At 68.9% G+C, this 56,600-nt stretch carries 56 protein-coding genes (1 of these 56 running past the window's edge); 22 read left to right on the forward strand and 34 right to left on the reverse strand.

Annotated features, from left to right (window positions below; all coding sequences use genetic code 11):
• Window positions 1-647: 647 nt before the first annotated feature.
• The 3 genes from WU80_RS26045 to WU80_RS04670 all read left to right on the forward strand — a co-directional run bounded on the left by WU80_RS26045 (window position 648) and on the right by WU80_RS04670 (window position 3,780).
• Window positions 648-1,454, forward strand: a complete 807-nt coding sequence (locus WU80_RS26045; RefSeq protein ID WP_197281347.1) for a MinD/ParA family protein — start codon at window positions 648-650, stop codon at window positions 1,452-1,454.
• Window positions 1,451-3,001 (forward strand): type VII secretion integral membrane protein EccD, encoded by a 1,551-nt coding sequence (eccD, locus tag WU80_RS04665; RefSeq protein WP_055405553.1) that lies wholly within the window; start codon window positions 1,451-1,453, stop codon window positions 2,999-3,001. The genes WU80_RS26045 and eccD (WU80_RS04665) overlap by 4 nt, the downstream gene beginning before the upstream one ends.
• 92 nt (window positions 3,002-3,093) lie before the next feature.
• Window positions 3,094-3,780, forward strand: a complete 687-nt coding sequence (locus tag WU80_RS04670) for a hypothetical protein (protein WP_055405554.1) — start codon at window positions 3,094-3,096, stop codon at window positions 3,778-3,780.
• 13 nt (window positions 3,781-3,793) lie between these two features.
• Here WU80_RS04670 and WU80_RS04675 read toward each other — a convergent pair whose 3' ends face one another.
• From WU80_RS04675 to WU80_RS04690, 4 genes are all read right to left on the reverse strand, one after another.
• On the reverse strand, window positions 3,794-4,366 hold the full coding sequence (locus tag WU80_RS04675; RefSeq protein WP_055405555.1) for a TetR/AcrR family transcriptional regulator: 573 nt from the start codon (window positions 4,364-4,366) through the stop codon (window positions 3,794-3,796).
• Between the two features lie 273 nt (window positions 4,367-4,639).
• Window positions 4,640-6,697: a hypothetical protein gene (locus WU80_RS04680; protein WP_055405733.1), complete on the reverse strand. Its 2,058-nt coding sequence runs from the start codon at window positions 6,695-6,697 to the stop codon at window positions 4,640-4,642.
• A 166-nt stretch (window positions 6,698-6,863) separates the two neighbouring features.
• Window positions 6,864-7,211, reverse strand: a complete 348-nt coding sequence (locus tag WU80_RS04685) for a YbaB/EbfC family nucleoid-associated protein (protein WP_055405264.1) — start codon at window positions 7,209-7,211, stop codon at window positions 6,864-6,866.
• 8 nt (window positions 7,212-7,219) lie between these two features.
• Window positions 7,220-8,704 carry a hypothetical protein gene (locus WU80_RS04690; RefSeq protein WP_231633745.1) on the reverse strand — a complete coding sequence of 495 codons (1,485 nt, stop codon included), beginning with the start codon at window positions 8,702-8,704 and terminating at the stop codon, window positions 7,220-7,222.
• Window positions 8,705-9,145: 441 nt separating this feature from the next.
• On the opposite strand from WU80_RS04690, the gene WU80_RS04695 reads away from it, so the two are divergent.
• Window positions 9,146-9,922, forward strand: coding sequence for a hypothetical protein (locus WU80_RS04695; protein WP_055405262.1), 777 nt, complete (start codon window positions 9,146-9,148; stop codon window positions 9,920-9,922).
• Window positions 9,923-9,932: 10 nt separating this feature from the next.
• Here WU80_RS04695 and WU80_RS04700 read toward each other — a convergent pair whose 3' ends face one another.
• The 17 genes from WU80_RS04700 to WU80_RS04780 all read right to left on the reverse strand — a co-directional run bounded on the left by WU80_RS04700 (window position 9,933) and on the right by WU80_RS04780 (window position 29,112).
• Complete coding sequence (locus WU80_RS04700) at window positions 9,933-10,919, reverse strand: DUF4254 domain-containing protein (RefSeq protein ID WP_055405261.1); 987 nt, start codon at window positions 10,917-10,919, stop codon at window positions 9,933-9,935.
• A complete protein-coding gene (locus WU80_RS04705; RefSeq protein WP_197281325.1) occupies window positions 10,916-11,971 on the reverse strand; it encodes a glycosyltransferase family 9 protein in 1,056 nt (351 codons plus the stop codon). Before WU80_RS04705 ends, WU80_RS04700 begins: the two co-directional genes overlap by 4 nt.
• A 75-nt stretch (window positions 11,972-12,046) precedes the next feature.
• Window positions 12,047-13,102 (reverse strand): glycosyltransferase family 9 protein, encoded by a 1,056-nt coding sequence (locus tag WU80_RS04710; protein WP_055405259.1) that lies wholly within the window; start codon window positions 13,100-13,102, stop codon window positions 12,047-12,049.
• Between the two features lie 61 nt (window positions 13,103-13,163).
• Complete coding sequence (locus WU80_RS04715; RefSeq protein ID WP_231633744.1) at window positions 13,164-13,526, reverse strand: YbaB/EbfC family nucleoid-associated protein; 363 nt, start codon at window positions 13,524-13,526, stop codon at window positions 13,164-13,166.
• A gap of 123 nt (window positions 13,527-13,649) precedes the next feature.
• Complete coding sequence (eccE, locus tag WU80_RS04720) at window positions 13,650-15,053, reverse strand: type VII secretion protein EccE (protein WP_055405265.1); 1,404 nt, start codon at window positions 15,051-15,053, stop codon at window positions 13,650-13,652.
• A gap of 5 nt (window positions 15,054-15,058) precedes the next feature.
• Window positions 15,059-16,402 carry a type VII secretion-associated serine protease mycosin gene (gene mycP / locus WU80_RS04725; RefSeq protein ID WP_055405257.1) on the reverse strand — a complete coding sequence of 448 codons (1,344 nt, stop codon included), beginning with the start codon at window positions 16,400-16,402 and terminating at the stop codon, window positions 15,059-15,061.
• Window positions 16,403-16,509: 107 nt separating this feature from the next.
• On the reverse strand, window positions 16,510-18,348 hold the full coding sequence (gene eccA, locus WU80_RS04730; protein ID WP_055405735.1) for a type VII secretion AAA-ATPase EccA: 1,839 nt from the start codon (window positions 18,346-18,348) through the stop codon (window positions 16,510-16,512).
• A 35-nt stretch (window positions 18,349-18,383) separates the two neighbouring features.
• Window positions 18,384-19,943 (reverse strand): type VII secretion protein EccE, encoded by a 1,560-nt coding sequence (gene eccE, locus WU80_RS04735; protein WP_055399645.1) that lies wholly within the window; start codon window positions 19,941-19,943, stop codon window positions 18,384-18,386.
• The gene (gene mycP / locus WU80_RS04740; protein WP_055399643.1) at window positions 19,940-21,601 is read right to left on the reverse strand and encodes a type VII secretion-associated serine protease mycosin; all 1,662 of its coding nucleotides are present in this window, start codon (window positions 21,599-21,601) and stop codon (window positions 19,940-19,942) included. The genes eccE (WU80_RS04735) and mycP (WU80_RS04740) overlap by 4 nt, the downstream gene beginning before the upstream one ends.
• A complete protein-coding gene (eccD, locus tag WU80_RS04745; RefSeq protein ID WP_082459709.1) occupies window positions 21,586-23,115 on the reverse strand; it encodes a type VII secretion integral membrane protein EccD in 1,530 nt (509 codons plus the stop codon). Before eccD (WU80_RS04745) ends, mycP (WU80_RS04740) begins: the two co-directional genes overlap by 16 nt.
• Complete coding sequence (locus WU80_RS04750; protein ID WP_156349415.1) at window positions 23,112-24,137, reverse strand: MinD/ParA family protein; 1,026 nt, start codon at window positions 24,135-24,137, stop codon at window positions 23,112-23,114. The genes eccD (WU80_RS04745) and WU80_RS04750 overlap by 4 nt, the downstream gene beginning before the upstream one ends.
• Before the next feature lie 132 nt (window positions 24,138-24,269).
• Window positions 24,270-25,100 (reverse strand): ESX secretion-associated protein EspG, encoded by an 831-nt coding sequence (locus tag WU80_RS04755; RefSeq protein ID WP_055399637.1) that lies wholly within the window; start codon window positions 25,098-25,100, stop codon window positions 24,270-24,272.
• A gap of 78 nt (window positions 25,101-25,178) precedes the next feature.
• Window positions 25,179-25,466: a WXG100 family type VII secretion target gene (locus WU80_RS04760; RefSeq protein ID WP_007166892.1), complete on the reverse strand. Its 288-nt coding sequence runs from the start codon at window positions 25,464-25,466 to the stop codon at window positions 25,179-25,181.
• Window positions 25,467-25,518: 52 nt separating this feature from the next.
• The gene (locus WU80_RS04765; RefSeq protein ID WP_007166893.1) at window positions 25,519-25,833 is read right to left on the reverse strand and encodes a WXG100 family type VII secretion target; all 315 of its coding nucleotides are present in this window, start codon (window positions 25,831-25,833) and stop codon (window positions 25,519-25,521) included.
• A 105-nt stretch (window positions 25,834-25,938) separates the two neighbouring features.
• Entirely contained in the window at window positions 25,939-27,126 is a 1,188-nt protein-coding gene (locus WU80_RS04770) for a PPE family protein (protein ID WP_055399635.1), read from the reverse strand.
• A gap of 15 nt (window positions 27,127-27,141) precedes the next feature.
• Window positions 27,142-27,453, reverse strand: a complete 312-nt coding sequence (locus tag WU80_RS04775) for a PE domain-containing protein (protein ID WP_055399676.1) — start codon at window positions 27,451-27,453, stop codon at window positions 27,142-27,144.
• A gap of 330 nt (window positions 27,454-27,783) precedes the next feature.
• Window positions 27,784-29,112, reverse strand: a complete 1,329-nt coding sequence (locus WU80_RS04780) for a HAMP domain-containing sensor histidine kinase (protein ID WP_055399675.1) — start codon at window positions 29,110-29,112, stop codon at window positions 27,784-27,786.
• Window positions 29,113-29,346: 234 nt separating this feature from the next.
• Here WU80_RS04780 and WU80_RS04785 point away from each other — a divergent pair, with 234 nt between their 5' ends.
• Genes WU80_RS04785 through WU80_RS04800 form a run of 4 tightly spaced genes read left to right on the forward strand, consistent with a single transcriptional unit; the run spans window position 29,347 to window position 33,426 of the window.
• Window positions 29,347-29,949 (forward strand): TetR/AcrR family transcriptional regulator, encoded by a 603-nt coding sequence (locus WU80_RS04785; RefSeq protein ID WP_156349414.1) that lies wholly within the window; start codon window positions 29,347-29,349, stop codon window positions 29,947-29,949.
• A gap of 27 nt (window positions 29,950-29,976) precedes the next feature.
• On the forward strand, window positions 29,977-31,188 hold the full coding sequence (locus tag WU80_RS04790; RefSeq protein WP_055399633.1) for an acyl-CoA dehydrogenase family protein: 1,212 nt from the start codon (window positions 29,977-29,979) through the stop codon (window positions 31,186-31,188).
• Window positions 31,189-31,239: 51 nt separating this feature from the next.
• Complete coding sequence (locus tag WU80_RS04795; RefSeq protein WP_055399631.1) at window positions 31,240-32,457, forward strand: GNAT family N-acetyltransferase; 1,218 nt, start codon at window positions 31,240-31,242, stop codon at window positions 32,455-32,457.
• Between the two features lie 21 nt (window positions 32,458-32,478).
• Window positions 32,479-33,426, forward strand: coding sequence for an FAD-binding oxidoreductase (locus WU80_RS04800; RefSeq protein WP_055399629.1), 948 nt, complete (start codon window positions 32,479-32,481; stop codon window positions 33,424-33,426).
• 91 nt (window positions 33,427-33,517) lie between these two features.
• Here WU80_RS04800 and WU80_RS04805 read toward each other — a convergent pair whose 3' ends face one another.
• Window positions 33,518-33,796: a hypothetical protein gene (locus tag WU80_RS04805; RefSeq protein ID WP_055399627.1), complete on the reverse strand. Its 279-nt coding sequence runs from the start codon at window positions 33,794-33,796 to the stop codon at window positions 33,518-33,520.
• A 227-nt stretch (window positions 33,797-34,023) separates the two neighbouring features.
• Between WU80_RS04805 and WU80_RS04810 the strand changes: the two genes are divergently transcribed.
• The gene (locus WU80_RS04810) at window positions 34,024-35,211 is read left to right on the forward strand and encodes an MFS transporter (protein WP_369808493.1); all 1,188 of its coding nucleotides are present in this window, start codon (window positions 34,024-34,026) and stop codon (window positions 35,209-35,211) included.
• Window positions 35,212-35,319: 108 nt separating this feature from the next.
• Here the strand turns inward: WU80_RS04810 and WU80_RS04815 are convergent, their stop codons facing one another.
• Together WU80_RS04815 and WU80_RS04820 are read right to left on the reverse strand one after the other, a co-directional pair.
• On the reverse strand, window positions 35,320-36,357 hold the full coding sequence (locus WU80_RS04815) for an LLM class F420-dependent oxidoreductase (RefSeq protein WP_055399623.1): 1,038 nt from the start codon (window positions 36,355-36,357) through the stop codon (window positions 35,320-35,322).
• 8 nt (window positions 36,358-36,365) lie between these two features.
• Window positions 36,366-36,788, reverse strand: a complete 423-nt coding sequence (locus tag WU80_RS04820) for a nuclear transport factor 2 family protein (RefSeq protein ID WP_055399621.1) — start codon at window positions 36,786-36,788, stop codon at window positions 36,366-36,368.
• A gap of 115 nt (window positions 36,789-36,903) precedes the next feature.
• On the opposite strand from WU80_RS04820, the gene WU80_RS04825 reads away from it, so the two are divergent.
• Window positions 36,904-37,473: a PadR family transcriptional regulator gene (locus tag WU80_RS04825; protein WP_055399619.1), complete on the forward strand. Its 570-nt coding sequence runs from the start codon at window positions 36,904-36,906 to the stop codon at window positions 37,471-37,473.
• Window positions 37,474-37,500: 27 nt separating this feature from the next.
• On the opposite strand, the gene WU80_RS04830 is transcribed toward WU80_RS04825, so the two are convergent.
• Window positions 37,501-38,220: a CoA pyrophosphatase gene (locus tag WU80_RS04830; protein ID WP_055399617.1), complete on the reverse strand. Its 720-nt coding sequence runs from the start codon at window positions 38,218-38,220 to the stop codon at window positions 37,501-37,503.
• Between the two features lie 62 nt (window positions 38,221-38,282).
• Between WU80_RS04830 and WU80_RS04835 the strand changes: the two genes are divergently transcribed.
• Entirely contained in the window at window positions 38,283-39,173 is an 891-nt protein-coding gene (locus WU80_RS04835) for a hypothetical protein (protein WP_055399615.1), read from the forward strand.
• Window positions 39,174-39,210: 37 nt separating this feature from the next.
• Complete coding sequence (locus WU80_RS04840; protein WP_055399613.1) at window positions 39,211-39,477, forward strand: YdeI/OmpD-associated family protein; 267 nt, start codon at window positions 39,211-39,213, stop codon at window positions 39,475-39,477.
• A 3-nt stretch (window positions 39,478-39,480) separates the two neighbouring features.
• On the opposite strand, the gene WU80_RS04845 is transcribed toward WU80_RS04840, so the two are convergent.
• The 3 genes from WU80_RS04845 to WU80_RS04855 form a co-directional block, all read right to left on the reverse strand.
• Window positions 39,481-39,834 (reverse strand): VOC family protein, encoded by a 354-nt coding sequence (locus WU80_RS04845; RefSeq protein WP_055399611.1) that lies wholly within the window; start codon window positions 39,832-39,834, stop codon window positions 39,481-39,483.
• 72 nt (window positions 39,835-39,906) lie between these two features.
• Window positions 39,907-40,416, reverse strand: a complete 510-nt coding sequence (locus tag WU80_RS04850; protein WP_055399609.1) for a hypothetical protein — start codon at window positions 40,414-40,416, stop codon at window positions 39,907-39,909.
• Between the two features lie 140 nt (window positions 40,417-40,556).
• Window positions 40,557-41,441 (reverse strand): cyclopropane mycolic acid synthase family methyltransferase, encoded by an 885-nt coding sequence (locus WU80_RS04855; RefSeq protein WP_055399674.1) that lies wholly within the window; start codon window positions 41,439-41,441, stop codon window positions 40,557-40,559.
• A gap of 184 nt (window positions 41,442-41,625) precedes the next feature.
• Between WU80_RS04855 and WU80_RS04860 the strand changes: the two genes are divergently transcribed.
• From WU80_RS04860 to WU80_RS04880, 5 genes are all read left to right on the forward strand, one after another.
• On the forward strand, window positions 41,626-42,213 hold the full coding sequence (locus WU80_RS04860) for a hemerythrin domain-containing protein (RefSeq protein WP_055399607.1): 588 nt from the start codon (window positions 41,626-41,628) through the stop codon (window positions 42,211-42,213).
• Between the two features lie 176 nt (window positions 42,214-42,389).
• A complete protein-coding gene (locus tag WU80_RS04865; protein ID WP_055399673.1) occupies window positions 42,390-43,718 on the forward strand; it encodes an MFS transporter in 1,329 nt (442 codons plus the stop codon).
• Between the two features lie 40 nt (window positions 43,719-43,758).
• Entirely contained in the window at window positions 43,759-44,394 is a 636-nt protein-coding gene (phoU, locus tag WU80_RS04870; protein WP_055399605.1) for a phosphate signaling complex protein PhoU, read from the forward strand.
• Between the two features lie 125 nt (window positions 44,395-44,519).
• A complete protein-coding gene (locus tag WU80_RS04875) occupies window positions 44,520-46,514 on the forward strand; it encodes a 4-alpha-glucanotransferase (RefSeq protein ID WP_055399603.1) in 1,995 nt (664 codons plus the stop codon).
• A gap of 74 nt (window positions 46,515-46,588) precedes the next feature.
• A complete protein-coding gene (locus tag WU80_RS04880) occupies window positions 46,589-47,947 on the forward strand; it encodes a wax ester/triacylglycerol synthase family O-acyltransferase (RefSeq protein WP_055399601.1) in 1,359 nt (452 codons plus the stop codon).
• A gap of 7 nt (window positions 47,948-47,954) precedes the next feature.
• On the opposite strand, the gene WU80_RS04885 is transcribed toward WU80_RS04880, so the two are convergent.
• Window positions 47,955-48,392 (reverse strand): ATP-binding protein, encoded by a 438-nt coding sequence (locus WU80_RS04885; protein ID WP_055399599.1) that lies wholly within the window; start codon window positions 48,390-48,392, stop codon window positions 47,955-47,957.
• Window positions 48,393-48,509: 117 nt separating this feature from the next.
• On the opposite strand from WU80_RS04885, the gene WU80_RS04890 reads away from it, so the two are divergent.
• Complete coding sequence (locus tag WU80_RS04890; protein ID WP_055399597.1) at window positions 48,510-49,442, forward strand: LLM class F420-dependent oxidoreductase; 933 nt, start codon at window positions 48,510-48,512, stop codon at window positions 49,440-49,442.
• A gap of 4 nt (window positions 49,443-49,446) precedes the next feature.
• On the opposite strand, the gene WU80_RS04895 is transcribed toward WU80_RS04890, so the two are convergent.
• Both WU80_RS04895 and WU80_RS04900 read right to left on the reverse strand, forming a co-directional pair.
• Window positions 49,447-50,268 (reverse strand): formate/nitrite transporter family protein, encoded by an 822-nt coding sequence (locus WU80_RS04895; RefSeq protein ID WP_055399595.1) that lies wholly within the window; start codon window positions 50,266-50,268, stop codon window positions 49,447-49,449.
• A gap of 77 nt (window positions 50,269-50,345) precedes the next feature.
• Window positions 50,346-51,311, reverse strand: a complete 966-nt coding sequence (locus WU80_RS04900) for a 2-hydroxyacid dehydrogenase (protein ID WP_055399594.1) — start codon at window positions 51,309-51,311, stop codon at window positions 50,346-50,348.
• A gap of 202 nt (window positions 51,312-51,513) precedes the next feature.
• Here WU80_RS04900 and WU80_RS04905 point away from each other — a divergent pair, with 202 nt between their 5' ends.
• Together WU80_RS04905 and WU80_RS04910 are read left to right on the forward strand one after the other, a co-directional pair.
• A complete protein-coding gene (locus tag WU80_RS04905) occupies window positions 51,514-52,371 on the forward strand; it encodes an LLM class F420-dependent oxidoreductase (RefSeq protein ID WP_055399593.1) in 858 nt (285 codons plus the stop codon).
• Window positions 52,372-52,442: 71 nt separating this feature from the next.
• Window positions 52,443-52,916: a hypothetical protein gene (locus WU80_RS04910; RefSeq protein ID WP_055399592.1), complete on the forward strand. Its 474-nt coding sequence runs from the start codon at window positions 52,443-52,445 to the stop codon at window positions 52,914-52,916.
• Between the two features lie 15 nt (window positions 52,917-52,931).
• Here the strand turns inward: WU80_RS04910 and WU80_RS04915 are convergent, their stop codons facing one another.
• Together WU80_RS04915 and WU80_RS04920 are read right to left on the reverse strand one after the other, a co-directional pair.
• On the reverse strand, window positions 52,932-54,488 hold the full coding sequence (locus WU80_RS04915) for a SulP family inorganic anion transporter (RefSeq protein WP_082459708.1): 1,557 nt from the start codon (window positions 54,486-54,488) through the stop codon (window positions 52,932-52,934).
• 263 nt (window positions 54,489-54,751) lie between these two features.
• Complete coding sequence (locus WU80_RS04920; RefSeq protein ID WP_055399591.1) at window positions 54,752-55,174, reverse strand: nitroreductase family deazaflavin-dependent oxidoreductase; 423 nt, start codon at window positions 55,172-55,174, stop codon at window positions 54,752-54,754.
• A 158-nt stretch (window positions 55,175-55,332) separates the two neighbouring features.
• Here WU80_RS04920 and WU80_RS04925 point away from each other — a divergent pair, with 158 nt between their 5' ends.
• Window positions 55,333-56,025, forward strand: a complete 693-nt coding sequence (locus WU80_RS04925; RefSeq protein WP_197281061.1) for a class I SAM-dependent methyltransferase — start codon at window positions 55,333-55,335, stop codon at window positions 56,023-56,025.
• A 71-nt stretch (window positions 56,026-56,096) separates the two neighbouring features.
• Window positions 56,097-56,264, forward strand: a complete 168-nt coding sequence (locus WU80_RS26050; RefSeq protein ID WP_197281059.1) for a hypothetical protein — start codon at window positions 56,097-56,099, stop codon at window positions 56,262-56,264.
• Window positions 56,265-56,318: 54 nt separating this feature from the next.
• Here the strand turns inward: WU80_RS26050 and WU80_RS04930 are convergent, their stop codons facing one another.
• A protein-coding gene (locus tag WU80_RS04930) for a hypothetical protein (RefSeq protein ID WP_055399589.1) crosses the window boundary here: on the reverse strand, window positions 56,319-56,600 show its 3' portion. It continues 48 nt past the right edge of the window; only the last 282 of its 330 coding nucleotides appear in the window; its start codon lies beyond the right edge, outside the window; its stop codon occupies window positions 56,319-56,321.

Genomic DNA, 56,600 nt, shown 5'->3' on the forward strand with positions numbered 1-56,600 from the left:
CCTCGGCCCCAACCGAATCACCACCACCCCCGGTCGACTGGACCCAGCCGAGCGCACCACCCCGGCCCCCCATGCCCATCGATCCACCCCGACAACCCGTCGCCACGACACCAGAAGCTCCGCCGGCCGAGCGGCCCAAGCAGCCCCCACCGGAGTCTGACCGACTGCAGCAGCCCCCGCCGGCCGAGCCGAAACCGCCTGCGCCGCAGCCGGAGCCGGAGCCGCGGACACAAGCCCCCGCCCAACATGCGCGACACGCGCGCCGCGCCAACCGCGGCGACGCCGATGGGCAGGACCCCACCAACACCGGCCCCAGCCGACACAGCCACCGCGCGAAACCGACCACTCCATCCGCCGCACCAAGCCCACGCGTCAGCCCGTCGGCGGCGAAACCGAATGGCGGCCCGGTACCGCCCGCGTCGAAGCAACGTGAACGCGACGTAGCCCCCACGCGTCCCGCGGCGCAGCGACCCGCCGAGTCGCCGGCCCAACGGGGTTCGCCGCCGGCGCCCGCGAACGGTGACCGCGGACCCGGCAGCGCCGTCACCCATACCGCTCCCAAGCCTGCCGACACCGCCGAGGCCGACGCGGTACCGCAACGCGGTTGGCGGCGTTGGGTATACGCCTCGACGCGCATCAACGTCGGCTTGTCCCGCGACGAGAAGTACGAGCTGGACTTGCACCGGCGCATTCGCCGCCTTCCGCGCGGCGCGCACGAGATCGCGATCGTCGGCCTCAAGGGCGGAGTCGGCAAGACGGCCGTGACGGTCGCGCTCGGCTCGGTGTTGGCGCAGGTGCGCGGCGACCGGATCCTGGCGTTCGACGCGGACGCGGACTCGGGAAACCTCGCGGATCGAGTGGGACGCCGGCCCGCTTCGTCCGTCGCGGATCTGCTTGCCCGCAAGGACCTTTCACACTATAACGACGTGCGCGCACACACCGGGGTCAACGCGGTCAACCTCGAAGTGCTCGCCGCGCAGGAGTACAGCTCGGCGCCGCGCCCGTTCAGCGCGGCAGACTGGCAGTACGCGGCCGATGCGGTGTCCAGGTTCTACAACGTCGTGCTGGCCGACTGCGGGGCCGGCTTGACGCGCGGTGTGCTCGCCACGGCATCCGGGGTGGTGATCGTGACCACCCCGTCGATCGACGGTGCGCGGCAAGCGGCCGTCGCGATCGACTGGCTGCGCAACAGCGGGCGACAGGAATTGCTGAGCCGCGCATGCGTGGTGATCAACCATGTCGCACCGGGAGAACCCAACGTCGCCATCACCGGCCTGGTACGGCAATTCAGCCAGCATGTACGGCCGGAGCGCATAGTGGTGCTGCCCTGGGACAAGCACGTCGGGGCCGGAAAAGAGATCGAAATCGGCCAACTCGACCCGGTCTACAAGCGTAGGATTACCGAGCTTGCCGCAGCACTGTCCGACGATTTCGACAGGGGTGAACGTCGTTGAGCGCGCCCACCGCCACTGCCGGCGCGGCCGCGACCGCGGGGACCGCCGGCACCACGCCCGCCAAGCCCGCGACCACCCGGGTGACCATCCTGACCGGCCGGCGACTGACCGATGTGGTGCTGCCGTCGTCGGTCCCGATCGACACGTACATCGACGACACCGTCGCCGTCCTGGCCGAACTGCTCGAAGACACTCCAGCCGACGTGCTCGCCGGCTTTGACTTCTCTGCCCAGGGCGCTTGGACTTTCGCGCGGCCCGGGGCCCCGCCGCTGAAGCCGGACAAGTCCCTCGACGACGCCGTGGTGGTCGACGGCTCGTTGCTGACACTGGTGTCGGTCAGTCGCACCGAGCGGTACCGACCGCTGGTCGAGGACGTCATCGACGCGATTGCGGTGCTCGACGAATCCCCCGAGTTCGACCGGACGGCGCTCAATCGCTTTATCGGCGTGGCGATTCCGATCGCGGCCACGGCCGTCTCCGCGATAACGGTGCAGGCGTGGTGGAACACCGGGCGGCACCTGTGGTGGCCGCTCGCGCTGGGCATCGCCGGGCTGCTGGTGCTCCTGGGCAGTTGGGCAGCCAAGAGGTTCTACCAGAACGTGAGTCTCTCGGAGAGCTTGTTGACGACGGCGGCGCCGTTGCTCACCGTCGCTGCGGCGCTTGCCGTTCCGCCCCCGCACGGAGCCGCTCCGCTGGGGGCGCCGCAGCTCGCCGCCGCGGCCGCGGCCGTATTGTTCTTGGCGCTGCTGACCCGGGGCGGCCCCCGGCGGCGTTCGGAGCTCGCATCGTTCGTCGTCATCACCGCGATCGCGGTCACCGCGGCGGCCCTTGCGTTCGGATACGGTTGGCAGCATTGGGTGCCGGCCGGTGCCATCGTGTTCGGGCTCTTCACCGTCACCAATGCGGCGAAGCTGACCGTCGCCGTGGCCCGGATCGCGCTGCCACCCATCCCCGCCCCGGGCGAGGCCGTCGACCATGACGAATTACTCGACGCCGTTGCGGGCCAAGAGGGTGGCGACGACAAGGAGGCCCGCACCTGGCAGGCCATCATCGCGTCGGTGCCCGACTCCGCCGCGCGCCTCACCGAACGCAGCGAACTCGCCAAGCGACTGCTGGTCGGGTTCGTCACGGCCGGCACCCTGGTGCTCGCGGTCGGTGTCATCGCGATCGTGGTGCGCGGGCACTTCTTCGTGCACAGCCTCATCGTCGCCGGGTTGGTCACCGTCACATGCGGATTCAGGTCACGCCTCTACGCCGACCGGTGGTGCGCGTGGGCGCTGCTGGCGGCGGCCGTCGCCATCCCGATCGGGGTGACCGCCAGACTGTGTATCTGGTATCCGCACAGCGCATGGCTGCTGCTGACCATCCTGGTCAGCATGGGCCTCGTGGCGCTGGCGATCGTCGGGGCGACGCTGTCAGTACGGCGCGTTTCGCCGGTCATGAAGCGCGTCCTGGAATTGCTCGACGGCCTCCTGGTGGCGGCCATCCTGCCAATGCTGTTGTGGATCACCGGGGTCTACGACATCGTTCGCAACATCCAATTCTGACTGTCACGACGGCGGCGAAAATTGCCGCGGTCCCGGGGCCGCGGGCCTGGTTAGGATATTCCCGACGGCAAACGCGCAGAGGAGACCGGCTGATGATCGAACCATTGGTCGTCGAGCCGTCCCGCCTGGAGACGGCCGGAAACACCTTGCGGGATCTGCCGTTTCCCTCACCGCCGGCGCCGATTGTCGCGCCCGGAGCGGATTCCGTGTCGGCGGCCGTGAACGCGACCCTGCCGATCATCGAATCACCGGTGGTCGACGGGTTGCCCGCCGTCAAAGCCGCGCTCACCAGAACCGGATCCAGCATCGCCGCCGCGGCGGGAATGTATACCGACACCGACCAGAGACTGGGCGACCGGCTGACCCAAGTCCAGTTTCTCGCGGCCACCAAGGAGTCTTCGGCGGGCACGTCGGGCGACAAACCCGACGGCGCCCCGGTGGATGACGAGAAACCCGCGCCGAAACCGACTCCGAAACCCCCGACACCCCAGCCCGACCAAATGGCCGGCGCTGGTGGGATGCTCGGGTCTGTCATGCAAGGCATGCAGGGGGCGATGGGAAGCATGCAGGGCATGCAGGGTGCCGGCGCCACACCGGCGCAGCTCGCGGACAGCAACAAGCCCGACGACGAGGCGCGCGACAAGAAGTCCGACGAAGAAGTGGAATCCGAAGCGTCCGCCGAAGGTGCGGCGCCGGGCAGCGAGACGTCGGAGGGCATCCCCACCCGGCCGCCGGCCGCGGCGCGATCGGAAGCGGCCCCGGCGGAGATCAACCTCTAGGGCGAGTCGCGCCTCAATGCGGCTGAGCTAGCCGTCCCATTTCGGCGACTATGGATCGGCGAAGCTCGTCGGGCGGAAGGTCGTGCAGTCCCGTGGCGGAGCGCAGGAACGGTTCGAACATCTGCCAGCCGAGCAACAATGCGCTGGCGTTCGCCGCTGCCAGCCGCGCCGCTTCCTCGCTGGGGTGCTGGGGCCGGATCTCGTCGAGCAGCCTGGCGGCGGCGGGGAAGCTGGACTGCAGCTGACCCGCCGGATACCCGTCCAAAAGCGCCCGCGCGATCACCCGCAACTGGCGGCCGCCGGCCGCCTGGATCTCGTCCGGGGTCCCGCCACGGTCCATCACCGCGGAGAGCTGGCCCGCCAGATGGTCGAGTACCGAGGCGACCAACTTCTCTTTGGTACCGAAATGCCGGAAGACCAGACCGTGGTTGACCCGCGCGCGGGCGGCGATATCGCGGATGGAGGCGGCAGCCGGTCCCCGCTCGGCGAATAACTCGCTCGCGCTCTCGAGGATCGCGGCGACCACCTCGTCGCGGCCCGTCGGAGAAATTTCCTGCTCCGGGGGGCTTGCACCGTCTGTAGTCATCTGTCTACACTACCTCATAACGCACTGTAGTCGGTTGACTACAGCCAAAGAGGGAGGAGGGCCTGGGCTGGACACCCCGACTGGCGTGCCGAGAGGCCCGGCCATCACGGCAATGCCCATTGACTCGACGGGGGCGGGCGCATTGAGGGGGCGCCCGCCCTGTCGCCTAAGCCGGGACGCAACTCGGCGGGGCCTTCTCCGATCCCGGCCGAGGGGTGCCGGGAAGGGTTGTAAGAGCCCGTTTTTCGGTGCGCGAGGGTTCGGTCGCCCGATTCACCGCGCGTCGGACAGGGCTGCGGTCAGCAACCCGGAGAGGTGCTTCCAGTACAGCCAATCGGCGACGGCCGAGCGCTGGGCGGCGGGATCGACCGCGGTGTGCGCCTCGTTGAGAACGACGTCTTGGGTGTGCTCGACGTAGCGTTGGAACGCCCGCAGGTGCGCGGCTTGGCGGCCGGGCGAACTGCTGGCCAGCGGCTTCATCACGTCAAACCACAGCATGGGCCGTTGATCGGCCGGGGGAGCGGCTCCCTCGGGTGCTGCCTGCTCGTCGGGCGGGGCCTGCTGGCCGGCCGCCGGCGCCGGCGGCAACATGCCGACCAGCCGGACGTCGGTGGTGGCGGCGAGCCGGTCCGCCGCCTCGGGATCGACCACCTCCAGGCGGGATCGGCCGACCATGTCGCCGCTGTCCGGAATGTCATCGGGCTTCAGCACGACCTTGGCCGCGCCGGGATCGGAGTTGGCCAGCTGCTGCTCGGTTGCGATGACCGCCCGCAGCTTCTTGTCGTGATGGTCGGCCCAGCCCTGCACGGCCAGCACCGGGTACGTCACCCAGCGCGCCCGGTCGGCAGCGGGAATCGCGTCGTCGGCGCTGGCCAGCTGCACGGGCTCGGGTAATTGGATCCCGTCGGGGATGTAGGCGATCCCGTAGCTGTTCGCCACCACGATCGAGCCGTCGGTGGTCACCGCGGTCACCCAGAAAAATCCGAGGTCGCTCCCGCCGCGCGTGCCCGGTGCGTTCAACGCTGCCGCGATGCGCCGCGCGAGCCGCAGGGGATCGGAGCCGCCGTCCCGGCGGGCGGCGTCGGCGGCGTCGGCGATGGCGTCGCGTTCGGCGCGTGCTTTGGAAACCGGGATGATCGGTGTCACCACAACCGCGTCCGCGGCGTCGGCATGGTCGATCGAGGACGTCGGGTCTCCGGCGTGTGCGGACGGCCGCGCTCCCGCCCGGCCGCCGGCCGCGGCCGGTTTGGTCGGGGCCGTACCGCCCGTCGACTTCGGGCCGGCGGCAGCGCTGTAAGCCCCGGCCCGGCCGCCGCGCGATCCGCCGCCCGATGCGCCCATGGGTCCGGCCGGCATGCCCGTCGCGCCGGCGGGCGCGGCGGCGGTGGACTCTTCGGTGCGGGGCGCCGCCGACGGCGACGTCAGCGACGCCGGTGTCATGCCCTTGCCGCGTCCACCCGCCGCGCCGAGCGGCTCGGCCGACGCCGCCGGGCTGAGCGGCGCGGCGGGACCCGAGGGGGCGCCCGGGCCGCCGCCCGGGATGCCGCCTGGCCCGCCCGGGGTGACGGGGGCGGGCGGGCGGGGAGCACCGGTGGGCGGCGTGGGCGGTTGGCCGGTAAGGGGAGGCATTCCGGTCGGCGGTGGCGCGCCGCCACCGGGTGATCCGGGTGGCGAAAGCGGGGGAGCGCTCGGGGGCGGTGCGACCGGCGCGGGTTGCGCGGGATCGGGCTGCGGGCGTTCCTCTTCCTCGGGCGGTGCGGGCTTGTCCGGGAGTGCGACCGGGGGAGGTTGTTTCTGGTCGAGGAGATCCTGCAGGGCGTTGTGCGGCGGCTTCCAGGCCTTACTCGCCAAGATGCGCTCGGCGGTGCCGGTGACCACTCCGAGATTCGCCCCGTACGCGGTGCCCACCACCGCATTGATCGCGGCGGTCCGCTCGGCGGCCTCCAGAGCCGAATCGTTTTCGAGCGCATCGATTTCCGCCTGCGCGGCCTCGACGATGTCGCTCACATCCCACTTGGCCTGGGTGATCGAATCGGCGACATACCTATGCCAGGTGATGACCGTCGCCAGGCCGTTCTGCAACTTCGTCAGCTCATCGATGTTGGTGCCGAGTTCGGTATTGGCGGCGGCGGCGGCGCCCCCCGACCAGAACCCCCCGTCGAAGAGGTCGCTTTGTTCGTGCTGGCAGGTCTCCAACACCTCGGTGACCCGCCGCAGCACATCGGTGTACTGCTGCGCGCGGTCGTAGTAGTTGTCCTCGTCCAGCTCGGGCCACGCGTCCGGGGCAAGCATCTGCCCGGCGTATTCGCTCGCCGGCTTCGCGACGCCCATCGCCTACTCCTCTCCCGGCGGCGCAAACCAACACCGCGGCCGCTGGGGGGTACCGGACATCATGGTTAGTAAGCGTAATCGAGGTTCGGCCAAGCCAACTGCGGCAAATTGCGCGGCCGCCGGCGCCGGCGGAGGGCGCAAATCCGCGGGCCGCACCGGGTTTCGCTCAGGTCAAGCCCAGGGTCTCTTTGAGTGAACCGGCGATTCCGGCGACCAACTCGATGAGCCGCTCGTGCTCGGCGTCGATCTCTTCGGTCGCGGCGGCTTGCGCGTGGCCGATCGCCTCGTTGATGCGCTCCATGACCGTCTCCGCGCCCAGCCGCAACAGGCCGTCCTCGATATGCAGACCGGTCAGGCACAGCCGCGCATTGAGTGTCACCTCGACGGTCTCGGATTCGTCGGTGGCGCTGAATGTTTCGGTGTCCCTGCGATGCTGCTGATCTTCCAGCGCGGACTGGAACAGCCGCGCCTGCCGCATGGCCTCGGCCACCTGGGGATGCATCTCGACGGTCATTGGGGTCCTCACTTGTCGGGTGTGCTCTTGCGCGGGCGGTTCCCGATGACGCCCTCAGTCCATGCGCGCTCCTCGGTATAGAGCGACTCGTCTTCCGATTGCACGCGTTTGCCTTTGCCCTGATTTTGGTTCTGGCCGGGGCCGCCCATCGGCGCCATACCGCCACCCATGCCGCCGCCTGCCGCGCCCGCCGCGGCGGGCATCGCGCGACCCGGTCCCCCGCCCCCGGGTCCCGCGCCGGCCGGCCGCGACGCCGCTTCGGCATCCACCGCGGGCTGCAAGGGCATCGATGGCACGCCGGCCCCGGCGCCACCACCCAACGACGCGGGCTTGAGTCCCGCCCCACCGGGCGCGCCGGCCCCCTTGCCCTTCAGCGCGTCCTGCATCGCGGCGTCCATGGCCGCCGGATCCGGCGGGGCTCCAGCCCCACCCATCCCCGGCGGCATCATCGGCGTCATGGGCGTCGGCGTCGGGGGAATGCCGGTTCCCCCACCGTCGAGGATGGGGTCGACGATGGTGTCGTCCCCGGGAGCGTTGGGGTCGGGCGGCGGGGGGATGTACTGGGCCCTCGGCGGCGTTTTCGGGCTCACCGGCGCCATCGGCAAGCCCGCGTTCGAAACGTAGAGCGCGAGTGACCGCTCGGATTTCGCCTGCAGGCTTTCGTACCAGCTGATCGCCATGTACAAGTAGTGGCCGCCGTCTTCGGTGTATCTCCGGTACCACCAGTCGTTCAGCTCGACCTCGTAATTCGTGGGGTGCTCGGCCTCGACCGCCCACGTCCCGTCCGGATTGCGCGAGGCGGAATCCCCGTAGGCCACTCGCGCTTTCTTGTGCGCGTCGACGACCCTGTTGGCCTGGCTGCCGAGCGTCACGCACATCTGTGCAATCGAGAGGATCCACTCGCGTTGGGTGTCGAAGTTGTCTTCGACGAGACTGCGCGCCTCACCCTCCCAGGAAACGAAGGGCCGGAACCGATAGGCCGTCTTCTGGAATTCGCGTTGAAACGCGTCCCATTCCTTCGCGAACGCCCGGAAGCCCGCGCCCTGATCGCCGGCCTCGATGTCCTTGGCCGCCTGCCTGACCTCGTAGTACGGGTATTCGAACGTCGGCGGCGGTTTCAGCGGCGGCAGTGGATCGTGGGCCCAGCTCTCGTCTTGCAGTGCCGACAGTTCACCATTTGCTCCCGCGGCCGCCCCCGAAGCCGACGAAGACCCATTTGTGCCGATGGCATCGATCGACGCCGCCGCCCCCTCGTCGACCTCTTCGTAGGCCTTGGCCGCGTTCCGTAGCGACTTGGCCAACGCTTTCCATTCGCGCTCACAGGTTTTCAGGTAGAGCCGCATCGCATCGGCCGACAGCGCGAGTTGGGTGGCGGCGTCGTTGACGAACGAAAGGGCGCACGGCGGCGGCGGATTGGTGGCGGGGACGGGCGGCAGCGGGGCCTCGATTTCGTCCGCCCGCTGCAAGAGCTCCTCGTACTCGACCTTCAGCATCTGGGTCACGTCGGGTCATTCTCCTTTTGCGCAAGCCGTCGGTGATTCCCGATGACCGCAGCCCGGCCCGGTCGCGCGGCGGTGGCCGATGCTGACCGCACCACCGGCGCGTGACACAGACGCGGCACCACCGAAGACAGGATGCGGTGCGACCACCATCACCCCTTTCGTAGTGCCGGATCCCGCGGGCGGTGCAGGGTGCACATACCGCTCACGATGGTTAATCCTAAGTCACCAAACAGTGCCCACGCGCAGCAATTTGCGCCCTGGCTTTCGGCTCTTTTCGGGCCGAATTCGGCCGGTCCGCAGGGGGTGGCCCGGCGAGATCCGGCCGCCTCGGTGTCCCGGGACGACGTGGGTTGCCGACCGCGTTTCGGCGGCTTGGGGCGCACTCCCGGCCGCCCGGAAAGGCGGTCGTTCTGCGTTACGCTCACCGCAGCCATGAGACTGGACATCCACCTGCAAACCCATTCGGAGACGAGCGTGCACGGCGGGCACCGGTACGTCGGCGCTCCGAAAAGCGAGATCATGCTCAGGTGCACACAATCGTTGGTCACCTCGATCAACGAAGCGTCGGGCGACATCCTGCTGCGCGTTTTCGACGATCACTCGTCGCCCGCCGCCATCGCGCCGCTGCACCGAATCCTCGACGGCTGCCGGCATCCGGTCGAATTCGTCGCGCTGACGGATCGCGGCTACAACGCGTCCTGCGTGGCATCGTTCTCCAGGGCCCGTGACGACGCCCGCGACCTCGTTTACTTCGTCGAGGACGACTACCTGCACGCGCCGTCGGCCATACCGGAGATGCTGGAGGCCCATGCGTTCTTCAAAGACAAACGCGGCGGCGCCGAAGTGGCCCTTCACCCATTCGATGATCCCGATAATTACCTCAGCCCGATATACAGCCGGCATGATTGCCGAATCCTGTACGGCCCCCGCCGGCATTGGCGAACGAACACGCACACGACGAATACCTGCTGGGTGGAAACCGCCACATTGAGGCGGAACTGGGAGCTTTTCGACCGGCTCGCGCGCTATTCGAGCACGCCCTACGGCCTCGAACATCACATCTTCGAGGAATCCACCATCAACAAGATCTGGCGCGAGCAGGTTTCGCTGTTCACCCCGCTACCGTCGCTGGCCCTGCACCTTCAATACGCGGCGCAGAAGGACCCCTTCCTGGACTGGCAACGGTGGTGGGAGGCGGCGGCGTACTGAACGCGCCGGGTCAGGGCTCTCGGTCCTCGAACAGCGCGCAGTAACTTCGCTGTCCGGCCGCCTTGAACTGTCGGTAGAGCTTGAACCTGATCTCGCCGTCGGCCAGCCGCGTCAAAAACTGCTCGAGGCCGTCGAAGAGGTCGTCGTACTGCTCTTCGAGCACCGCAAGGCGCGAGCTGGGACCTTCCGCCCGGTTGGTGTGCATGATGCGCAGCGCCAAAACGGAAAGCCGGTCGACGATCGTGCCGGGCGTTTCGGTGTGCAGCGGTGCGGTGTCGCCGGCATCGAGGCGCTCGAGCAGGCTCACGTCGATGTGCTCGACCGCCGCGTTGCGCCGGGCGTTGAGGTCGTCGATGCAACGTTTCCTGCGGGCTATCTCGCGGTCACTGACACCGGCCCGGCGAACGGCGTCTTCGTAATGCCACAGGGCGAAGTTCAGCGCGTGCACGTGTAGTGTCTTCGCCGAGATTCCTTGCCCCTCAACGGAAATCGCCGGCTCGGCGCAGTGCCACGCCAGCGCCCTGTCATAGAATTGACGCGCGGTCGAAAGCAGCCCCGAAGCGGTCGGGTCACCGCCGATGCTCCCGCGCAGCCCACCGCAGAATTCGGAGTAGCTGGTGGCCAGGTGCTCGAAGTAGTCGCGGGGGTCGAGGCCCGGCCGCGGGGCGAAGACGATGTCGACTGCCCTGTTTGGTTGCCCGGAATCGGTTGGCAGCTCGCACTCGTTGACCTCCACCGATACCCGAGGGATGGGCCCTGCGGTCGAATTCGCCCGCACCGCAAGCTGTCTCAACTTGGCCAAGACCTCGCCGTGGCCGCGGTCGCCGGCCGCCGCGACGCGGACATACCGCGGCTGCAGGCCGGAGTCGCCGGCGGGGGGATGCCCCTCGCAACCGCGAAGGGTACGGCCGCCGAGCGCGCCAACGCGCTGCTGGAGCAGCCGAATACCCGGCTCGAGCTGGGCGTGACAGCGCAGGCCCTGCATGCTCGCCGTCATGAGCGGCTCGCCATCTCGCGGACGGCAACATCTTCCAGAGCGCTGAGGGCCGTGTCGACGGTGATGTCCGTCATGGCCGCCATGTGAACGTGCCGGTGTGGCGCGAACCGGAAGCCCCATCTGTCTGGGTGGGTGGGACCGTAGAGGCCCACGCCCGGAACGCGTGCCAGGTCGGCGGCATGCAGCATGCACGAGTCGATTCCCAGGAACAGGTCGGCTTCGGCGACCATGCCCATCGCGAGGTCCAGCGGCAAGCCGAGGTGCGGGATGACCCGGTCGCGTTCGCGGCCGACGTTGAGCTCTTCGGGTCCCATCCCGACGACCCACACCACAAACTCACGGTGACGCACCAGGAACCGGTCCAACAGATCGATGAAACGGGTGACCGGCCACCGCTTGTTGAGCGACTTGGTGTCGGCGTGCACGGCCAGGACCTTGGTTCCGGCGGGCAGCGCGGCGCGAAGCGCCCGGATCTCCGTTTGCACGGACGCGGGGATGGGCACCGGCCCGGCATAGCTTTCGATCCGCGCGTCGGGATTGAACAGCCGCGCCAACTTGAACGTCACATCGGCCGCGTGCGGCAGGTCCCTGGGCACCACGATGTCGTAGGCGTCGCTCGTCGGAAAGCCGATGCTGGTCGTGGGCGCCAGTCGCTGCCGAAGCGGACGGACGAAAACGTTCGACGGCACGTCCCACGGCACGGCGTCGATGAACAGGTCGACGTCGCCGATCTCCGTGACGAGGGCGTCGTAATCCAGGACCCGGTTCGACGGCGGTCCCAGCGGCGGCCCGAAGGGAGGCGACCCGGTGATGTCGACGAGCCGCGCACCCAGCTCCCGGAAACACAGGTCGTAGCTCACCTCGGGGCAGACCAGTGTCATTGGCGCACTGAACAATTCGGCCAGCGCCCGCAGCGTCGGCAAAACCAGGACGGAGTCCCCGATAAGGGTGGAGAAATAGACCGTGGGCCTACGCGCCTGCAGCAGATGCGTTAGCAGGCCACGCTCAACCGTTACCGAGTGACCGCCCTGCAGCACCGTGAGTTCGCTCAACCCGACCATCCTTTGCCGAGCTTAAACCCGCGTCGGGCATGGTGAGTGCACGAATTCGTGAAGAAAGCCGCGTCCCTACTGCCCGCGTTCGGCGAGCTCGTCCATCGCCGCCAGCACCTCGTCGACGGTGATGTCGGCCATCGTGGTCTTATCGACGTGCCGGTGGGGCCCGAACCGGAACCCCCACGTGTCGGCCCGCGTCGGGCCGAAGAGGCCCACTCCCGGAACGCGCGCCAGATCGGCGGCATGCAGCATGCAGGAATCGATCCCGACGAAGAGGTCCGCCGCGGCGACCATGCCCATGGCCAGGTCGAGCGGCAGGCCGAGGTGGGCGAAGATCCGGTCGCGCTCGCGCCCGACGTTGAGCTCCTCGTGCCCCATGCCGACGATCCACGCCACGAAGTCGTGATGGCGCGACAGGAACCGATCCAACAGGTCGATGAATCTGGTGGCGGGCCAGCGCTTGTCCGGCCAGTTGGTGTCGGCGTGCACGACCAGCACCTTGGCGCCCGGGGGCAGGGCGGCGCGCATCGACCGCGCCTCCTCCTGGACGGGCGGTGGTATGGGCACCGGCTGGGCGTAGGACTCGATGCGCAGCGAGGGATCGAACAGCCGGGCCAACTTGAACATCAGGTCGGCCGCGTGGCATTCCTCTTTGCCGATCACGACGTCGTAGCCGTAGTCGGCGACGAAGCCGATGCTCTTCTTGGGCGTTATCCGCTGCACCAGCGGACCAATGATGGTGTTCGACAGCGCACTCCACGTCAGCGTGTCGATGAATACGTCGACGTCACCGATCTGTCCGGCCAGGGCGTCGAAATCGAACGGACGCCGCGACGGCGAAGGCGGGCCGGCGGATGCCGTGAACGGCAGTCCCGCGGTGTCGACGTGCCGGGAGCTGACCTCCCGAAAGCACAAGTCGAAGGCGACCTTGGGACAGATCATCGTGAGGGGGGCGGTGAACATACCGGCCAGCGCGCGCACCGCCGGCAACGTCAGCACCGAGTCCCCGATGTTCGAGACGAAACACAGCGCGGGCCTTGCCGCGTGCAACAGATCCGTCAGCGGCTCCGGCTCTGCGCGCACCGAATCGCGTCCGGGAGAACCGACATCTCGCTCGAAATCGCCCATGCTCCCGGCAGAGTCTAGACGCCGGGAGGGGCGTTGTCCCCCAATCCGAGTAGGCTGCGGCTCAGATCAAGCCGACCGTGTTCTGCAGCGAACCGGCGAGCTCGGTGAGGGTGGCGAAGAGCTGCGCCTGCTGCGCCCGCAACGCCGCCGAGGCGCCGGCCTGCGCGTTGTGCAGCGCCTCGTTGATGCGTTGCTGCACGGTGTGGGAGCCGAGGCGCAGCAGGCCGTCCTCGATATCCAAGCCGACGATGCACCGCTGCCCGTTGATGGTTACCTCGACCGTCTCGGTTTCGTCTGTGGCCGTGAAGGATTCGGTGTGCGTCCGGCGCATCTGGGACTCGAGGGCCGAACTGAATTGGTGCAACTGCTCGAGCGCCTGCGCCACCTGCGGGTGCGCGTCGGGGCTCATGCGAAGAGTGCTCATGAGGAAGGTCCTTAACCTCGGCTGAGTCTTGCGCGTGGGCCGACCGCGCTTGGTCCACGACCGGCTCGAGTCTAAGGCGCCCAGGCCGATCGCGCGCGTCGAGCGGAGTCGCCCCGGCGGGGCTCAGGACGCCGTTCTGCCGGCTCCGGGCAGGGTCTGTTCGTAGCGGCTTTCCTCCGGCGCGCTGACGGGCCGGATCGGCAGTTGCCGGTGTCTGGGGGTGCTGAGGACGTTGTGCCGCAACGTCACCCGCTCGACCCCGGCGTGCCGGCCGAGGTAGCTCGTCGCGTGCGGCCACGCCACCTTGGCCTCCGGCCCGAGCTGCGCTCCGACCAGCTCGGCGAATTCCCGGAAGTGCGGGCCCAAGGTGACGGTGCCACCGGCGGCCACGGCCCGCAGGACGAACTGGGTGAACACCCGGGCGTCGCCCAGGTTGACGCTCGTGTCGACGTCGTCGAACGGTAGATAGACCGGGTAGTGGCTCGCCGTCTCACCGACCAGCACGCCCGCCGACCCGATGGGCAGCTGACAGTGCCGATCGGAGACCAGGGTTTGACCCTGCAACGCGGCCCGCTGGCCACCGGACACCCGCTGGAACCCGCGGCGCTTTCCCGGCTTGTCTTTTGTGGTGAGCAAAACGGTGGATTGGGGCGTCGTCCCCGCCCCGACGCGGACCCTGACGATGGTGTGATCGGCCGGCGCCGCCCACCACACGTCCGGACCGCCGGGCGCGGTGTATGCGGTGGTGAAGCTGCTGCGCCCCTTGATCGTCGACCATCTCTCCCGTTCGAATCCGATGTCCGTGGCGCGGTCGTAGTCGTCGAAGCTGCGCCCGCACACCGCGTCGACCCCGTGCCTGGCCAGTTCGTCGGCGATCCTGGTCGTCGACGCCACCAGGTAACGGACCAGGCCCGCCACCCCGGCGTCGCGCCGCCCGGCCGACTTGCGGGCGCGCCGCGGATCGGCGCGGATGATGATCCACGTCCGGCGATGCGCCGGCGCCGGGTCCGAGCCGACCAGCTGCTCGTACATGCCCACCACGTCCGCCGCGGCCGTCTTGGCGACGCGATAGCCCGCCGAGACGACGTCGGCCTCCAGGTCGGGACAGTGCACGCACAGCAACTGCTCGAGCAACCGGGTGTCCACCACATCGTCGGTGTTCGCCTTCCCGTCGACGATGACGGTTGGGGTGAACGGACGCGGGACGAGCTCGATGACGGCGACCAGGACCTTGCCCTTCCACCGCACGGCGACGTGGTCACCCGGCTGCACGGTGGCTCCCACGACGGGCTCCGACGGCGTATCCAGCGGCCGCCGGCGGCGCACCAGCCAGGCGAAGAACGCGGCCACCCAGCCGAGTAACCGTCGACCACGGAAGGTGACCAGCGCCAGCAGCACCGCGACGCCCACGATGGTGGGGCCCGCCCACGGGTAGCGCGTCTTCAGGAACAGCAGGATGCACGGCGGGGCCAGCACCCCCAAGAACAGCGCGTACACGGTGCTGAACCGGAGCCCCAGTGATCGCATCGTCGTCACCGCCGCCGCAGCGCTCGGCCGGCCAGCGCGGCCAATCCCAGCGCCAGGGTCAGCCCGATGATTCCCAGCGCCACGGCCGTGATGGGGCCGTGATCGGGCGGCGGCACCGGCACCGGGGGCGCGATCCGCTGCACCGACGGGGCGTTCCCGGGTCCCGCCGGGAGGTCCCACGTCAGCGCCGCGACGGCATCGACGACGCCCGCGCCCACCGCGTCGTCGACGCCGCCGCCGGGGTGTCGCGCGGTGGCCGTGATCCGATTGATGATCTGAGCCGGAGGCAGGTCGGGAAACTTCTGCCGGAGCAGGGCCGCCACGCCGGAGACGTACGCCGCGGCGAACGAGGTTCCGGCGATGGGGACGGGACCGTCCTTGCCTGGCAACGCATCCACCGGCTCGCCGTTGCCGCCGAGCGCGACGATGTCCTCCGCGGGTGCCGCCGCGCCCACCCAGGGTCCATTCATCGAGAACGGGCTCGGCGCCCCGTTCTGGCCGACGCCGCCGACGGCCAGCACCAGCGGCGCGTACCACGCCGGCGTGACGATGGTCTGCACCTGCTCCCAGCCGCGGGGATCGTTCGGCCGGGACGCGTCGGGCGGGGGGTTCTGCGAGCAATCGCCGCCGGTGTTGCCGGCCGCGACGATGACGACGGCGCCCTTGACATTGACCGCGTAGTTGAGCGCGGCGCCCAGGGACGACTCGTCCACCGGTTTGCGCACCTTGAAGCAGGCCGCCTCGCTGATGTTGATCACGCCGGCACCCATGTTGGCCGCGTGCACCACGGCGCGGGCGAGGCTGCGGACGGACCCGGCCGCCGGTGAGGCGTTCGGGTCGTTCTGGTTGTTCTGGTTGTCCTTGGCCTCGAAGGCCTCCGACGTCTGGCGCACCGAGATCAGCCGCGCGTCGGGCGCGACACCGACGAACCCGTCGGTGAGCGAGGGCCGGCCGGCGATGATGGACGCGGTGAGCGTGCCGTGGGCGTCGCAGTCGGAGAGGCCGTTGCCGTCGGGGACGACGAAATCGCCGCCCGGCTCCGCCGGGACCCGGGGTGAGGCGTCCACGCCGGTGTCGATCACCGCCACCGTGACCCCGGCGCCGGTCGCGAATCGCTGCGCCTGCCCGACGCCCAGGTAGGCGTTGGCCCACGGGGCATCGTGAAAGTTGGTGCCCGGCAACGTCAATGGCGCACGGCAGACGCGGCGCTGTTCCAGGGGCTGGTCGGGTCCGGTCGTGTCCGGCGGCACCGCGGCCGGGTCTATCGAGGGTGGGGCGACCGCGGCGGCGGGCGGCGCGGTGAGCAATACGAACATGAGCGCCACCGTGATCGGGAAGATACGGTGCACCTCCGGACACTCCAATCGCTTCGCCGCGGCGGCCGCACTGGCTCGCCGCGGGCCTGCGAGCATCCTAAGCTTTCCGGGCCGCGTCCCGAACGCTTTTTAGGAGGCGATCACCAGACGATGGCGGCCATATCGCGGTTGTCCGAACACACGCTGCGCACCGCGGCCTCGATGTCGGGGGCGGTGATGATCTGCAGATCCTCGACCGTCACCGGCTGGCCCGCGCGCTTCTGCCCGACCACGCGGGTATCCCGGAAACCCTCCGCACGCTCAATGACGTTGCGGGCGAACCGGCCGTTCTGCATGGCATCGATGCCGTTGCGCCCGCCCGGAGTCGTGTAGTTACGGATCGTGGTGGCCGCGTCCAGGAACGTGGCCCGCGCCGCGTCGTCGAGCTTGCTGGCGCGGGGCGCGGCGTAGCGGTGCCCGATCTCGACGATCTCCGCGGGCGAATACGATTCGAACCGCAGCTTGCGGTTGAACCGCCCGGCCAAACCCGGGTTCACGGTGAGGAATTCGTCCACCTGGTCCTCGTAACCCGCGCCGATGAAACAGAAGTCGAAGCGGTGCGCTTCCAGCGCCACCAGCAACTGGTTGACGGCCTCCATGCCGATCATGTCGGGTGTCCCGTCCTGGTGCCGCTCGATCAGCGAGTAGAACTCGTCCATGAAAATGATTCGGCCCAGCGACTTTTCGATCAACTCGTTGGTCTTGGGGCCCGACTCACCGATGTAGTGCCCGCAGAAGTCCGAGCGGCGAACCTCGCGAATTTCGGGGTGGCGCACGATGCCCATTCCGGCGTAGATCTTGCCCAGCGCCTCGGCGGTGGTCGTCTTGCCGGTTCCGGGCGGTCCGACCAGCAACATGTGGTTGGTCTGCCCCTCCACCGGCAGGCCGTGCTCGAGGCGCATCATGCGCACTTCGAGCTGGTCCTCGAGCGCCGACACCGCCTGCTTGACCGCCGCCAGACCGACCTGCTTGGCCAGCAGGGCGCGGCCCTCGGCGAGCAGCTCGGCCCGCCGCTCGGCGGTGGCGTCGTCGTCGAGCTCGTCTCGGCTCTTGGCCGTCGACACGTCCCAGCGGTCGGTGCGGCTGGCGATCGTCTCCTCGTCGGTCACCACCAGGTGCAGGTTCGGGTCGGCCAACGCCTCCTTGGCCGCCTCGGTGAGGACCCCGTTGATGGTCGCCTTCGACAACCAGACCTGGGCCTTGTCCTCCTCGCGCAGCTGGCGGTGCACCATGCCGCGGACGTACGCCAAATCGGCGACCAGCAGCGGGATATCGGCCGGCCCGATCGAAGCGGTCAGCACGTCCGCATCGAAGCGGCCCGACGCGTTGGTCTGCCCGATCACGTCGACGCGGTCCAGCCAATCCAGCGCCACCCGGCCCTGCCCGAGGTGCGCTGCCGCGTGGGCCGCCAGCGCGCAGATCGAAGCCGTCACCGCCGACATGATGATGGCCTGTGGCGGCAGCTCCTCCGCGGCGGCCAGCAACACATCCGGCCAACGCTGCGTGGTGTACATCAGGAATGCGCGGGCCAGCTGGTGCCACTGATAGTTGGCCCAGGAATCCAATAGGTCGCGGTTGGCCAGCAGCCGGTCCGCCTCGGGGTACTCCCCGGCGATGGTGAGTGCCGACGCCAACGCCAGCCCGACTTGCGAGGCATCGGTCACGGTGATCCCGATGTAGGGGCCCAGTTGGATCTCGGCGGCGAGCGTCTGCCCGATGCGGGTGGTCTCGCGGTGCAACCATTCGCTGGCGGCATACAGCTTCTTCAGCGATGCCAGGTCGTTGTCACCGCAGGCGATGCGGCCCAGCCACGCGTCGGCCATCGACGAGTCGGCATCGGTGGCCGCGACGAACTCCGGCAGTGCCGCCGCCCGGCCCTGCCGGCTCTTGATCGCCATGGCCCGATCGAAATGCCTACGGGCAGTTTGTAAATCACCCATTGTGTGCGCTCTTCAAACTCAAACTCGCTGACGTACTAGAAAACCGACATGGTGACCGGATCGAGGCTGACATAGCGGTTCTCGGCGCGGAACATGTCCATCTCGACGAGCCAGTCCTTGCCGGCCGCGCTGACCCGCACCGTGGCGGGGCCGATCTGCTCGATGATCACCTCGAAGTTGTGCCGCTGCCCGTCGGGCAGCCTCGTGCCCGACGGGGCGACGGTGATCACGGTAACGGGTCGCGGGGTCGGCGAGATCGGGCCGACGTGCTCCACGACGCTGACCGTGGTGCGCGGCGCGGGCCGGGGCGTGCTGACGACGCTGATCTCCGGCATCCGCACGGTGGCCCATCGCGTGGTGTCTCGGGTGTGCACGCAGACGCGCTCGCCGGCGCCGGCGGTGCGGATCACGATGCGCTTGGCGATCGGGTCGTCGGCGGCCACGAAGACCCGCGACAGCTCACCGGCATCGGTGACCGGGATCAGCAGCCGGTCCCCGTTGCTCAGCTTGCCGATCAGCACGCCCGACGGGCCGATCTCGGTGACCAGGTGCTCGGGCAGGCGGCTGGGTCGCAGGGCGCGCAGGTAGGGTCGCGGCCCGGACATGTTGGCCGCGGCGGCGGCGGCCTGTTCCCCGTTGAGCCGGCGCAAGATCACGCTGGGCGCGGTGGGAGCCGGCGTCGGTGTGCGCACGGTGATGGTGGCGGTGCAGGTAGCGTCCGGATACAGGGTCAGGTTCTGGATGACCTCGTCGGCGCGCAGCGTCCAGGCCTGGGACAGCACGCGCGACGTGATCGCCTCCGGGGGATACGCGTAGGTCGTCATCCAGCCCGCCTCACCGCGGATGGCCTTCCACCTCTGCGTGTCCCCCTCGATGGCGTCGCACCCCAGCCGCCGATCGAGCTCGCCCAGGTCGGTGGCGGTGGCCACCTTCGCCCGCAACCCCTGGCAACGCAGCAGTCCCGCGATGCGCTGTGCGATCGAAATCGCCGCGGAGCCAACGGTTGTGCGCCAGCGCAGCGCTTGCGTGTTGTCGATGATCGACAGCCGCATGATCAGCCACGTTTCGCGCCGGCCCGCATACGGCGGCGTGCCGATCTCCGAGTCATACACCCGCGGATAGTCCCCGATGGTGCCGTGCCGAGAGCCGAGCGAGACGACGCTGATCGAGTCGAGCTGCAGCCCCAACGCCTGTTGCATCATCGGCACCAGTTCCACCACGTCGATGACGTTGTCCGTCTCGACGGTCACCGAACCGGTCACCGTGGTGGCCCGGTGCGCCCTGCCGAGCAGCTGCACCGCCACCACCGCGACACCGTCCTGCACCCGAACCCCACCGCCGGATCGGTTGTTGGCCACCGTGATTGGCGCATCCCAGCGGATCGGGCGCCGGCCGTGCCGCCACAGCACCAGCCATGACCACGCCGGCTGACCCCACCAGCGGACGAACACCAGCGCGATGCCGACCACGACGGCGATCGCCGCGCCGATGTAGCCGCCGGCCGCCCAGCTCGCCACCCCGAGCAGGAAGATCACCCAGACCCCCAGGACCCGCCGATTGCTACCCGGGCTGAACCCGGTCAGCTTGGTCCTCACCGCGCCCGCCTCAGCCGCGCGGCGACCGCGGCCACCAGCACACCGGCGGCCACCGCGCCGATGAACCCGATGGCGACGTTGCGCGCCCGGTGATCGGCCGGAGGGGGCGGCGGGGCGGGCCGGATCACGCGGGTTTGCGCGCCGGGCGGCAGCCGGTCACCCGGCGGGATGTTGAACGTCAGTGCCGCAACGGGATCCACCAGCCCGTAGCCGACCTTGTTGTCCACGCCCGCCGGCGGATTGTGCGCCGACTGGACGATCCGGTTGATCACCTGGTGCGCGCTCAGGTCGGGAAACTTCGCCCGGACCAACGCCGCCACGCCGCTGACGTACGCGGCCGAGAAGCTGGTGCCCCAGAACGGCATGTTCTTCTCGCCCGGCCTCGACGGCGGGTAGGCGTTGACCGGCCCGCCGCCCTGCGGCGACAGACCCATGATGTGAGTGCCGGGCGCCGCGACGCTCACCCACGGGCCCGACATGCTCTTGTCGAGCGCGGCGCCGGTCGCGTCGACCGCACCGACCGACAGCACGTAATCGGAGAACCACGACGGCGACGAGACCACCTTCACCTGATGCCAGTCCCGCGGATCCGACGGATCCAGCGGGTCGTACATCGGGTTGTTGTTGCAGCCGGCTTCCCCGTCGTTCCCGGCCGCGGCCACCACCACCGCGTCCTTCACGGTGGCGGCGTACCACAGCGCCGCGCCGAGCGCCCGCTGGTCGGCCGGGGCCGCGGCCGGCAGGCAGGCGGTGACCGAAATGTTGATCACCTTCGCCCCCATGTTGGCCGCGTGGACCACCGCCCGCGCCACCGTATTGAGCGTGCCGGCTTTGACCTTCTCGTCGGAGTTGGGGTCGCCGGGTGGCGGATTGACCGGCTCAAAAGCCCGGGAGGACTGGCGGATTGAGATGATCGTCGCGTGCGGGGCCACCCCGACCACCCCGTCGGGCGCACCCGGCGGGAGCGGGGGCACCGCGGGTTCGTCCTCGGTCTGCGGATCGGCCGGCCCGTTGGAGGCCGCGGTGGCGCCCCCACCCTCGGGCGGCGGGGGCGGCGGCGGTGGCGGTGGCGGGATCACCTGGGTGATCGTCACCGGCGGGGGTGGCGGCGGTGGCGCCACCGGTGGCGGCACCTCGACCGGGGGCGGCGGCGCCCCGTTGGCCGGCGGTGGTCCGGCGGGCGGCGGGAAGGCCGGCGTCGACGGCATCGGGCGCGGCATCGGCAGGACGCCTTGCGGCGCGGCGGCGATGATCGAGCCCACGATCGTGCCGTGCGCATCGCAATCGGACAGGCCGTCCTCGCCCATGATGTAGTCACCCCCGGGCACGGCCGGCAGTCGGGGGTTGGGCGAGACGCCGGTGTCGATGACCGCCACCGGAACACCGGTGCCGGTGCTGTACTGCCACGCCTTGGTGATGTTGAGCAGGTTGAAGCCCGGCGCCAGTTGCGCCACGTCGGGGTTGCGCACCGTAATCGGCGTCGAACAGCTGTTGGCGCGCCGCATCGGTTGATCCGATCGGGGCGGCCCGTCCGGTGGCACCATTCCGGGATCCACCTGGGGCGGCGTGATCGCCTGCGCGGCAGGGACATTCGCGGACAGCGCGACGAGGGTGACGGCGCCGGCCACCGCCGCGGCCCTTTTCAGTGGCGAATCCACGTGAACAGCCCTCCCAGGGCCGCCGCGGCGGGCAGCAGGACGATGAACGCCAGCACTTCCACCCATTCCACCGTCAACCGGATGAAGGGCCTGAACCGCACCGTCGGCACCAACAGCGCCGCGGCCAGTCCGCAAGCGGCGAAGGCCGCCACCGCCGCCGCGGGCCAAAGCAGCCCGCTTGTAACGTCTTTCGGCTCTGCGAGCGCGTATTTGAGCACTCCGGCGCATACCGCGGCCGCCGCCCCGCAGGCGAGCGCCACGGCCTGGTACTTGGCGGCGAATCCGCGGCCCTGCGTGATGAAGATGCCCACCACCAGCCCGGCGACCACCAGCGCCAGCCAGGCCCACGGGCGCCCGGGCGTCAGCACCCCCCACACCGCGGCGGGCAGGACGAGCGACACCCCGACGCACACACCGACCTGCACCGCGTTGACCAACCGCGCGGAGGCGGCGATCGCCGCGCCGCGCGCGGTGATGTCGGTCAATTCGTTGTCCTCGTCCTCGGATTCGTCCTCGCTGACCGGGGAGACGGTGTCCACGGGCATGCCTTCGCGGCGCGCGAACAGGTCGCGGCCGGTGATCGACCCGAAGTGCGGCGGCCGCACCCGAGCCACCCAGAGCGCGATCAGCGGCGTCATCCGCACCAGGATCAGCAATCCGACCAGCACGCAGATGGCGAGCACCTGCGCCGAGGCCGGCCGGAACATCCGGACGAGGGCGACCGCGGCGAGGATCCCGCACACCGTCACCACCGCGGTGACGACCGCGGTCTGCCACCGCTTGCGCGTCATCACCCCGATCGCGATGGCCCCCAGGATCACGATCACCAGGCCGATCAACCCATGGGCCGCCCCCAGCGCGCCGGGCGGCGCGCAGCCGCCCGCGACGGCCAGCAGCACGACCGCGAGCCAGCCGAAGCCGCTGAACAGGTCGCGGCGCTCGCGCCAACCCCACCAGACCACCGAGGCCGCGACCACCAGCAAGACGCCGACGGCGCCGGCCACCGCGGCGGGGACGGGGCCGTCGGTGAACGTCCGCGCGCGCAGCGTCAGCGCCACCACCACCGCCGCGGCCATCGCGATGATCGCGATCGCGGTGTGCGCGGCGGTCAGCGGCGTCACCGGGGCGAACATTCGGTCGCCCCCGTCGCGACCGAGCCACTTGCCCATGGCCGCCAGCCCGGTCGACAGCGACTCGTACTGCGGTTCGAAAGACTCGCCGTCGACCCGGGGCACCAGCACCAGGGTGTCGCCGTCCTGCACGCCGAGCTCGTCAAGGCTCTTGTTGATGTCGAGCCGCACCCCGTTGATCTTGTGCAGTTCGTAGCTGCCCGCCGGCAACGTAATGCCTTCGAACCCTTTGCGCTTCAGGTCGGCGTCGAAGAGCTCGACCATTCCCTCGAAGAATCCCTCCACGGGAATTCCGGCAGGGAAAACTTGGGAGCAGAGATGCTTCTCGTAGGAAATGTTGACCGCACAGCGCGCCGGGAAAGCGACCTTATGCGCTGATGTCACGGCGCCGTCCGCTCGGCATCTGGAATGTATTTGTCGGCCAACCCGGCGGTAATTTCAAAAAGCCGCAACCGTGTCTTTTTCTTCAATTCATGAACCGTGTCGATGAGCCCGCCTTTGGCCAGGTGCGGATCGAACGGCATCTCTTCGACGGTTGCGCCGACTTTGCTGAACCGTTCCGTCAGGTAAGCGAGCGCATCCTTGTCGGTGATCTCGTCGGTGTGGTTGATGATCACGGTGCTGCGCGAAACCAGCTCGTGGTAACCCTGCGACCGCAGATAGTCCACCGCCCGCAGCACCGGCCGGGACCGGTCGGCGGTGATGCCGGAGACGAACACGAGGGTGTCGGTGCTTTCCAGGACCGGCTTCATCACCTCGTGTTCCAAGTCGGGCGAGGTGTCGACGATCATCACGGTGTGCGTGCGCCGCAACCGCGACAAGACCCCGGAGAACATGGCCGGCACCAGCGGCCGGGGCTGGTCGGACGTGCGGTTTCCGGCGAGCACGTCCAGCCCGATCGGGTTCTGCCCCAAGTGTTCACGAATGTCCGCATACCCCTGGACGTCGGTGTCGTTGATGATGGCGGTGTAGTCGCCCGGCGGCGACTCGTCGATGCGGTCGGCCAGCGTGCCGAAACCGGGGACGGCGTCGATCGCAATCACGTTCTGCGGGCGGCACTCTCGGAACACACCACCGATGCAGGCGACCATCGTCGAGACGCCGACGCCACCCTTACCCGAGACCACCGTGATGACGTACTGCCTACGGATGTGCCGCCGGATGCGGTTCTGCAGGTCCCGGTAGTGCCGCTCGCTGGGCGATTCCCCGGGGTTTATTTTCTTAAATGAGATGACGTAGATGAATTTCCGCCAACCCGAGCCTGGAGGAATCTTTCGAGGCGCCGCCAGATCGGTAATGCGCATGGTGTCCGATACCGAATCGGGGAAGTTGCGGCTCCCTGACGGATCCCCCCGTCTGAGCGCCCCTTCGTCCGACATATTCGGGTCATTCCAAGGGCTCGTCACTTCGCGATGCTAACACGCTCGGCGATACCGCGTTTACCGATCAACAGACCGTTCAAGCGCGTAAGGGGTTGCCATTCCACGGCATTGGTTTACTGACTTATCTTGAGTCAGTTGAGAAGTCGGCCCGTCCGGTCAGACCACCCGCCGATACGAGTACCACTCGTCGCCGGCGGGCAGGCGCCGGATGAGCCGCTGCACCGCGCCACTGATGTCGCTGCGCGACCCCGGCGAAAGGATCTGGTAGCGGCGCTGGCCCGAGATGACGTTCTCCACGCAGACCCGGCCGGCCGGGGTGTCGATGATGGACACGGTCGAATCGCCGACCGCGATCCGCGCCATCTCGTCCGGCCCGACGCCGGCCTGCAGGCCGACGATGTGCGCGTGCGCCGAACGGGCGGGATCGGCGGCCATCGTGACGATCTGCATCTGGTCGACGTCGAGGTTCTGGCCGAGCAGAAACTCCTTCAGGCTGGCAGCGTCGCGCACCGAGGCGAGCAACTGCTCGGTATCGAGCGTGACCGGTTTCAGCGGCGCCACCTCCGCCACCCCGCACAGCCGCTCGACCTGGCCCACCACCAGGTCGCTGGCGCCGTTTTCGTTGCTCGCGGTGCCGGCGGGATAGAGGCGCACCAAGTCTTCGTGGCGTTCCAGCACCACCCACCATGAGGCGAATCGGCAGATGGTCGCCCGGGTGGCCTCGCGCCCGGGAACCGAGATGTTGATCAGGAGGCCCAAGTCGCGCCGCAACAGCACGGTGAGCCACTCGCGAATCATCGGGTCGGCGTTGCCGGCCTCGTCGAGCGCGCCCGCGGCCGTCAACTCGGCCGCCACCGGGTGGCGCAACGCGCGTTCGGGGGTGTCGAGCCGCGGTATCAGCGGGCGCAGTCCGAGCTCGGGACAGGTCTGCTCCACCCCGCAGACCGCCTGCAGCACCCACAAGCCGTCGACGGTCGTTGTCAGCATGTCGGTTTCCTCAGCGGGCAAGGGCGCCAAAGGTGGGGCATGGACGCGCGGCGCGCCTGCCCCACCTTTGCCTCGGAGTCAGAACAGGCCGGCGATGTGCTGGTCCGTGCTGAGGGCGCCGTCGAGCACGTGCGACGTGGTCTGCCCGTGCTGGCGGATCGTGTCGATGAGACCCTGCAGCCCCGACAACATCTGCGCCTGCGCTTCGAAGAAGCCCGACGCGCCATGGCCGGCGAAGAATTCCTGCAACGCGTTCGTCCGGTTCGAGGTGTCATCGAAAATGCCCTGCAACTGGCCGGCGCGAGAAGCGACATCGGTGGCGAAGTCGGCGACGGCCCCCGGGTTGTAAGTGATTGGGTCGGACATAATTAAGTTCCTTTCAAAAGCCGTTTATGGATTTACGAGTGCGGGGCGGGATTCAGGATCCGCCGTGACCGAATAGGGCGCTGAAAGCGTGCGAAGAATCCGCCTCGTGACCCTCCATCAGGGCGGCGGCCTGCTTGAGGCCCTCGGCCAGCCGGGTGCCGCCGTTCAAGACCTTGTTGAGGTCGTTTTGGACCTCGATGGCCGTCGCGTGCGACGCGACCACCGCGTCACCGGACCATGTCGACGGGTTCATCACGTTTTCCTGATTTGCGACGTACCCCTGGCCGATACCAATCGCGTGTTCCATGTTCGCCTGGATGGCGTTGGAAGTATCGCGAAGCATTTGCGGTGTCACCTTGATTGTCACTGAATTCTCCTTCTCCGGTTGGCCGCCCCCCGTAATGCCTGGGGCATGGAGCGAAGTGTATGGCGGCTATTTATACCTGTCGATTCACCCTCAGCCGGGCCGGCTTCACACCCGATCGTCGACAACCCGCACTGTCGCGGGCTGTTCGGATTTGTCTCGAGATCCGCGTTCTCCTCCCGCCCCATGCCCCACCGGCATGCCGCCCATCGGTGTACCGCCGCCGACCGTCGTGGTCTGCGGACGCATGGCCTCGGCGCCCAACGCCCCGCTGGGCCGCAACCCCACCGGCCGACCGCTGCTGGCCGGTTCGAACGCGCTGACCGGACGGGTGAAGCTGGTCGCGGGCATGCCCCCGGCGCCCATCGCCGCGCCCCCGCCGCCCCCGGACGCGCTGACGGCCGACATCTCCGTCGCCGAGACCGCCGACACCCCGGGTGCCGCGCCGGCCATGGCGCCCGGGTTGGCGAACATGCCCATCATCGATTGCAGCGGCTGCATCATCTGCATCGGCGCCTGCATCATCTGCATGGGCGCCTGCATCATCTGCATCGGCGCTTGCATCACCGACTGCAACGGCTCCATGAACGAGCCGGCCTGGCTCATGAAGTCCTGGCCGCCCGACGCCGCCTGGCCGGCGCTCGAGGTGCCCTGCTGCGCGCCCTGCAATGCGGAGCGCATGCCGTCGCCGGCGCCGACTTGGGCGGCCGACTCGGCGACGGCCGAGGCCGCCTGCGCCGGCGCCGCCGGCGACGCGCCCATGGTCGCGACGGGCGGGGCGATCGCGAGGCTCTGGGTCAGCGACGTGAGGATGGCACCGTAGCTCGCGCCGACGGCGGAGTTGTTGGGCCACATCACCCCGAAGTACTGGACGTCGAGCGAGACGATGCGCGGGGTCAGCGCCCCGAGCACGAGGGGGTTGATGCAGTTGTCGACGCCCCATTCGTCACGGTTGGCGATGCACTCGGGCGCGGGACGCATGGAGCCGTACGCCATCTGATACGCGGACACCGCGGTGGCGACGGTGGGCGGCTTCACGTCGACCCAGCCGGCCAGCCCGTGCAGCGCGGTGTTGAGCATCGTGACGTTTGCGACCGAAGCCACCGACCCGGCGCCCAGCCAAGATGCGGACGTCGTCGCAGTGTTGATCGCCGACGCGACACCTGAGGCGTGGTGGGTGGCTGCCAGAGCCATCCAGGCGGCCTGGTTGGCGAGGTGCGTGCCCACCCCGACGCCGCCCTTCAGCAGCAGATCGTTCTCCTCAGGCGTACGCGCGGCCCACCCCGGATCGGCCATGCGTACTTCCCCCTTTTAGAGCATTCCGCCGGCCGCGAGCGCGGCCATGCGGGCGGCCTCCGTCGAGACGACGGTCGCCGAAGCCAGGCCCTGCGCCCCGGCGAACAGGCCGCGCTGCGCGGCGTGCTCGGACACCACACCCAGATAGCTGGCGCCACAGGCGTTCAGGGCCGCCGCGAACATCGCCGAGTCGGGGTCACTGCCCATCGGTAGCGCACCGAGCAACGCCGGCGCCGCAGCCGAAGCCGCCGCCTCGGTTTCGGCGCTGATGGCCGACTCCGCGCCTGCCGATGCCAGAACCGCCTCTGGCTGCATCGACATAGTCATGATTTCCCTCCGATTGCTCAACGTCATAAGACGGGCTTGGCGCATCAGTCTAGTGCGGTTCGACCGTTCGTGTATTCACTCGCTTTCTCCGAGGCCGGAGGCCGAAAATTCCGCGGTTGATCTGACCGCCGGTATTCCCGCTATCAGTCATCCGTCAAACAATCTCGTATGTCACTGCAGGCACAGGGGCCACGTAGGCACCGGCCCGAACCGTCGATTCGGCTCGGTCATGCAAATGCGTGGCAGTAATCGGCAATCCGCCCATTGTTGGCGGTATTAGCGCGAATTCGGCCGACCGCCGCAATTTCGCGGCCGCAATAGCGGCCGAGGCTACGCGGGGCCGCGCCCATCGCCGGCCAGGTTCAGCAGCAGCCGCGTGCCCCCAAGCGGGCTGGTCTGCAACGCCGCCGTGCCACCGTGCAGCTCGGCCTGCTGGGCGACCAGCGCCAGGCCCAGGCCGGATCCCGACCGCGATGCCGTCGACCCCCGGGCGAAGCGCTCGAAGACCGAGGCGCGCTCCGACTCCGGGACGCCCGTTCCGTCGTCGTCGATCGCGATCTGGACGCCCTCGCTGGAGCTGCTGACGGTGAGCAGAATCTTCCCCGCGTTGCCGTGCTTGACCGCGTTGGCGATGGCGTTGTCGATCACCAGCCGCAACCCGGTGGGCAGCCCGACCATCAGCACCGTGGGCGACGGCACCAGCGACACGTCCACATCCGGATAGACCCGCAGCGCATCGTGCGCCGCGCGGTCGAGAAGTTCAGTGATGTCGAACGGGACGAAATCGTCGACGGTGGTGAGCTCACCCTGCGCCAGCCGCTCCAGCGCCGTCAGCGTCGCCTCGATGCGGCTCTGGGTGCGGATGACATCGCCGATGACCTCGTCCCGCTGCTCGCGCGGCAGGTCCAGCGTGGAGAGCACCTCCAGGTTGGTGCGCATCGCCGTCAACGGGGTGCGCAACTCGTGGGAGGCGACGGCCGCGAAATCACGGGCCGACTCGAGCGCGGCTTTGGTGCGCTGCTGTTCGTTGCCGATGCGCGCGAGCATGCCCTCGACGGCCTCGGCGATCTCCACGGCCTCGCGCACCCCGCGCACCTGAACCTCGTCGGGACTGGACTGGGCGTTGATGGCGCGGGCCTGCTGCGCCAGCAGCAGGAACGGGTTCACCATGATCAACGAGATCACCCAGCCGACGACCACCGTGCCGCCGATGACGCTGGCGCAGATCAACAGCACCCGCAGATGCAGCTCGTTGATGCGGTGCTGGGCTTCGGCCAGCGGCGCGGCCAGCGCGATCGACGCGGGGCCGGCGGAGAAGGTGCGGACGCGGTATTGCACCCCGTTGATGGTGGTGTTCGCGTATCCGTTCGGCAGCTTGGGCAGCACGATGTTGCTGGGCACCGAGACGGTCACGTCGCCGATGCGCGCGGTGCGGACCAGGTTGCCGTCGGGCATGGGCTGGTCGGGGCTGGCGTGCTCCACGTTGTTGAGCAACGTGTTGATGTCGCCCAGGCTGCTGACCGAGTCGAGCCGGCGGTCCAGCTGGCTGTACTGATCGTTGGTGACACCGACCCACACCCAGGTGCCCAAGAGCACGACGAGGGTGATCACCGACAGCGCCGCGACGACGACGATGGTGCGCAGCGACAACACCCGCATCGGCAGCTTTACGTGCGGTAACACGCGGATGTCACGCTCCTTCGTGCCGCTCGCGGCGCCGGGCCGGCGACGGTGTCGACGGCTGATCACAACCCTCACACCGATAACGGTTCGCCGCCTTCAGGCGTCGTGGCGTTTCGCAGAGAATGTAGCGCCAATCGTTCGGCTCGTGCCCGGCCGCCCCGCGACCTGCGACATTTGCCTCCGAACTCGGTGAGTGAGTACTCTCTCACCATGCTCGCCTCAGGACGCGACCGGCTGCTGGCCGAGGCGCTGAAGCTCTTCGCCGCCAAGGGGTACGCGGCGACGTCGGTCGCCGACATCCAGCGGGCCTCCGGCCTGGCCCCCGGGTCGGGAGCGCTGTACAAGCACTTCGGCTCCAAGCGCGAGCTGCTCGAGGCCGCCGTCGCGCACCGGATCGACAGCATCGTGGCGGCGCGCGAGCAGTACGACGCGGGGCAGCCGGGCAGCGTCGAGCAGGCGGTCCGCACCGCCGGCCAATTGATCTGGAGCAACTTCAAGGAAAGCGAAGATCTGCTCAAGGTGATGCTGCGCGAACCCGACGAGCTCGGCGACCTCGACGAGAAAACGTGGCAGGTGATCACCGACAACGCCTATCAGCGTTTCGCCGACGAGTTGGCGGCGTCCAACCGCTCGGGCCGCACGGCCATCCCCGATCCCGAGGCGGCCGCGGCCGTCGCGATCGGGTCGTTGTCCTACGCCGCGACGCTGCAGGCGCTGACGGGCCGGCTGCCGGGCAACATCGACGAAGACCGCTACTTCGAGGCGTGGGTCAACCAGACGGTCAGCGTCCTCTCGCAATACGGAACCCGTTGAGCACAACAACCATTCAGGAGTGAAGCCGTGACTTTTTCCCTACAACTGACCGACGACGTGATCGAGGTGCGCGACTGGGTGCACAAGTTCGCCGCCGACGTCATCCGCCCCGCAGCCTCGGAATGGGACGAGCGGGAGGAGACGCCCTGGCCGGTGATCCAGGAGGCCGCGAAGGTGGGCCTGTACTCCCCCGATTTCTTCGCCCAGCAGGCGGCCGAGCCGACGGGCCTCGGCATGCTCACCGCGTTCGAGGAGATGTTCTGGGGTGACGCGGGCATCGCGCTGTCCATCATGGGCACCGGCTTGGCCGCGGCGGCGTTGGCGGGCAACGGAACTCCCGAACAGCTGGGTCGCTGGCTGCCCGAGATGTTCGGCACCGCCGATGAGCCGAAGCTGGGTGCGTTCTGCTCGTCCGAGCCCGACGCCGGCTCGGACGTCGGCGCGATCCGCACCCGGGCGCGCTACGACGAGGCCACCGGCGAGTGGGTGCTCAACGGCACCAAGACGTGGGCTACCAACGGCGGTATCGCGAACGTGCACATCGTGGTGGCGTCGGTCTACCCCGAGCTCGGCACCCGCGGGCAGGCGACGTTCGTCGTCCCGGCCGGTGTCAACGGGCTGGCCCAGGGCCAGAAGTTCAAGAAGCACGGCATCCGGGCCTCCCACACCGCCGAGGTGGTGCTGGACAACGTCCGCTTGCCCGAGGACCACATCCTCGGTGGGCGGGAGAAGTTCGAGGCGCGCATCGCCCGCGTCAAGTCGGGTGCCTCCGCGCGCAGCCAGGCGGCGATGAAGACCTTCGAGCGCACCCGTCCCACGGTCGGGGCCATGGCCGTCGGCGTGGCCCGGGCCGCCTACGAGTACGCCCTCGACTATGCCTGCCAGCGTGAGCAATTCGGCCGCAAGATCGGTGAATTCCAGGCGGTGGCATTCAAGTTGGCGGACATGAAGAGCCGCATCGACGCCGCCCGCTTGTTGGTGTGGCGGGCCGGCTGGATGGCGCGCAACAACCAGCAGTTCGACGCCGCTGAGGGGTCGATGGCCAAACTGGTGGCCAGCGAGACGGCCGTCTACGTCACCGACGAGGCGATCCAGATCCTCGGCGGCAACGGCTACACCCGCGACTATCCCGTCGAGCGGATGCACCGGGACGCCAAGATCTTCACCATCTTCGAGGGCACCAGCGAGATCCAGCGCCTGGTCATCTCGCGCGCGCTGACCGGCTTGCAGATTCGGTAGCGGCCGCATCCCGAGGCCCGTGCCGCGGCGGGCACCAGACATGATGGCCGGATGACCACCGAGATCCGGGTCCTCGACAGCGAAGCGGACCTGCTCGCCGCGGCCAACGTGTTTCGGGTCGCCATGATCGGCTTCCCGCCGCTGCCGGAGCTGCCGGCCGGCCGGATCACCGAGCTGCTCGAACCCGGCCGCACCGTCGGCGCGTTCGTGGGCGGCCAGCTGGTGGGCACCGCCGACGCCGTCACGAGCCGCATGACGCTGCCCGGCGGGGCGGTGGTGGGGCACGCCGCCGTCACGCACATCGGGGTGCTGCCGTCGTTCACCCGGCGCGGCATCGCCACCGAGCTGATCCGTCATCAGCTGAGCGACATCGCCGCCCGCGGTGAGGTGGTCGCCTCGTTGCGGGCATCGGAGGCGACGATCTACGGCCGATACGGCTATGGGGTCGCCAGCTCGTCGCAGACGGTGGAGGTGCACACCGCGCGGGCGACGCTGCGCCGCGACGTCGGGGCCGGTGGCCCAGTGCGGTTGGTCGACCCGGCGGAAGCCTGGGAGCTGCTGCCCCGGATCTACGCCCAGAACCGTCCGGCACGCCCGGGCACCATCGACCGGCCCGACGCGTGGTGGCAGAGTCTGCGGCTACGCACCGAAATGTCGCCGCAGCCTTCGTATGTCGCCGTGCACGGCGCGCCGGGATCCGAATCCGGGTTCGCCCGCTACCGACCCGTCGACACCGACAGGTGGTTCGTCAGCGACCAGCGCACCATCGCGGTGGAGGACTTCTTCGCCCCCACCGCCGAGGCCTACCTCGGTCTGCTTCGGTTCCTGCTCGGGCTCGATCTCATTGACCGCGTGGTCTTTTGGATGCTGCCGTTGGACGACCCGCTGCCCGGGCTGCTGGCCGATCGGCGGGCGGCGCGGGTCACCGCGGTGCACGACGAGACGTGGCTGCGCGTCGTCGACGCGCCGCGGGCGCTGGCGGCGCGTAGCTACGTCGGCGGCGACGCGGTCACCATCGCGGTGAACGACCCTCAGCTGCAGGGTAATTCGTGCAGCTTCGTGATCACGCCGGACGGCGCCGGGCCGACCGAACGACCCGCGCAGTTGCGGGTCGACGCCGAGGGGCTGGGTGCGGTCCTACTCGGCGGCACCACCTGGCGCGACCTCGCCGTCGCGGGCCTGGTCCGCGCCGACGACCCGGCCGCGATCGCCGCGGCCGACCGCCTGTTCGCGGTGCCGCAGGCGCCCCACGCCGGGTTCTTCTTCTAGCCGCGCGGGTATGCGGGTCGCGTGATCGTCATCGTCGGCGCGGGGGTGTGTGGGCTGGCCGCCGCCTACGAGCTGGCGCGGCGCGGGGAGCCCGCGATCGTGCTGGAGCGCGGGCGCCCGTTCGGCGAGCAATCCACCGGGCTGGCCCGCATCTTCCGGACCGCACACCGACGCCCTGCGCTGTGCCGCCTCGCCTTGCGGGGCCGCGCCGGCTGGCAGCGCTGGGAGACCGAACTCGCCGCGGGCCGGCTGCTGGGTTCGGAGGGATTCATCGCCGCCGGCGCCTGCGACGAGACCGCGGCGGCGATGACGGAGGCCGGGGTGCCGTTCCGCTGGCTGGACCGGGCCGATATCGCCCCGCGCATTCCGTTCGCCGCCCCGCCCTGGGAGTCAGGCGTGCTGGACCCCCTCGGGGGCAGCCTGCGCATCCGCCGGGCGCTGTCCGCGTTGGCGCTGCGGGTCGAGGTGCGCCGCGACGAGGTCGTGTCGGTCGCCGACGACGGCGCGACCACGCTCGCCGACGGCACCGTGCTGCGGGGCGATCGCGTGCTGATCTGCGCGGGTGTGCAAACCCCCGCGCTCTTCGGCCCGCTCGGCGTCGAGTTCGCCCCGCACACCCGGTTCACCTACGCGGGCGCCGACGCGACGGGCGCGGCGTGCCTGTCGGCGCCCGAGGGCTACGGGCTGCCGCTCGGTAGCACGGGCCGCTGGGCCTTCGGGCAGCAGGCACCGGATCCCGCGACGGTCCGCGCGTTGTTCCCCACGCTTACCCCGGTGGAGCGGGTGGACTGCGTGACCGTTCGAGCGCCGTGGCTGGACGCGGGCGGCGACGGCTGGACGGTGGCGCGGCGCGGTCGCGTTCTCGCGTTCGTCGGCGCCAACCTGATGAAGTTCGGCCCGCTATTGGGTGAGCTGCTCGCGCGCGCGGTGCTCAGCGATGAGACGCCGGCCGAGTTGGCGTTGAACTAGTTGCGGCGCAGGATCACTCGATGCGGCGCTGATCTTGCCGATCAGTAAATCCTTGGCGCGCAATCGCTTCGGTGCGGGCCGGCGGCCCCGGTCAGCCGTGCGGCGCCTCGGAAATCTTGGTGTCCGGCTTGCCCAACGTCTGGCAGTACGTCAAGGCCGACAGCCGGGTGGCCGAGATCTCGGCGTTGGCCGGGTCGGTGCCGTTCTTGTCCTTCAGCATCTTGCTGACCTCGTCGTTCTGCTTCTTCTCGTCCTGCGTCGTGAAGTCCTTGCACTTGGTGTCGCCGCCGGTGTTGATGACCTGTGAGGCCGAACACGCGCTGGACAGCAGCACAGCCATCGCGAACGCCGCGGCCGCGATTTGCTTCATGGTTTGCCTCCCTGGAGTCGAGTAGTGGTATCAGTACACCAAATCGACCGATTTGAAACCCCCGCACGAGATTTGCCCGCCGGTTCCCGCGTTTGCGCCGCGTGCAAACCGCACGCGATGGGGAATAACTGCCTCGTCCGCATCGTCGTTTAGGGTTTGTCGCGCCAAGCCAGACGGGGAGGAAACGTCCAGTGTCCCTAGCCAACGGGTCAACTCCGCGGCCGTCGGTGGCGACACTGGGCAAGGCTGGCACCCAAGATTCCGACCGCGGCGTGTTCGCGGCCGTGTTGGTGCTGCTGTTATCCGTCGGGTGGGTCGCCAACCACTTCGTCGCATTGATGCCCTTGCTCAGCGTTCGGCAACGCCTCAGCCCGGCCACGCTTGATGCGATCTTCGGCGTCTACGCGGTGGGATTGGTGCCGGGTCTGCTCGTCGGCGGGCGCGCGTCGGACGCGTTCGGGCGGCGGCCGGTGGCGCTGGCGGGTGCGGCGACCGCCGTGGCCGGCACGGTGGCGATGCTGTGCTCTCAGCAGTACGACGTCTTGCTCGTCGGACGCCTGGTCGTCGGGTTCGGCGTCGGCCTGGCCATGAGTTCCTGCACCGCCTGGGCCTCCGATCTGAAGGGTCCGGCCGGGGCCGCCATGGCCGGGGCGGTGTTGATGGGTGGTTTTGCGATCGGCCCGTTCGCCGGGGGGTTGATCGTCAAGGCCGGCCCGGCCGGCATCCTCTTGTCGTTCGTGATCGCGGCCGTGATCGGCGTGGCCGCGATGGCCTTCGCAGTTCTTGCCGCTCGGGGCGCGCGCACCACCGCGCCGCCAACCACGCAGGTGCAGCAGCCGTCGACGAACCCGGGGCAGGGCGCCGCGCGGGCGTTGAGTTGGGCGATGCCGCTGGCGCCATGGGTGTTCGCGTCGGCGACCCTTGGTTTCGTCGCGATTCCCGGCCGCGTCCACACGGGGTTGGCCGCCCCGATGGCGATCGGCACCGCCACGTTGCTCGTCAACGGGGTCAGCGGGCTTATCCAAGTGCTCGCCCGCGCGCGCCGCTGGGGGCCGCGGGCCGGCACCGTCGGCGCCCTGCTGGCCGCCCTGGGCTACGCGGTCACGGCGCTGGCCCCGCCGACCATGTCGCTGCCGTTGGGCCTTTTGCTGTTCCTGGTGCTCGGGTGCGCGTCCGGCCTCTGTCTGCGTGAGGGCTTGATCGACCTGGAGTCCGCGGCGCCGAAACACTTGCGCGGCGCGCTCGTCGGCGCGTTCTACGTGGTGACCTACATCGGTTTCGGCCTGCCGCTCATCTTGGCGACGGTCGGATCGGCGGTTTCGACGACCATTCTCGCGGTGATGGCGGCGTTGGCGTTGTTGGCCGCCGCCACTCGGGCGGTGCGCCTTCGACGCGACGCCCACCGAAAGGGCTGACGCCGCCGACCGTCGTTCTGGCCGTATGGCTTTCGATCACGTTGGCCGCGCTGTGGCGTGTTCCCGCGCGCTACATCGCTCCCCGGCGGATGCGTAAGGCGTTGAGGCTTACGCCAATTCGCGTAGGGTCTCGATCAGCTTGATCCGCTCGCCGGGCGTGGACGCGATGGGCGAGACGTTCAGGGTGGTAACCCCGGCTTCCCGGAAGGCGGCAAGGCGATCCTTGACGAACGCGCGGCTCCCGATCAGGTTCACGTCGCGCACCAGATCGTCGGGCACCACTTTGGCGGCGCCCTCCTTGTCACCCGCCAGGTAGAGCTCTTGGATCCGGTCGGCCTGCGGGCCGTAGCCGTACTTGGTGGCCAGCATGTGATAGAAATTCTTGCCCTTGGCTCCCATCCCGCCGATGTAGAGGGCCAAGTGCGGCTTGACGAATTCCCTTAGCGATTCCGCGTTTTCGCCGATCGCCAGCACCGGGCCGGCGAAGATGTCCAGCTTACCCAGGCCGGGATCCCGCTTGGCGCGGCCGGCGGCCAACGCCTCTCCCCACACCTCCTGCGCCTTCTCGGGCAGATAGAAGATCGGCTGCCACCCCTCGGCGACCTCGGCCGCCAGCTCCACATTTTTCGGTCCCAGCGCCGCGATCAGTATCGGAATGCGTTCCCGGACGGGCTGATTGATCAGCTTCAGCGGTTTGCCCAGGCCGGTGCCCTGCCCCGCCGGCAGCGGGATCGTGTAGTACCGGCCCTGGTGTTTGACCGTCTCGCGGCGCCACACCTGGCGGCAGATGTCGATGACCTCGCGGGTCCGGGCGATCGGCGCGTCGTAGGGCACGCCGTGGAAGCCCTCGATGACCTGCGGGCCAGATGCGCCCAGCCCCAGGGTGAACCGCCCGTCGGAGACGTAGTCCAGGCCGGCGGCGGTCATCGCGGTCAACGTGGGCGTTCTGGTGTAGAGCTGCAGGATGCCGGAAGCCAGTTCGACCCGATCGGTGCTGGCGGCCAGGTAGCCCAGCGCGCTCACCGCGTCGAACGAATACGCCTCGGGGACAAAGACGATGTCGAGCCCGGCGCGCTCGAGGTCGGCCACTTCGGCGGCCACGTCCTTGAATCCGCCCGCATAGTTGATGCCCAAACCGATTCGCATCTTCCCCCCTACGCGGTGGTGGACTCGTCGGCCAGCTCGAGCGCCTCGCGCTGGATCCGGTCGAACTGCGCGCCCATCGCCTCCGAAAGCGCTTTGGCGCCCGACAGCGGCCGCACCATCACCATGAAGTCGTCGATGAGCCCGTCGTCGTCGAAGTGCAGGAAGTCGCAACCGGTGATCTTGACGCCGGGCGCCCCGGTGATCCCGGTCTCGAACACGAAAGCGTGGTTGCGCCCGCCGTCGTCGTGGATCTCACGGATATAGCGGAAGTCCTCGAAGATTCGCAACACGCCGCGCAGGATCGCCGCGGTTATCGGCTTGCCCACGTAGGGCTTGAAGGCCACCGGGCTGGTGAACACGACATCGTCGGCCAGCAGCGCCGCCATGCCCCGCTCGTCACGTTCTTCGACCGCCTTGCGGAAGGGATGCATCCGCCCACCTCACATTTCGTTGGGAAGTGCCGTTGACGCTATGCGGTGCGACTCGACATGTCCATAGTGCGATTAATCACTTTGTTGAATAATCGCGCCGTTGTAGCATTTTTGGATGTCGCTGCGTGACGCGGTACTGGCCGCCCTGCTCGAGGGCGAATCGTCCGGGTACGACCTGGCCAAGGACTTCGACGCCTCGGTCGCCAATTATTGGATGGCCACCCCGCAGCAGCTGTACCGGGAACTGGACCGGCTCGCCGAGCAGGGGCTCATCCAGGCGCGGCTGGTGCACCAGGAGCGCCGGCCCAACAAGCGCCTCTTCTCCCTGACCGACGCCGGGCGCGCCGCGATCGGTGAGTTCACCGCCAAGGCGCCCAGGCCGTCGGCGATCCGCGACGAACTCATGGTGAAGGTCCAGGCCGCCGACGTCGGGGACACCCGCGCCGTGCGCGAATTCATCGACGAGCGCCTGCAATGGGCGACGGCCAAACTGCAACGCTACGAACGGTTACGGGCGCGGGTGCTCGACGGTCGTGACGAGGAGGAATTCCTGGCCGAGGCCGAGCGCATCGGTCCCTATCTGACGCTGCTGCGCGGAATCGCGTTCGAGGAAGAGAACATTCGCTGGGCCAGCCGCGCGCTGGCCGTCATGGAACACCGCCTGTCCGCGCGGGCCGACGAGTGAGCCGACGCCGACCATGGCGCTCGACCGCTATCTCCAGGCGAAGACCGGTTGCTCCAGCTCGTCGACCGGGTCCGGGCGGCCTTCGAGGCACAACCACCGCAGTTGCAACAGCACGGCGCCGGTGGGCGCGTGAATCAGGTCATTTCCCAACGGGATTTGCACCACTGGGCGCGGGCTCTCGGGGATGGTGATGAACCGCGGTGAATCGGCGCGCTGCAATTGATGCAGCCCCACCCGGTACACCGCCACCACCTCGTCGGGCGCCGGGCGGGGATCGAGGCGGCCGCCGCCCCAGATCACGACCGGGGTGATGACGTACCCGGACCGGGTCGGGTAATCGTCCAGCAGCCCAAGCACGGTCGAGGCGGGCAGGGCGATGCCGACCTCCTCACGTAATTCCCGCAGCGCCGCGTCGACGGCGGTCTCGCCCGGGTCGAGGCGACCGCCGGGCAGCGCCCACTGCGCCGCATGCGAACTGAGGCGAGACGCCCTGCGGCACAACAGGAACGCCGCGCCACCGGACACGCCGACCATCCGGCCGTCGAGGCCGTGCGCCGGCATGCCGCGGTCGCCGTTCCACTCGTCCACCGGCGCCGGATCCACCCGGTCCTCGCCCGGGGTCGAGTCCACCAGCACCACCGCCACCGCCGCGTGGCGCTTCGCGGGGTCGGTGACCTCGCGACGGCGATGGCTCGCCAGATGGCCGCCGATCCGCTCACGCAGCGCCTCGTCGTACGGGATGGTCACGAGTTTCCAGACTAGGCCGAAGCCGCCCGCGTCGCGGAACCCCGGTGTGGTTGACTGCGACCGTGCAGAGGGAACCCCTACTGGCCCGGCGCTTCTTCGACCGCTTCGAACCGGTGCACGCGGTGACGTACTTCGCGCCGGAGGCGCGGGCGGCCCTGGACGGCCTGGGTTACCGCGGATTCTGGATGGGCTATTTCGCCGCCCGCTCGGCGCCGCTGGGGATGGTGCCGCGCGAGGTCGTCACCGCCGTCTTCTACAACTTCGCCCCGGAGCGGGTGGCCAAGGCGCTGCCGGCGGCATGGCACATCGCCGGCCCGGACGCGGCGCTGCGCGCCCGGCAGGACTCGGCCGTCGCGGCGCTGCGCCGCTACGGGCTGGAGTCTGCCGAAAGCGTCCGCATCGCAGCGGAATTGGCAGGGAAGGCGGCAAGGCTGGCGCCGCTGGACGGGCGTCCGCTGTTTGCGGCGAACTCGGCGTTGCCGTGGCCCGACGATCCGCTGGCCGCGCTGTGGCACGCGACGACGCTGTTGCGCGAGCAACGCGGCGACGGTCACGTGGCGGTGCTGGCCGCCGCCGGCATCTCGGGCCGGGAATCCAACGTGCTGCACGCCGCGGCGGGCGGGGTGCCGCGCGAGTACATCGCGCGCACCCGCGATTACGACGAGGCGGCGTGGCGGCACCACGAGCAACGGCTGGCCGATCGGGGATTGCTCGATGCTGACGGGTCGCTGACGAGCGCCGGCCGGGAACTGAAAGACCACATCGAGCGGTCCACCGATGCGCTGTCCCTGTCGGCGCTCGACGCGCTCAGCGACGAGGAGGTGGAAACGCTGTTTCGTGCGCTCACACCGATCACCCGCGCCGTGGTGGCGGGCGGCGACGTTCCCGGCCTCACCCCGATGGGGTTGCGCCGCGATGAATTGCACGACGACAGTGCGCATTTGGCTTCCTGACCGCTGCGTGCCCGCGCCGGCGCGTTAGTCTGGCCGCATGAGCAACCAGCGGATACCCGGCGGAGTGGTGCACAAGCTGCCTGCGGACCTGCGCGAGTCGCTGATCGGCAATGCCACGGCGCTGGCCGCGTGGAACGACATCACGCCCTTGGCCCGTAACGAGTTCATCTGCTGGGTGGAGGACGCCAAGCAGGAGGCGACCCGGCAGCGTCGCATCCGCCGGACGCAGGAGGAGTTGGAAGAGGGCAAGCGCCGGCCTTGCTGCTGGCCGGGCTGCAAGCACCGCGAGCGCACCGGCAAATAACTGTCAGCGCCCCAGCGGCTTGTAGAACACCAGGCCGTTGCCCTTGTTGTCGTAGACCACCGCGCGGCGTTCGTGTGCGTCGTCGTACGGACCCTTGACGATGCCACCGCCGCTGGCCTCCACCGCCTTGGCCGCGGCGTCGACGTCGGCGGTCTTGATGCCGACGACGACCTGCCCTGGGATGGGATGGTCCACCGGGGTCGCGAGGGCGAGCGTGACGCGCCCGCCGTCGAGGGCGGCGAAGTGCGCTCCATCGCGGAATTTCAGCGCCATTCCCAGGGTCTCGGCGTAGAACCGGATCGACTCTTCGAGGTCATCGGTCGACAGGATGATCATCTTCACTTCGTGCTCGCTCACGGTGCCTCCTTTGGCCGGATGGCATACAGACTATGCCGCGAGGGCGGCCAGGAGTGGGCGAGCGGTCGAGAGTCAGGTCCGGCCGGCCGGAATCACCTGTCCGTCAAGGTAATCCATGGGCGGCCCGTCCCCACGCCCGGCGTCACGGTCGGCCACCGCGGTGGCCAGGGCGGTGCCGTCCTGAATTGTCCCGACGATCTCGACGTGGTCGTTGACCGTGAAATGCGAAGCGACACCGGCGGGTTCGCCCCCGCCATGGCCGATGAGCGCGGTGTTGGGAGTGACCAGGTAAGTCTGGGTGTACCCGTTGGCGCTGCGCGCGGTCACCGAGCCCGGCGACACGGCGATCACCGTGCCCTCCTGGCGCACCGTCTGCGAGGCCGCCGGCGGCTCCTGGCTGGCCTCGATGGTTCGCTTTTGGCCGTGCGGCGCGTTGAGCAGCAGTGCCGCACACGCCGCCGCACACAGCATGGACGCCGAGGTGACTTCGCACACCGCCGCGACACCCGACCCGCGGCGCGCGGTCCGGCGTACCGCCGGGCTTTGCTCCGGCGCCGCGGGCATCCGATGTTTGGCAGCCACGATCAGTCCTCCCCTGCGGTTTTGCGCCGACGAATGCCGACGCGCACCGAGTCAGGTTGTTGCTCGTGGATTTACCCCGGGGGCGAAGCTGATAAACCGCCCCAGGTCAGTTACGGCCGCCCGCGCGGGCGGCGGCGTCGTCAGCCCTTGGTGAGGGTGAACTGCGCCACGTCGGTGTAGCCCTCGCGGAACAGGTCGGCGCAACCGGTGAGGTACTTCATGTACCGGTCGTAGACCTCTTGGGACTGGATGGCGATGGCCTCGTCGCGGCGCGACTCGAGCGCGGCCGACCAGGTGTCCAGCGTGCGCGCGTAATGCAGGCGCAGCGGCTGGTAGAGCTTGAGGCTGAAGCCGGCGCGGGTCGCCTGCTCCTCGACGGTCTTGGCCGCGGGCAGGTCTCCCCCCGGGAAGATCTCGTCCATGATGAATTTCATGAACCGCAGTTTGGTCATGGTGATGGGCAGCCCGCGCTCTTCGAACTCCTCGCGGCTGGGCTGAATGATGGTGTGCAGCATCATCACACCGTCGTCGGGCAGCGCCTCGTAGGCCATCTTGAAGAAGTCGGGGTAGCGGTCGCGCCCGAAGTGCTCGAAGGCGCCGATGGACACGATGCGGTCCACCTTCTCGTCGAACTGCTCCCAGCCCTGCAGCAGCGCCCGCTTGCTGCGCCGGCTGGGGTGCTCGTCGAGGCGGCGCTGCACGTGGGCCTGCTGGTTGCGGCTCAGCGTGAGGCCGACGACGTTGACGTCGTACTGCTCGAGCGCCCGGATGATGGTGGTTCCCCAGCCGCAGCCGATGTCGAGCAGGGTCTGGCCCGGTTGCAGCCCGAGCTTGCCCAGCGAGAGGTCGACCTTGGCCAGCTGTGCCTCCTCGAGGGTCATGTCCTCGCGCTCGAAGTAGGCGCAGCTGTAGGTCCGCGTCGGGTCGAGGAACAACGCGAAGAAGTCGTCGGACAAGTCGTAGTGCGCCTGAACGTCGTCGAAATGCGGCTCTAGGCTCACGGGCTCGCTGCGGTTCTCGGGCACAAACAACCTCTGACTTTGGTGGATTTTTTCTCGCGTGCGATCGCGGTCGATCGACATGCTGACGCCCCAGTGTATCCACACGGTTGGCGAAGCCTTCCCCACGTCGCCCGGCCGGTTGACTGGCCCGCCCCGATGGGACACCATGGCCGCGAACCGTAGCGGGTGAGAAAGGCGGGGCGCCGCGATGGCCGACATCACCATGTTGATCCTCGCCGACCATGAGTGGTTCCGCGAACAGTTCGCCAAGCTGGACTACTTGCAGGCGCAGACACCGGTCGACGAGACCGCCCTGGCGCGGGTGTGGCGTCCCCTCGCCGACAAGCTGGACGTGCACGCCTACATCGAAGAGAAGATCTTCTACCCGCAGCTGCTGAAGCGGGGCACGCAGGACCCCGAGGGCGAGACGCTCGACGCGATCGGGGATCACAACGACATCCGCGACGGCGTGCGCGACGCCAACGCCGCCCTGGTCGGCAGCGAGCAGTGGTGGGCGGCGGTCGGCCGAACCCGCGAGGCCAACGACGAGCACATGGGTGAGGAGGAGCGCGAGGGGCTGTCCGACTTCCGCCGCGCCGCCCCCGCCGGCCTGCGCGAGGCGTTGGGCCGGCAGTACAGCGAGTTCATGGCCGAGCATCCCACCACCAAGGGCTTGCCCATAATCGACCGGGACCCGCAGAGCTACGTCGAGGATGTCGAGGCCACCGCGCCGCCCAAGGAGCGGTCCGAGCCGAAGGACTTTTCGCTTCGCATCGGCAGCCTGAAAGGTCAGTGATTCGGTCGACCAAGGCCCGGTGGCTACCATCGGCCCCCGGTCAGTTCCGACGTACAGCCGGTTGGGAGTGAGAAGTGTTCGGCCCGCGAGACTTCTGGGTACGCAATCGGGCGATGAACGCGCGACCGCGCCGAACGAAATGGGCCCGCAACGAGATCCGGGTCGCCGACCCGGCCATGCGCCAAACCATCATGGGCACCGCGATCGGCAACTTCATGGAGTGGTACGACTTCGGTGTCTACGGCTACATCGCCACGACCATCGCCCAGGTGTTCTATCCGGGTAAGAGCGTCAGCGGCGTCCATCTGATCGCGACCTTCGGCACGCTGGCGGCCGCGTTCATGGTGCGCCCGCTCGGCGGCTTCATCTTCGGCCCGCTCGGCGACCGCATCGGACGGCACCGCGTCCTCGTCGTCACCATCCTGATGATGACGGTGAGCACCACCGTGACGGGCCTGCTGCCCGGCTACAGTGCCATCGGAATCTGGGCGCCCATCCTCCTCGCCATCGCCCGCATCTTTCAGGGCCTGTCGACCGGCGGAGAGTTTGTCGGGGCGATGACCTACCTGGTCGAGCAGGCCCCGGACCACAAGCGCGGCATGATGGTGGGCTTCCTGCCGATGGGCAATCTGGTCGGATTCGTGCTCGCCGGGGGAATGGTCACCGCGCTGCAAAGCTGGCTGCCCGACGACGACTGGCTGGCCTACGGCTGGCGGATTCCGCTGCTGCTCGGCGCGCCCTTCGGCCTGTTCGCGCTCTTCCTGCGGCTGCGACTCAAGGAGTCGTCCGCCTACCAGAACGCGGCCGAGAGCGCGGGGCCGCCGGCCGGCGGGCGGCAGCAATTTCGGCGCACGGTGCTGGACCAGTGGCGGGGCCTGCTCATCTGCGCGGCTCTGGTGTTGACCTCCCAGGTCGCGGACTTCATGCTGACCGGTTACCTGCCGACGTACCTCAAGCTGTTCGTGCGCGTCGGCCACACCGCCGGACTCGTGATGATCGTGGTGACGCTCGCGATCCTGATGGTCACCGTGGTGCTCGTCGCCGCGCTGTCCGACCGCATCGGCGTCAAACCGATCATGTGGACCGGATGCGCACTGTTGATCGTGGGTTCCATCCCCGCCTTCCTGCTCATGCGCTTCGGCGGCATCTACCCGGTGATCTTCCTCGGGGTGCTGCTGATCGGACTGATGGAGCTCTGCTTCGACAGCACCGCACCCGCGATGCTGCCGGCCCTGTTTCCCACCAGCGTGCGCTACGGCGCGCTGGCCATCTCCTACAACATCGCGATATCGGCGGTGGGCGGCACCACGCCGCTGATCGCCCAGGCGTTGGTGTCGGGCACCGGCAACGTCATGGCGCCCGCCTACATGATGATCTTCGGTGGCCTGGTGGGGGCGGTCACGTTGGTGTTCACGCCCGAGGTCGCCGGTAGGCCGCTGCCGGGGTCCGGGCCCGCGGTGGAAACCGAACAGGAGGCGCGCGCGCTGGCCGACGACGTGAGCTAGCGACGTTTATTTTCCGCGATCCTGCCTAATCTCTTTAGGCATGCGGAGCGCTTTTCACCACCAGTTGGGAACGCTCACCCAACAGCTCGGGGCGATGTGCGCGATGGCCGGGGAGGCCATCGCGCTGGCCACCGAGGCGCTGCTGAAAGCCGACCTGGTGCTGGCGGAACGCGTCATCGCCGGCCAGGCGGACATCGTCGCCGTCGACCACGACGTCGAGGAGACCGCGTTCGCGCTGCTGGCATTACAGGCGCCGGTGGCCACGGATCTGCGCGCGGTGGTGAGCGCGATCCACATCGCCGCCGACGCGCAGCGGATGGGCGGGCTGGCGGTGCACGTCGCCGAAATCGCCCGCATGCGTCATCCGCGCAACGCGCTGCCCGGCGACGTGCGCCGGCACATCGCCGAGATGGGCGACGTGGCCGAGCACCTGGCCTTCGGCGCCCGCGAGGTGCTGCTGGCCCAGGATCCGGGCGGCGCAGCGCAAATCCGCCGCGACGACGACGCGATGGACGAACTGCATCACCAATTGCTTGCGGTGCTGATGGATCCCGGCTGGCCGCACGGCGTGGCCGCCGCGGTGGACGTCACGCTGTTGGGGCGCTTCTACGAGCGATTCGCCGATCACGCCGTGCAGATCGCCCGGCGGGTCATCTTCCAGGCCACCGGGCAGTAGGCGAAAGCGCCTGCAACCAAACGGCTTCCGTGTGAGGAGCCGCGGCGTGGGTATATAAGCGAGGTGAAGCCGCCTTGCCGCCGCCCCCTCTTCAACGCCCACGTCCTGCCCGGGCCGGCGCGCTGATGGCCAAGCCCAAGGCGGTCCCCGAGGACTTGCGCCGGTTGGCCGCGGCACACGGCGTCGCCACCTCCTACCGAAACGAACGACGCGAACCCGTCGAGGTCGACGCCGACGTCGTGATCCGCGTGCTCGGCCTGCTGGACGTCGACGCCGGCAGCGAGGCCGGCCGGCGCCAAGAGTTGGCGAAGCTGGCGGCGCGTGAGCGCGCCGGCGCCCTGGCGCCCACCATGGCCGTACGCGTGGGCGGACGACCCCGCCGGCTGCCCGGGGCCGCGGTGTTGATGGGCGAGGACGGCGACCGGATCGAAGTGCGCGACGAGCTGCCCGCGGACCTGCCCGCGGGCTGGTATCGGCTTCAGCTGCGCGACGGCCAGGAGGCCACCCTGGTGGCCGCCCCGCCGCGGGTGCCCCCTACGCCGGCGACCTGGGGGTGGATGCTGCAGCTCTATGCGTTGCGCTCGGGCCGGTCCTGGGGCATTGGCGACCTGGGCGACCTGCGCGAGTTCCTGAGCTGGACCGCCAGCGAACACGGCGCGGGTGCCCTGCTGCTCAACCCGCTGCACGCGCCGGGGCCGACGCATCCCGTACAGCCGTCGCCCTACACCCCATCCAGCCGGCGGTTCGCAAATCCGCTGGCCCTGCGCATCGAGGATCTCGATGCCTATTCCCGCGCCGACCCGGCCACCCGCGCGGAGGTCGATGCGCTACGGGTCTCGGCGACCACCGAGCGCATCGACTACGACCTGGTGTGGGCGGCCAAGCGGTCGGCCCTGGAGCTGCTGTGGCGCGCCGAGGGCCGACCCAGCCCGTTGGACGGCCCGGGCGCCGAGACGGGGTTGCGCGACTGGGCCACCTATTGCGCCCTGGCCGAGCGGCACGGCGGCCGGTGGACCCGGTGGCCGGCGCCGCTGCGCGACGTCGCCGGGCCGGCGGTCACGGCGGCCCGGCGCGACCTGGCGCCCAGGGTCGCCTTCCATGCCTGGGTGCAGCATCGCTGCGACGAACAGCTGACGGCGGTGCGCGGCGCCGCCCGGGCGGCGGGCATGGCGCTCGGCGTGCTGCACGACCTGCCGGTGGGCGTGGACGCGAACGGCGCCGACGCGTGGGCGCTGGCCGACATGCTCGCCACCGGGGTCAGCATCGGGGCGCCGCCGGACAACTTCACCCCGCGCGGCCAGGATTGGGGACTGCCGCCGTGGCGGCCGGACCGCCTCGCCGCCACCGGCTACGCCGCGCTGCGCGACATGCTGCGCGCCGTGCTGGCCCACGCCGACGGCCTGCGGATCGACCACGTCGCCGGGCTGTGGCGGCTGTGGTGGATTCCGCCGGGCGACGGCCCGGACCGCGGCACCTACGTGCACTACGACGCCGAGGTCATGCTCGCCGTTCTGGCGCTGGAAGCGCACCGGGCCGGGGCCACCGTGGTGGGCGAGGATCTGGGCACGGTCGAACCGGAGGTGACCCAGGCCCTGGCCGACAACGAGATGCTGGGGTGCGCGGTGTCCTGGTTCACCCGCGACGAATCCCAGGCGGGCGAACCGCTGCTCGCGCCGCGGCGATGGCCGTCGCGGGCGGCCGCCAGCCTGTCCACCCACGACCTGCCGACGGCGGCCGGCTTCCTGCGCGGCGAGCACGTGCGCGCCCGCGCCGACCTCGGCCTGCTCGAAGACGTGCCGGGCGAGCAGTCGGTGGCCGACAAGGAACGGGCCGAATGGGTGGAGCTGCTGCGGTCCGAAGGACTGCTCACGAGCCCGGACGCGGACGAGGCGGCGATCATCACCGCGATGCACCGGTTCCTGGCCGCCACCCCGAGCCGGCTGAAGCTGATCTCGCCGTACGACGTGCTGGCCGAGCCCCGCCAGCCCAACCTGCCGGGCACGGTCGACGAGTACCCGAACTGGCGGCTGCCGCTGCCGGAAACGCTCGAGGAGCTGCGCGCCGACCCGAGGGTCGCCGAGATCACCGCGGTCTTCCGCGAGTCGTCCACGGCTGATTAGCGAGGGCGCACTTCGGCTACTAGGAGATGGGTGCCTGCCGCGTCGCCGGCGCAGCGAAAGGAATGGGGTTGACCATGGAACCGATATCGCCCACGGATGCGCTGTTCCTCATCGGCGAATCCCGCGAACACCCGATGCATGTGGGATCGCTGCAACTCTTCGAGCCGCCGAAGGACGCCGGGCCCCACTTCGTCCGCGAGTCCTATCAGGCCATGCTCGAGTGCACCGACGTACAACCGACGTTCCGCAAGCACCCGGCCTTCTTCGGCGGCCTCACCAACCTCGCGTGGTCGCTCGACAAAGACGTCGAGCTCGATTACCACCTGCGCCGCTCAGCCCTGCCCGAGCCCGGCCGGGTCCGCGACCTGTTGGAGCTGGTTTCCCGGCTGCACGGCAGCCTGCTCGACCGGCACCGGCCGATGTGGGAGGCACACCTGGTGGAGGGCCTACAGGATGGCCGGTACGCCGTCTACACGAAGTACCACCACTCACTGATGGACGGCGTGTCCGCGATGCGGCTGGTGCAACGCGCCTTCACGCCCGACCCCGACGACGACGAGGTGCGCGTCCCGTGGAGCCTCGGGCCGCGCAACCGCGGCGGGGACCACAAGCGTCCGTCACTGCTGGATCGGGTGGGCCGCACCGCGGGGTCGGCGCTCGCGCTGGCGCCGTCCACGCTGAAACTGACGCGGGCGGCGCTGCTCGAACAGCAACTGACGCTGCCGTTCCAGGCCCCGCGGAGCATGTTCAACGTCCGCATCGGCGGTGCCCGCCGGGTGGCGGCGCAGTCCTGGTCGCTGGACCGGATCAAAGCGGTGAAGTCGGCGGCCGGAGTGACGGTCAACGACGTCGTGCTCGCCATGTGCTCCGGGGCCCTGCGGGCCTACCTCCTCGAGCAGGGCGCCCTGCCCGACTCCCCGCTGACCGCGATGGTGCCGGTCAATCTCCGCAAGACCGACGACGACCGCGGCGGCAACCTGGTCGGCACCTTCCTGTGCAACCTGGCGACCGACCTGGACGACCCGGCGAAGCGGCTCGAGATCGTCAGCACGTCGATCCGCGACACCAAAGAGGTCTTCCAGCAACTCCCGCCGGTGCAGCAGCTGGCCCTGTCGGCGTTCAACATCGGCGGCCTGTTCTTCGGGCTGATCCCCGGCTACCTGTCCGCGGCGTCACCGCCGTTCAACATCGTCATCTCCAACGTCTCGGCCGGTCCCTCCGAGCCGCTGTACTGGCGTGGCGCGCGGTTGGACGGCAACTACCCGTTGTCCATCCCGCTGGACGGTCAGGCGGTCAACATCACGGTGACCAACAACGCCGACAACCTCGACTTCGGCCTGGTCGGCTGCCGCCGCAGCGTCCCGCACCTGCAGCGGCTGCTGGGCCACCTCGAGACCTCACTCAAGGACCTGGAACGCGCCGTCGGCGTGTGAGCGGCGGCTAGGGCCTGGTGGTGTAGTCCAGGCACACCGTCGTGCCGTTGGGGCGAGCCGTGATGGTGCAGTGGTCGGCGAGCGCGTGCATCAACATGATGCCGCGGGACCGCCGCGGATCGCTGAGCCGCCGCGGCGACGGGGGGTGCCACGATCCACGGTCGCTGACGCACACGCTGACCGATTGGGTGGCGGCGTCGTGGCTCGCCTGCAATTTCATGGTGCCGGCCGCGCCGTGAGCGCGGTACGCGTGCTCGACGCAGTTGGCCAACGCCTCGTTGACGCCCAGAATGATGTCGTCGCGAATCTCCGCCGGAGCCAGGGTCGCCTCCTGAAGCCACCGGCGCAGGGCGCGGCGCAATTGCGCCGCGGTGACCGCGTCGGCGGCGCCGGTGCAGGTCAATCGCGCGGGAGTGACAACGATGGGTGGAGGGAGTGAGGCCATGCTCAGGGCATACCCAATTGCGCTGGGGCTGCTAACCCGTTCGGCGTCTCGCTTTGGCCACAGGCGGGTAAAGGTTCTTCAATCAGGCTGCATAACAACGAGATACGAAGGATCGGCATGGAATTCCGCGCATTCATCGAGCCACAGCAGGGCGCCGGTTACGCCGAACAGGTCGCCGTTGCCCAGACCGCCGAGCAGCTGGGTTTTGCGGCGTTCTTCCGGTCCGACCACTACCTGGCGATGAGCGGCGACGGCCTGCCGGGCCCCACCGATTCCTGGGTGACGCTCGGGGCGATCGCCCGGGAGACGTCGAGCATCCGGCTGGGCACCCTGGTGACCTCGGCAACATTTCGGCACCCCGGCCCGCTGGCGATCGCGGTGGCCCAGGTCGACGAGATGAGTGGCGGCCGCGTCGAATTCGGCCTGGGCAGCGGCTGGTTCGAACAAGAGCACCTGGCGTACGGCATTCCCTTTCCGCCGCTGCGTGAGCGGTTCGATCGGCTCACCGAACAGCTGGCCATCGTCACCGGGCTGTGGACGACGCAGCCGGGTGACACCTTCGATTACGCCGGCAAGCACTACACCATCACCGGTTCACCGGCGCTGCCCAAGCCGGTGCAGACCCCGCATCCACCGATCGTCATCGGCGGCCTCGGCGCCAAGCGAACCCCGCACTTGGCGGCGAGTTACGCGGCCGAATTCAACATTCCGTTCGCGCCGATCGACGTGGCCGAGAAGCAGTATCAGCGCGTGGCACAAGCGGTCGCCGCGGCCGGCCGATCCGACGACTCGATGACGTACTCCAGCGCGTTCGTGCTCTGCGCCGGGCGCGACGACACCGAAGTGGCCCGCCGCGCCGCGGCGATCGGGCGCGACCTCGACGAGCTGCGTTCGAACAGCCCGCTGGTCGGCACGCCCGCCGAGATCGTCGACAAGCTGGGCGCCTGGCGGGAAATCGGCGTGCGGCGCGTGTACACCCAGCTGCTGGACCTGACCGATCTCGCGCACCTGGAGTTGCTCGCGAGCAAGGTTATGCCGCAACTGCTTTGACGCGCTACTCCACGGACTGCGCTTCGGCGCGTTCTTCCTCGAGCCGGTCCTTGCTGCGCAGCAGCCGCAGCAGCGTCACGAACAGCAGCCCACCGATCATGTTGCCCAACACGGTGTAGCCGAACCACCCCAGCCAGGTCAGGTAACCGAACGGCGCATCCCCGGTGACCAGCGCGCCGAAGATCAGCAACGAGTCCAGGATCGAGTGGAACAACCGCAGCCCCGCGAGCAGGAAGGCCGCGGCGACGGCCGCCGCGATCTTGGCGGGCACCGAATCGGTGCCGTGCTGCATCCGGGTCATCAGCGTGATGACCATGCCGCCGAGGATCGCCAGCGCCATGCTCTGCCCGGACAGTGGGGCGGTGGCGAAGTGGGCGCCGGATTCGATGGTCTGCGCGTGCAGTTCCGGGAAGCCGGTCATGATCAGCCACATGATGACCCAACCGCCGACCAGGTTGGCGAACATGGTGCCGCCCCACAGCTTGGCCAGCTGCCAGAAATTCGCCCGCTTGGCGGCCACGGTCACCACCGGGATGATGAAGCCCTCGGTGAACAGTTCGCTGCGGCCCAGCAGCAGGGCCAGGAAGCCGATGGAAAACGCCAGCCCGGCCAGCAGCGGCCGGTGGGTGGCGGCCAGCACCGACAGATAGGCGAGCACGCCGATCCCCACCTCGGTGCCGCCGAAGAAGCCGGTGACCAGGACGCCGCGCCAGGTGCGGTGCAGCCGCTGAGTGCCCTCGCTCAGCATCCTGCTGAAGGCGTCCTCGAGCTCGTCCTCGATCGGGCTGTCGGTTTGGCCGAGCTCGCGTTGGGTCGTGTCGCTCATGGTGGATGGCCTGATACCCGTTATTCGCCGGGTCGACCATCCGGTGTGAGGGATCTGACAAGCAGGTGACCCGGCCGTCACTTCCGCGGCCGAAGCACCGGCGTCACCAGCTCGCCGGTTTGCAGGTAATGCTCCAGGTTGCGGATGGCCAGCAACGCCATTGCCCGGCGCGTGCGCGCGGTGGCGCTGCCGATGTGCGGGAACAACACGACGTTGTCCAGGTCCAGCAGCTCGGCCGGGACGTGTGGTTCGTCGGCGAAGACGTCCAGCCCCGCTCCGGCCAGGCCCCCGCCGACCAGCAACTCCACCAAAGCCTCCTGGTCGACCACGCTGCCGCGCGCGATGTTGACGAGGTAACCCTCTGGACCCAACGCCTCGAGGACGCCGCGGTCCACCAGGTGGCGAGTGTGCGGGTCACCCGTGGTGGCCACGACGAGAATGTCGACCGACTCGGCCAGTTCCAGCGGCGATGCGGCGTAGCGAAACGGTGAGCCGTCGATGCGATGGCGGTTGTGATAGGCGATCGCACAGTCGAATCCGAGGAGCCTGGTTGCGATCGCCGATCCGATGCGGCCCAGACCCAAGATCCCGACCTGCAGTCCGCTGACGTCGCGGGCGTAGGGGAAGGGGCCGTCGCGGACCCATTTGCCCGCCCGCACGTAGCGGTCGGCGGCGCCAAACCGGCGCAGGGTCATCAGGATCAGGCCCAGGGCGGTGTCGGCGACGGTGTCCGAAAGCACGTCAGGCGTGTTGCTGACGCCGATGCCGCGGCGCTGCGCCGCCGGCAGGTCGATCAAATCCACCCCGGCGCCGTTGTTGACGATCACCTCCAGGTTCGGCAACGCCGCGATGGTTTCGGCGTCGACGCCGGGCGGCCCCGAAGTCACCACGACACGAAACTCGGCCCCGCGCTCGGCCAGAAAGTCGGCCCGCCCGGGACCGTCGGGCAGCTTCGGAATCTCGTAGCGTGCGGCCAGCTCGGCGTCGAATGTCCGCTCGAACTTGCCGACCCGCACGGCGCTGCTGATCTTTTTCGTCGTCACCCGTCCATCATCAAGCGTCGGGGAAATATTTCAGCGGCGGGCGCCGTTATGACCCGCGACGGTGTCGGGCATTCCCCCGGGTACCACCTTGAGAACCGTCGCCGCGAGCGACCACTTGCCGAGAGGCGCGAAGACGGCACCGTCCCAAACCTTTTCCCGTCTGGCCGGGAAGCAATCCCGCGGCGGCTCGGTTGCACCGCGAATGCGCATTGGAGTTGTGTTCCCGCAGACCGAACTCGGCGGCGACCCCGCGGTGGTCCGCGCGTATGGCGAGGGCGTCGAAGGACTCGGATTCACCCACATCCTCGCCTACGACCACGTCGTGGGCGCCGATCCGAAAGTCCATCACGGCTGGGACGGCCCGTACGACATCGACTCGACGTTCCATGAGCCGTTCGTCATGTTCGGCTACCTGGCCGCGATCACCTCACTCGAACTTGTCACCGGGGTCATCATCCTGCCGCAGCGGCAGACGGCGTTGGTGGCCAAGCAGGCCGCCGAGGTCGACCTGCTGACCGGCGGCCGGTTCCGGCTCGGCGTCGGATTGGGCTGGAACGCAGTCGAATACGAGGCGCTCGGGGAGAGGTTCACCAATCGGGGGAAACGTTCCGAGGAGCAGATCGAGCTGATGCGCCGGTTGTGGACCGAACGATCGGTCACCTTCGACGGGAAGCACCACACGGTGACCGCGGCCGGGCTGGCGCCACTGCCCAACCAACGGCCCATTCCCGTCTGGATCGGCGCGGCCTCGGACCGCGGCCTGGAACGGGCGGGACGGCTCGCGGACGGGTGGTTCCCGATGACGGCTCCGGGGCCCGGCCTGGAGCACGCGCGCGAACGGGTGGAACGCGCGGCCGTGGCCGCCGGCCGGGACGCGGCCGGCCTCGGGATGGAAGGCCGGGTCAACTGGTCCGGTGATCGCGACAGGGTCGCCGCCCACATCGCGGGCTGGCGCGCCGCCGGTGCCACCCACGTGTCGGTCAACACCATGAACGCCGGGCTCGCGACCGTCAACGAGCACCTGGCGGTGCTGGAACTCCTCGCCGCCGACGCGAGATAGGGATCAGCGGGGTGGCCAACCGCTCGCTCACCAGGCATACTTAGGGCGCCCTAACTACTGCCGGAGGCGTGATGCGCACCGTCCATCTCGAAACGGTCCTGCCCACTACGGCCGACCGGGTGTGGGCGGCCATGCTCTCCCCCGTCACGTTCCTCTACGTCTGCAAAGGCCTGTTCGGCATCCCGGCGCTGAGCGGCCGCGCGGAGCCGCTGCGGTTGGGCGAGCGCGGCACGGCTCTGCTGTTCGCCTTTCATCTGCTACCTGCGTACCGGCACACGATCGAGATCGTGCGCATCGACGAGGCCGAGGGAACTGTTCGCACCCACGAGCACGGCGGAATTCTCCGGGCGTGGAATCACACGCTGCACGTTGAACCGATCGACGGGCAGTCGTGCCGGTACAGCGATACGGTCGAAATCGACGCGGGGCCCGCGACCACCGTCGTGGCGTGCGTCGCGACCGGCATTTTCCGGTATCGCCAACGGCGGTGGCACAAGCTCGTTCGCCGGCACCTGTTGCCTCAAGGCACCGCCTACGCATCTTGAGCCGGGCGACGTGGGTTAGCCCGCGTCCGCCTCCACCAGGCTGAGGTGGGCCGCGCGGCGGCCGACCCTCGCCGACTTGTCCACGCACCCATAGGGTTCCATCGGTCGGTGGTGGACCGTGACCTCGCCGCCCGTAGCGCAGTGCAGGCGCTGCCAGTCGCTGATCGCTTGGTGCGCGGCGTGGTCGAGGTAGTTGGCCACCAGGTGGACGGTGACGCGGGTGCGTTCGGGGATCGTCGCGAGCACGCCCGTCAGCCGGGGCAGGGCCAGAAACGTGCAGGCGCCTTCGATCACCACATGCCATTCGTCCCCCACGGGCGCGGCTTCCACCTTCGCCCGCACCACCCGCCATCCGGTGACGACGACCGCCACGGCCAGTCCGATCATGACGCCGTGGAGCAGGTTGAGGAAGACAACGCTGACGATGGTCACCAGGTAAACGGCGAGATCGCCGTTGCGCAGCGCGGTTTCGATGTGCGCGGGTTTCAGCAATTCGATGCCGATGACGATGAGCAAGCCGGCGAGGGCAGCGGTGGGAATTTGTTCGACCAGCCCGGCGAAGGGCACGGCAAACGCCAGGATCCAGAACCCGTGCATGATCGTCGACGCGCGAGTTTTGGCGCCCGCGTTCACATTAGCCGCGCTGCGCACGATGACGCCGGCAATGGGAAGGCCGCCGACCGCGCCCGACGCCATGTTCGCCGCGCCTTGGCCGATCAGCTCGCGGTTGAAGTCGGTGCGCGGCCCATTGTGCATGCGGTCGATCGCGACCGCAGTCAGCAGGCTCTGGACGCTGGTGATCAGCGTCACGGTGATCACCGCGATCACGATGGCACCCCAATTGCCGTGCGGAAGTTCCGGCAGCTGTAGCGCATCCAGCACCGAGCCCTCCAGCCGGATCCGGGACACGTTGAACGGCAACGCGACCGAGAGCACCGTCACGACGACGATGGCGACCAGTGGACCGGGGATTTTGGCCAGCCGGGCCGGCGCCCAGCGCCAAGCGATCAGGATGGCGATGACCAGTAGCCCCAGCGCGAGGCCCGGCCGGTGGGCGCCGGCGATCTGGGCGGGCAGCCCGACGACGTTCGTCCACGCCAAGCTCTGGGATTCACCACCGAGCAATACGTGCGCCTGCTGCAGGGCGATCGTGATTCCGATCCCGGCCAGCATGGCGTGCACCACCACCGGCGAGATCGCCAGGGCGGCCCGCGCGATCCGGCTGATGCCCAACACGACTTGGAGCGCTCCGGCTATCACGGTGATCAAACATGTTATTCCCCAGCCGAATTGGGCGACAAGGTCGGCGACAACCACCGTTAGGCCGGCAGCCGGTCCGCTGACCTGCAACGGCGACCCGCCGAGACACCCGGCGACGATGCCCCCGACGATCGCCGCGATCAAGCCGGACAGTACCGGGGCATCCGAGGCGATCGCGATCCCCAGCGACAAGGGAAGCGCCACCAGGAAAACCACCACCGAGGCCGGCAAGTCGTACGAGATGGCCGCGCGCAAGCCGCCGATTCGAGTCGGATCAACCTTTTCGGCGTGTTGCATCGACCCCTCCTGCATCAGGCATGACGGCGCGCTCGGGGATCTGTCCGTAACACCCCGGCTAGCGCACTGAAATATACGGCGACACAAGCGAATACACTCGCCACGAACGTCGTTGTTCTTTGGGGCGTGCCTGGCCCATGCCTACCGAAGGTATGGGGGCGCCACCTGGGTGGCAACCCGACGAGCCGGGCGCATAGCGAATGCAAATGTTTTGCTACAGCTGGATACCGCCGTTTTTGGTGCGCGCTTGAAGTGAAATCAATTGGGGCGCAGCGGAACTATTCCAGAACGAAAACCGGTATCTGCCTTGCGGTCTTGGTTTGGTATTCGGCATAGGGAGGGTAGGCGTCGACCGCGCGCTGCCACCATTGCTCGCGCTCGGATCCCTCGAGCTCGCGAGCCCTCAGCGCGAGGACCTTGTCGCCGTCCTGCAGCGTTACGTCCGGATTCGCCCTGATGTTGAAGTACCACGAAGGATGCGCCGGGGCGCCACCCTTCGAGGCGACCATGGCGTAACGGCCGTCGCTCTCGACGCGCATCAGTGGCACGTACCGCTTTTTGCCGGACTTTGCTCCGGTCACGGTCACCAGAACTACCGGCCGATCGAGAATTTCCACCCCGTCGGTCGTGCCTTGCTCCAGAATCTTCTCGGTCTGCTCGCGTACCCAGTCCCGCGGACTCAGTTCGATGTCGTCGGCCATACCCGATCTCAACACGTCGTCGCGCTTCAGTCATCCCCCGGCGCGTAGGTCGCACGGTCGCTTTAACGAGCTAACTAACCGGCGTTCGCCCCAAAATCGCCGCCTTTGGCTATATCAGGCTGGTTGACATATCTCAGCGAGATTGATATAAAGGTGGCATGTCTCAGTCGACTCACGAAATGTTTGAAGCCGCCTACCGGGGCGAAGCCCCCGAGATGGGCGAGGGCAATCGGCCGCCGTGGAGCATCGGCGAGCCCCAACCGGAGATCGCGGCGCTTATCGAGGCCGGCAAGTTCCACGGTGACGTGCTCGACGCCGGCTGCGGAGAGGCGGCGGTATCGCTGTTCCTGGCCGAACGAGGCTTTACCACGGTGGGGCTGGATCAGTCGCCCACCGCCATCAAGCTGGCGCGCGAGAAGGCCGCCGCGCGGGGCCTGACCACCGCCACCTTCGAAGTTGCCGACATCAGCGCCTTCGGCGGATACGACGGACGCTTCGGCACCATCGTCGACAGCACCCTCTTCCACTCGATGCCCGTCGAGCTGCGCGAGGGCTACCAGCAGTCGATCGTGCGCGCCGCCGAGCCGGGCGCCTCCTACTTCGTGCTGGTCTTCGACCGCGCGGGCATGCCCGCCGACGGCCCGGTCAACGCCGTCACCGAGGACGAGCTGCGCGGCGTCGTCTCCAAGTACTGGGTGATCGACGAGATCCGCCCGGCGCGGATACACGCGAACGTGCCCGACAGTTTCCTGGCGGGCTTCCAGGCGTTCGGTGGGGCCGACATCCGCGACGAGGGCAACGGCCGCAAGTCGGTGGGGGCCTGGCTGCTGTCCGCGCATCTCGGCGCGTAGCCGCTCGCAAGGTTTCGCCACCGGCCATTCGGGAGATCCTGACTGGAGCAACAAGCCAGAGGGGATCTCACGTGGACCAGCAAGTGAATTTCGACCCGCCGCCCGCACCCGAGGACGCCAGAGAGGCGACCGAGGAGCAGCGCAAGTTGCAGGAACAGCTGGAGCACCAGGACGACGATCCGGATGCGCCGGGACTGCACCAGTCCCGGCGTGACCTCCCCGACGAGAGCACGCGATAGGGTGGTCGGCGGGCTCGAAATCCGTTGATCCAGCCTATGATCCGGTGGTCGCCGTCAGGTGCTGATCTTCCGGCGGTCCTGTGCGAGCGTCGACGTCGTCAGCGCCGTCAACGCCAGGCCCCCCAGTGCCGCCAGGGGAATCGCCCACAGGCGACGCATCATCAGCGCCGTGCCGCATTGGCCGACATAGTTCGAGCCAGGGGCGCTGACGGCCTGGTCGGCGCTCGACGCCTGAATCAAATCCGTCGTGAATCCGCTGCCGCATTTGACCTGCCAACCGAACTGGTCGTACGCGTCGATGAAGACGGGGAAGCGCAGGGCGAAAAGCCCGCCCGC

Source organism: Mycobacterium sp. UM_11 (assembly GCF_001414075.1).
Taxonomy (GTDB): Bacteria; Actinomycetota; Actinomycetes; order Mycobacteriales; family Mycobacteriaceae; genus Mycobacterium.

Excerpts from the sequence above, each read along its gene's own strand:
- WU80_RS04885 (WP_055399599.1), bottom strand. The coding sequence starts at position 48,392 with ATGGCCTCACTCCCTCCACCCATCGTTGTCACTCCCGCGCGATTGACC.
- WU80_RS04805 (WP_055399627.1), bottom strand. The coding sequence starts at position 33,796 with ATGAAGCAAATCGCGGCCGCGGCGTTCGCGATGGCTGTGCTGCTGTCC.
- WU80_RS04815 (WP_055399623.1), bottom strand. The coding sequence starts at position 36,357 with ATGCGAATCGGTTTGGGCATCAACTATGCGGGCGGATTCAAGGACGTG.
- WU80_RS04695 (WP_055405262.1), top strand. The coding sequence starts at position 9,146 with ATGAGACTGGACATCCACCTGCAAACCCATTCGGAGACGAGCGTGCAC.
- WU80_RS04685 (WP_055405264.1), bottom strand. The coding sequence starts at position 7,211 with ATGACCGTCGAGATGCATCCCCAGGTGGCCGAGGCCATGCGGCAGGCG.
- WU80_RS04925 (WP_197281061.1), top strand. The coding sequence starts at position 55,333 with ATGTCTCAGTCGACTCACGAAATGTTTGAAGCCGCCTACCGGGGCGAA.
- WU80_RS04675 (WP_055405555.1), bottom strand. The coding sequence starts at position 4,366 with ATGACTACAGACGGTGCAAGCCCCCCGGAGCAGGAAATTTCTCCGACG.
- WU80_RS04825 (WP_055399619.1), top strand. The coding sequence starts at position 36,904 with ATGTCGCTGCGTGACGCGGTACTGGCCGCCCTGCTCGAGGGCGAATCG.
- WU80_RS04840 (WP_055399613.1), top strand. The coding sequence starts at position 39,211 with ATGAGCAACCAGCGGATACCCGGCGGAGTGGTGCACAAGCTGCCTGCG.
- WU80_RS04820 (WP_055399621.1), bottom strand. The coding sequence starts at position 36,788 with ATGCATCCCTTCCGCAAGGCGGTCGAAGAACGTGACGAGCGGGGCATG.
- WU80_RS04910 (WP_055399592.1), top strand. The coding sequence starts at position 52,443 with ATGCGCACCGTCCATCTCGAAACGGTCCTGCCCACTACGGCCGACCGG.
- WU80_RS04760 (WP_007166892.1), bottom strand. The coding sequence starts at position 25,466 with ATGTCCGACCCAATCACTTACAACCCGGGGGCCGTCGCCGACTTCGCC.
- WU80_RS04755 (WP_055399637.1), bottom strand. The coding sequence starts at position 25,100 with ATGCTGACAACGACCGTCGACGGCTTGTGGGTGCTGCAGGCGGTCTGC.
- WU80_RS04680 (WP_055405733.1), bottom strand. The coding sequence starts at position 6,697 with ATGGGCGTCGCGAAGCCGGCGAGCGAATACGCCGGGCAGATGCTTGCC.
- WU80_RS04795 (WP_055399631.1), top strand. The coding sequence starts at position 31,240 with ATGACCACCGAGATCCGGGTCCTCGACAGCGAAGCGGACCTGCTCGCC.
- WU80_RS04915 (WP_082459708.1), bottom strand. The coding sequence starts at position 54,488 with ATGCAGGAGGGGTCGATGCAACACGCCGAAAAGGTTGATCCGACTCGA.
- WU80_RS04890 (WP_055399597.1), top strand. The coding sequence starts at position 48,510 with ATGGAATTCCGCGCATTCATCGAGCCACAGCAGGGCGCCGGTTACGCC.
- WU80_RS04880 (WP_055399601.1), top strand. The coding sequence starts at position 46,589 with ATGGAACCGATATCGCCCACGGATGCGCTGTTCCTCATCGGCGAATCC.
- WU80_RS04710 (WP_055405259.1), bottom strand. The coding sequence starts at position 13,102 with ATGGGCGATTTCGAGCGAGATGTCGGTTCTCCCGGACGCGATTCGGTG.
- WU80_RS04770 (WP_055399635.1), bottom strand. The coding sequence starts at position 27,126 with ATGGCCGATCCGGGGTGGGCCGCGCGTACGCCTGAGGAGAACGATCTG.
- eccA (WP_055405735.1), bottom strand. The coding sequence starts at position 18,348 with ATGGGTGATTTACAAACTGCCCGTAGGCATTTCGATCGGGCCATGGCG.
- WU80_RS04785 (WP_156349414.1), top strand. The coding sequence starts at position 29,347 with ATGCTCGCCTCAGGACGCGACCGGCTGCTGGCCGAGGCGCTGAAGCTC.
- WU80_RS04715 (WP_231633744.1), bottom strand. The coding sequence starts at position 13,526 with ATGAGCACTCTTCGCATGAGCCCCGACGCGCACCCGCAGGTGGCGCAG.
- WU80_RS04780 (WP_055399675.1), bottom strand. The coding sequence starts at position 29,112 with ATGCGGGTGTTGTCGCTGCGCACCATCGTCGTCGTCGCGGCGCTGTCG.
- WU80_RS04670 (WP_055405554.1), top strand. The coding sequence starts at position 3,094 with ATGATCGAACCATTGGTCGTCGAGCCGTCCCGCCTGGAGACGGCCGGA.
- WU80_RS04905 (WP_055399593.1), top strand. The coding sequence starts at position 51,514 with ATGCGCATTGGAGTTGTGTTCCCGCAGACCGAACTCGGCGGCGACCCC.
- phoU (WP_055399605.1), top strand. The coding sequence starts at position 43,759 with ATGCGGAGCGCTTTTCACCACCAGTTGGGAACGCTCACCCAACAGCTC.
- WU80_RS04920 (WP_055399591.1), bottom strand. The coding sequence starts at position 55,174 with ATGGCCGACGACATCGAACTGAGTCCGCGGGACTGGGTACGCGAGCAG.
- WU80_RS04775 (WP_055399676.1), bottom strand. The coding sequence starts at position 27,453 with ATGACTATGTCGATGCAGCCAGAGGCGGTTCTGGCATCGGCAGGCGCG.
- WU80_RS04860 (WP_055399607.1), top strand. The coding sequence starts at position 41,626 with ATGGCCGACATCACCATGTTGATCCTCGCCGACCATGAGTGGTTCCGC.
- eccE (WP_055405265.1), bottom strand. The coding sequence starts at position 15,053 with ATGCGATCACTGGGGCTCCGGTTCAGCACCGTGTACGCGCTGTTCTTG.
- WU80_RS04690 (WP_231633745.1), bottom strand. The coding sequence starts at position 8,704 with ATGCTGAAGGTCGAGTACGAGGAGCTCTTGCAGCGGGCGGACGAAATC.
- WU80_RS04875 (WP_055399603.1), top strand. The coding sequence starts at position 44,520 with ATGGCCAAGCCCAAGGCGGTCCCCGAGGACTTGCGCCGGTTGGCCGCG.
- WU80_RS04865 (WP_055399673.1), top strand. The coding sequence starts at position 42,390 with ATGCGCCAAACCATCATGGGCACCGCGATCGGCAACTTCATGGAGTGG.
- WU80_RS04700 (WP_055405261.1), bottom strand. The coding sequence starts at position 10,919 with ATGACGGCGAGCATGCAGGGCCTGCGCTGTCACGCCCAGCTCGAGCCG.
- WU80_RS04895 (WP_055399595.1), bottom strand. The coding sequence starts at position 50,268 with ATGAGCGACACGACCCAACGCGAGCTCGGCCAAACCGACAGCCCGATC.